Source organism: Lacisediminihabitans changchengi (genome assembly GCF_016634425.1).
In the GTDB taxonomy this organism is placed as follows: domain Bacteria; phylum Actinomycetota; class Actinomycetes; order Actinomycetales; family Microbacteriaceae; genus Lacisediminihabitans; species Lacisediminihabitans changchengi.
On record NZ_JAEPES010000004.1, the window covers coordinates 100,925 to 158,595 of the forward strand.

At 66.9% G+C, this 57,671-nt stretch carries 46 protein-coding genes and 1 riboswitch; of the genes, 22 read left to right on the plus strand and 24 right to left on the minus strand.

The features are described from left to right. Window positions 1–106 precede the first annotated feature (106 nt). Window positions 107–904 carry a glucosamine-6-phosphate deaminase gene (gene nagB, locus IV501_RS11705; RefSeq protein WP_200556519.1) on the minus strand — a complete coding sequence of 266 codons (798 nt, stop codon included), beginning with the start codon at window positions 902–904 and terminating at the stop codon, window positions 107–109. A gap of 214 nt (window positions 905–1,118) precedes the next feature. Between nagB and IV501_RS11710 the strand changes: the two genes are divergently transcribed. The 5 genes from IV501_RS11710 to IV501_RS11730 all read left to right on the plus strand — a co-directional run bounded on the left by IV501_RS11710 (window position 1,119) and on the right by IV501_RS11730 (window position 6,031). Then, complete coding sequence (locus IV501_RS11710) at window positions 1,119–3,011, plus strand: amidohydrolase (RefSeq protein WP_200556520.1); 1,893 nt, start codon at window positions 1,119–1,121, stop codon at window positions 3,009–3,011. Window positions 3,012–3,123: 112 nt separating this feature from the next. Beyond that, a complete protein-coding gene (locus IV501_RS11715) occupies window positions 3,124–3,789 on the plus strand; it encodes a hydrolase (protein WP_200556521.1) in 666 nt (221 codons plus the stop codon). A gap of 59 nt (window positions 3,790–3,848) precedes the next feature. After that, the gene (locus IV501_RS11720) at window positions 3,849–4,244 is read left to right on the plus strand and encodes a DoxX family protein (RefSeq protein WP_200556522.1); all 396 of its coding nucleotides are present in this window, start codon (window positions 3,849–3,851) and stop codon (window positions 4,242–4,244) included. A 4-nt stretch (window positions 4,245–4,248) separates the two neighbouring features. Next, window positions 4,249–5,484, plus strand: a complete 1,236-nt coding sequence (locus tag IV501_RS11725) for an MFS transporter (RefSeq protein ID WP_200556523.1) — start codon at window positions 4,249–4,251, stop codon at window positions 5,482–5,484. A 34-nt stretch (window positions 5,485–5,518) separates the two neighbouring features. Further along, window positions 5,519–6,031 carry a MarR family winged helix-turn-helix transcriptional regulator gene (locus tag IV501_RS11730; RefSeq protein ID WP_200556524.1) on the plus strand — a complete coding sequence of 171 codons (513 nt, stop codon included), beginning with the start codon at window positions 5,519–5,521 and terminating at the stop codon, window positions 6,029–6,031. Window positions 6,032–6,048: 17 nt separating this feature from the next. Here IV501_RS11730 and IV501_RS11735 read toward each other — a convergent pair whose 3' ends face one another. After that, a complete protein-coding gene (locus IV501_RS11735) occupies window positions 6,049–9,663 on the minus strand; it encodes a S8 family peptidase (protein ID WP_307812268.1) in 3,615 nt (1,204 codons plus the stop codon). Window positions 9,664–9,848: 185 nt separating this feature from the next. Between IV501_RS11735 and IV501_RS11740 the strand changes: the two genes are divergently transcribed. Genes IV501_RS11740 through IV501_RS11755 form a run of 4 tightly spaced genes read left to right on the plus strand, consistent with a single transcriptional unit; the run spans window position 9,849 to window position 17,284 of the window. After that, window positions 9,849–12,962 (plus strand): ABC transporter permease family protein, encoded by a 3,114-nt coding sequence (locus tag IV501_RS11740; RefSeq protein ID WP_200556525.1) that lies wholly within the window; start codon window positions 9,849–9,851, stop codon window positions 12,960–12,962. After that, window positions 12,959–15,670 carry an FtsX-like permease family protein gene (locus tag IV501_RS11745; protein ID WP_200556526.1) on the plus strand — a complete coding sequence of 904 codons (2,712 nt, stop codon included), beginning with the start codon at window positions 12,959–12,961 and terminating at the stop codon, window positions 15,668–15,670. Before IV501_RS11740 ends, IV501_RS11745 begins: the two co-directional genes overlap by 4 nt. A gap of 4 nt (window positions 15,671–15,674) precedes the next feature. Further along, window positions 15,675–16,571, plus strand: coding sequence for an ABC transporter ATP-binding protein (locus IV501_RS11750; RefSeq protein WP_200556527.1), 897 nt, complete (start codon window positions 15,675–15,677; stop codon window positions 16,569–16,571). Next, a complete protein-coding gene (locus IV501_RS11755; RefSeq protein ID WP_200556528.1) occupies window positions 16,568–17,284 on the plus strand; it encodes an ABC transporter ATP-binding protein in 717 nt (238 codons plus the stop codon). Before IV501_RS11750 ends, IV501_RS11755 begins: the two co-directional genes overlap by 4 nt. Window positions 17,285–17,512: 228 nt before the next feature. Here the strand turns inward: IV501_RS11755 and IV501_RS11760 are convergent, their stop codons facing one another. Next, window positions 17,513–18,727 (minus strand): NADP-dependent isocitrate dehydrogenase, encoded by a 1,215-nt coding sequence (locus IV501_RS11760; RefSeq protein WP_200556529.1) that lies wholly within the window; start codon window positions 18,725–18,727, stop codon window positions 17,513–17,515. 140 nt (window positions 18,728–18,867) lie between these two features. On the opposite strand from IV501_RS11760, the gene IV501_RS11765 reads away from it, so the two are divergent. The 4 genes from IV501_RS11765 to IV501_RS11780 all read left to right on the plus strand — a co-directional run bounded on the left by IV501_RS11765 (window position 18,868) and on the right by IV501_RS11780 (window position 21,983). Further along, window positions 18,868–19,320: a GNAT family N-acetyltransferase gene (locus IV501_RS11765; RefSeq protein WP_200556530.1), complete on the plus strand. Its 453-nt coding sequence runs from the start codon at window positions 18,868–18,870 to the stop codon at window positions 19,318–19,320. Further along, window positions 19,321–19,626 (plus strand): MGMT family protein, encoded by a 306-nt coding sequence (locus tag IV501_RS16590; protein ID WP_200556531.1) that lies wholly within the window; start codon window positions 19,321–19,323, stop codon window positions 19,624–19,626. Between the two features lie 31 nt (window positions 19,627–19,657). Further along, window positions 19,658–20,848 (plus strand): L-2-hydroxyglutarate dehydrogenase, encoded by a 1,191-nt coding sequence (gene lhgD / locus IV501_RS11775; RefSeq protein ID WP_200556532.1) that lies wholly within the window; start codon window positions 19,658–19,660, stop codon window positions 20,846–20,848. Window positions 20,849–21,122: 274 nt separating this feature from the next. Beyond that, on the plus strand, window positions 21,123–21,983 hold the full coding sequence (locus IV501_RS11780; RefSeq protein ID WP_200556533.1) for an endonuclease domain-containing protein: 861 nt from the start codon (window positions 21,123–21,125) through the stop codon (window positions 21,981–21,983). 216 nt (window positions 21,984–22,199) lie between these two features. Here IV501_RS11780 and IV501_RS11785 read toward each other — a convergent pair whose 3' ends face one another. The 9 genes from IV501_RS11785 to sucC all read right to left on the minus strand — a co-directional run bounded on the left by IV501_RS11785 (window position 22,200) and on the right by sucC (window position 34,168). After that, complete coding sequence (locus IV501_RS11785) at window positions 22,200–24,008, minus strand: ABC transporter ATP-binding protein (RefSeq protein ID WP_200556534.1); 1,809 nt, start codon at window positions 24,006–24,008, stop codon at window positions 22,200–22,202. Continuing rightward, window positions 24,005–25,729: an ABC transporter ATP-binding protein gene (locus IV501_RS11790; protein WP_200556945.1), complete on the minus strand. Its 1,725-nt coding sequence runs from the start codon at window positions 25,727–25,729 to the stop codon at window positions 24,005–24,007. Before IV501_RS11790 ends, IV501_RS11785 begins: the two co-directional genes overlap by 4 nt. Window positions 25,730–26,293: 564 nt before the next feature. Beyond that, window positions 26,294–27,994 (minus strand): bifunctional phosphoribosylaminoimidazolecarboxamide formyltransferase/IMP cyclohydrolase, encoded by a 1,701-nt coding sequence (gene purH, locus IV501_RS11795; RefSeq protein ID WP_200556535.1) that lies wholly within the window; start codon window positions 27,992–27,994, stop codon window positions 26,294–26,296. 41 nt (window positions 27,995–28,035) lie between these two features. Next, window positions 28,036–28,121: riboswitch (ZMP/ZTP riboswitch) on the minus strand. A gap of 2 nt (window positions 28,122–28,123) precedes the next feature. Then, a complete protein-coding gene (purN, locus tag IV501_RS11800) occupies window positions 28,124–28,714 on the minus strand; it encodes a phosphoribosylglycinamide formyltransferase (RefSeq protein WP_200556536.1) in 591 nt (196 codons plus the stop codon). 9 nt (window positions 28,715–28,723) lie between these two features. Continuing rightward, the gene (locus tag IV501_RS11805) at window positions 28,724–29,965 is read right to left on the minus strand and encodes a cell division protein PerM (protein ID WP_200556537.1); all 1,242 of its coding nucleotides are present in this window, start codon (window positions 29,963–29,965) and stop codon (window positions 28,724–28,726) included. 78 nt (window positions 29,966–30,043) lie between these two features. Beyond that, complete coding sequence (locus tag IV501_RS11810) at window positions 30,044–31,570, minus strand: alpha/beta hydrolase (protein WP_200556538.1); 1,527 nt, start codon at window positions 31,568–31,570, stop codon at window positions 30,044–30,046. Next, entirely contained in the window at window positions 31,570–32,061 is a 492-nt protein-coding gene (locus tag IV501_RS11815; protein ID WP_200556539.1) for a hypothetical protein, read from the minus strand. Before IV501_RS11815 ends, IV501_RS11810 begins: the two co-directional genes overlap by 1 nt. Window positions 32,062–32,099: 38 nt before the next feature. Further along, window positions 32,100–32,987 (minus strand): succinate--CoA ligase subunit alpha, encoded by an 888-nt coding sequence (gene sucD, locus IV501_RS11820; protein WP_200556540.1) that lies wholly within the window; start codon window positions 32,985–32,987, stop codon window positions 32,100–32,102. Between the two features lie 17 nt (window positions 32,988–33,004). Continuing rightward, the gene (gene sucC / locus IV501_RS11825) at window positions 33,005–34,168 is read right to left on the minus strand and encodes an ADP-forming succinate--CoA ligase subunit beta (RefSeq protein ID WP_200556541.1); all 1,164 of its coding nucleotides are present in this window, start codon (window positions 34,166–34,168) and stop codon (window positions 33,005–33,007) included. Between the two features lie 235 nt (window positions 34,169–34,403). Here sucC and IV501_RS11830 point away from each other — a divergent pair, with 235 nt between their 5' ends. Together IV501_RS11830 and IV501_RS11835 are read left to right on the plus strand one after the other, a co-directional pair. Next, a complete protein-coding gene (locus IV501_RS11830) occupies window positions 34,404–35,207 on the plus strand; it encodes an oxygenase MpaB family protein (RefSeq protein ID WP_200556542.1) in 804 nt (267 codons plus the stop codon). Window positions 35,208–35,309: 102 nt separating this feature from the next. Further along, entirely contained in the window at window positions 35,310–36,779 is a 1,470-nt protein-coding gene (locus IV501_RS11835; protein ID WP_200556543.1) for an AAA family ATPase, read from the plus strand. A gap of 79 nt (window positions 36,780–36,858) precedes the next feature. Here the strand turns inward: IV501_RS11835 and IV501_RS11840 are convergent, their stop codons facing one another. The 4 genes from IV501_RS11840 to IV501_RS11855 all read right to left on the minus strand — a co-directional run bounded on the left by IV501_RS11840 (window position 36,859) and on the right by IV501_RS11855 (window position 43,131). Then, a complete protein-coding gene (locus IV501_RS11840; protein WP_200556544.1) occupies window positions 36,859–38,364 on the minus strand; it encodes a CoA-acylating methylmalonate-semialdehyde dehydrogenase in 1,506 nt (501 codons plus the stop codon). A gap of 70 nt (window positions 38,365–38,434) precedes the next feature. Beyond that, on the minus strand, window positions 38,435–39,508 hold the full coding sequence (locus IV501_RS11845) for an alkene reductase (protein WP_200556545.1): 1,074 nt from the start codon (window positions 39,506–39,508) through the stop codon (window positions 38,435–38,437). A 91-nt stretch (window positions 39,509–39,599) separates the two neighbouring features. Continuing rightward, window positions 39,600–41,987, minus strand: a complete 2,388-nt coding sequence (locus tag IV501_RS11850) for an ATP-dependent helicase (RefSeq protein ID WP_200556546.1) — start codon at window positions 41,985–41,987, stop codon at window positions 39,600–39,602. 136 nt (window positions 41,988–42,123) lie between these two features. Further along, window positions 42,124–43,131: a glycerophosphodiester phosphodiesterase family protein gene (locus tag IV501_RS11855; RefSeq protein ID WP_200556547.1), complete on the minus strand. Its 1,008-nt coding sequence runs from the start codon at window positions 43,129–43,131 to the stop codon at window positions 42,124–42,126. 86 nt (window positions 43,132–43,217) lie between these two features. On the opposite strand from IV501_RS11855, the gene IV501_RS11860 reads away from it, so the two are divergent. Genes IV501_RS11860 through IV501_RS11870 form a run of 3 tightly spaced genes read left to right on the plus strand, consistent with a single transcriptional unit; the run spans window position 43,218 to window position 44,953 of the window. Next, window positions 43,218–43,556 carry a zinc ribbon domain-containing protein gene (locus tag IV501_RS11860; protein ID WP_200556548.1) on the plus strand — a complete coding sequence of 113 codons (339 nt, stop codon included), beginning with the start codon at window positions 43,218–43,220 and terminating at the stop codon, window positions 43,554–43,556. A 2-nt stretch (window positions 43,557–43,558) separates the two neighbouring features. After that, window positions 43,559–44,077, plus strand: a complete 519-nt coding sequence (locus IV501_RS11865) for a hypothetical protein (protein ID WP_200556549.1) — start codon at window positions 43,559–43,561, stop codon at window positions 44,075–44,077. Between the two features lie 42 nt (window positions 44,078–44,119). Then, the gene (locus IV501_RS11870) at window positions 44,120–44,953 is read left to right on the plus strand and encodes a Bax inhibitor-1/YccA family protein (RefSeq protein WP_200556550.1); all 834 of its coding nucleotides are present in this window, start codon (window positions 44,120–44,122) and stop codon (window positions 44,951–44,953) included. A 74-nt stretch (window positions 44,954–45,027) separates the two neighbouring features. On the opposite strand, the gene IV501_RS11875 is transcribed toward IV501_RS11870, so the two are convergent. The 8 genes from IV501_RS11875 to guaB all read right to left on the minus strand — a co-directional run bounded on the left by IV501_RS11875 (window position 45,028) and on the right by guaB (window position 53,246). Then, on the minus strand, window positions 45,028–45,342 hold the full coding sequence (locus IV501_RS11875; protein ID WP_200556551.1) for a hypothetical protein: 315 nt from the start codon (window positions 45,340–45,342) through the stop codon (window positions 45,028–45,030). Between the two features lie 351 nt (window positions 45,343–45,693). Continuing rightward, window positions 45,694–47,271, minus strand: coding sequence for a glutamine-hydrolyzing GMP synthase (gene guaA, locus IV501_RS11880; RefSeq protein ID WP_200556946.1), 1,578 nt, complete (start codon window positions 47,269–47,271; stop codon window positions 45,694–45,696). Beyond that, window positions 47,267–47,746: a DUF3817 domain-containing protein gene (locus tag IV501_RS11885; protein ID WP_200556552.1), complete on the minus strand. Its 480-nt coding sequence runs from the start codon at window positions 47,744–47,746 to the stop codon at window positions 47,267–47,269. The genes guaA and IV501_RS11885 overlap by 5 nt, the downstream gene beginning before the upstream one ends. Before the next feature lie 4 nt (window positions 47,747–47,750). Further along, window positions 47,751–48,554 (minus strand): SURF1 family cytochrome oxidase biogenesis protein, encoded by an 804-nt coding sequence (locus IV501_RS11890; protein ID WP_200556553.1) that lies wholly within the window; start codon window positions 48,552–48,554, stop codon window positions 47,751–47,753. Window positions 48,555–48,561: 7 nt separating this feature from the next. After that, window positions 48,562–49,950, minus strand: coding sequence for a cation:proton antiporter (locus IV501_RS11895; RefSeq protein ID WP_200556554.1), 1,389 nt, complete (start codon window positions 49,948–49,950; stop codon window positions 48,562–48,564). Window positions 49,951–49,952: 2 nt separating this feature from the next. Beyond that, window positions 49,953–50,480, minus strand: a complete 528-nt coding sequence (locus IV501_RS11900; RefSeq protein WP_200556555.1) for a cation:proton antiporter regulatory subunit — start codon at window positions 50,478–50,480, stop codon at window positions 49,953–49,955. A gap of 99 nt (window positions 50,481–50,579) precedes the next feature. Further along, complete coding sequence (locus IV501_RS11905) at window positions 50,580–51,698, minus strand: GuaB3 family IMP dehydrogenase-related protein (protein ID WP_200556556.1); 1,119 nt, start codon at window positions 51,696–51,698, stop codon at window positions 50,580–50,582. Window positions 51,699–51,743: 45 nt separating this feature from the next. Continuing rightward, window positions 51,744–53,246, minus strand: coding sequence for an IMP dehydrogenase (gene guaB, locus IV501_RS11910; RefSeq protein WP_200556557.1), 1,503 nt, complete (start codon window positions 53,244–53,246; stop codon window positions 51,744–51,746). 264 nt (window positions 53,247–53,510) lie between these two features. Between guaB and IV501_RS11915 the strand changes: the two genes are divergently transcribed. Genes IV501_RS11915 through IV501_RS11930 form a run of 4 tightly spaced genes read left to right on the plus strand, consistent with a single transcriptional unit; the run spans window position 53,511 to window position 57,557 of the window. Next, the gene (locus IV501_RS11915) at window positions 53,511–54,881 is read left to right on the plus strand and encodes a branched-chain amino acid ABC transporter permease (RefSeq protein WP_234698514.1); all 1,371 of its coding nucleotides are present in this window, start codon (window positions 53,511–53,513) and stop codon (window positions 54,879–54,881) included. Between the two features lie 10 nt (window positions 54,882–54,891). Further along, window positions 54,892–55,866, plus strand: a complete 975-nt coding sequence (locus IV501_RS11920) for a branched-chain amino acid ABC transporter permease (RefSeq protein WP_200556559.1) — start codon at window positions 54,892–54,894, stop codon at window positions 55,864–55,866. After that, window positions 55,859–56,800, plus strand: coding sequence for an ABC transporter ATP-binding protein (locus IV501_RS11925; protein WP_372430752.1), 942 nt, complete (start codon window positions 55,859–55,861; stop codon window positions 56,798–56,800). The genes IV501_RS11920 and IV501_RS11925 overlap by 8 nt, the downstream gene beginning before the upstream one ends. Beyond that, on the plus strand, window positions 56,790–57,557 hold the full coding sequence (locus tag IV501_RS11930) for an ABC transporter ATP-binding protein (protein ID WP_200556560.1): 768 nt from the start codon (window positions 56,790–56,792) through the stop codon (window positions 57,555–57,557). The genes IV501_RS11925 and IV501_RS11930 overlap by 11 nt, the downstream gene beginning before the upstream one ends. Window positions 57,558–57,671: the final 114 nt, after the last annotated feature.

The window sequence follows — 57,671 nt, forward strand, 5'->3', positions numbered from 1 at the left end:
TTGCTGCCGCCCCCGAGGGGGCGCGCCGGCCGATCGCCCCGCACCCCGCCGCCGGCCTCGATACGCGTCCTCGCGCGGCCGCTCGGGCGCTACTCGACCAACGAACTCAGTACGGCAGGGGCGGTACGCGCTGCCAGTGCGGCTTGTGCTCGTAGACGTAGCGGTAGTAGTCGGCGAGCGTGAGAGCGGATGCCGCCTCCTCGTCGATCACGATCGTCGCGTGCGGGTGGTGCTGCAGGATCGAGGCCGGGACCAGGCTGGAGACCGGGCCTTCGATCGCGGCGGCCACGGCATCCGCTTTCTTTGCACCCTGCGCGACCAGCAGTACGTGCCGTGCCGCCATGATCGTGCCGAGGCCCTGGGTGACGCAGTGGCTCGGCACCTCGTCGAGTGAGGCGAAGAAGCGGGCGTTGTCGTCACGGGTCTGCGGCGCGAGCGTCTTGATGCGCGTGCGCGAGGCGAAGGAGGAGGTCGGCTCGTTGAAGCCGATGTGTCCGTTCGATCCGATTCCGAGAATTTGCAGGTCGATCCCACCTGCCTCGACAATGTCGGCCTCGTACCGGTCGCAGGCCGCCTCGATGTCCGCAGCGCGACCGTCTGGCACTTGCACGAGCGAGGCATTCATGCGCAGTGGCTCGACCACCTCGGTGCGGATCACAGTGGCATAGCTCTGTTCGTGATCGAGCGGGATGCCGACGTACTCATCCAGCGCGAAGGCCCGTGCCTGACCGAAGTCGATCAGGCCGAGCTCGACGCCGCGCGCCAACTCGGCGTAAATGCCCAGCGGCGATGATCCGGTGGCGAGCCCGAGAACCGCCGACGGATCGCGGGAGACGAGGGAGGCAATGTGAGCAGCTGCAGTGCGCCCGACCTCAGCCGAGGTGGGCAGGATGATGATCTCCATAGACCTACAACGCTAGAGGCTGAGCGTGCTGGCGCCGGACGCCCCGGAAAATGCGCCGAGCACGGCACGAAATATCTTTCTCGAAAACTTTTTCTCTTTCGTGGAAATAATTAGCGTGGAAGATAGTTACATGTGATGAGCGCCGCACGAGAAGGTGAATGACACCGCCCGATGCGCACTCCTGATAGTCGAAAGACGAGAGGAGATGGGATTGATGCCCACCATGCCCGTTGCCGGAATTCTCCGCGGAACCACCCCGAGCCCCGCCGACATCGTCGTGCGGAACGCCAAGATCTTCACCGGAGATCCCCTCCACCCGCAGGCCACCGCCGTGGCGATCACTGGCGGCACCATCACAGCGATCGGTGACGACGCCGAGATCATCGGATCGGTAGGATCCGACACCACGATCGTGGACGCACAGAACCGTCGCGTCATCCCGGGCCTGAACGATTCACACCTGCACGTGATCCGCGGCGGTCTGAACTACGTGCTCGAGCTGCGCTGGGACGGCGTGCCCACCCTCAAGCTCGCCATGCAGATGCTCCGCGAGCAGGCCGCTCGCACGCCCAAGGGCCAGTGGGTGCGCGTGGTCGGAGGCTTCACCAAGGAGCAGTTCGCCGAGAAGCGTCTCCCCACGCTCTCCGAACTGAACGAAGCCGCGCCAGACACCCCGGTCTTCATCCTCAATCTGTACCAATCCGCGCTCCTCAACCGCGCCGCCGTGACGGCTGCCGGGTACACCAAAGACTCGCCCGACTTCCGCGGCGGGCAGATCGTGCGGGGACGCGGTGGCGAGCCGACCGGACTCCTGCTCGCCGCCCCGAGCGCCCTGGTGCTCTACTCGACTCTGGCCAAGGCGCCCATGCTCGATCAGACCCACCAGAAGGACTCGACGCGTCACTACCTGCGCGAGCTCAACCGCTTCGGACTCACCTCCGCCATCGACGCGGCCGGCGGATTCCAGAACTTCCCCGACAACTACAGCACCGTGATGGACTTGGCCAACGAGGGCAAGCTGTCGCTGCGCATCGCGTACCACCTGTTCCCGCAGGTGGCCGGTCAGGAGGTCGACGACCTCCGCCGATGGGTCGAGACGGTAAAGCCGGGCGATGGCGATGAGTACCTGCGCCTGAACGGCGCTGGCGAGAACCTCACCTGGGCCGCGGGAGACTTCGAGAACTTCACCGAGCCCCGCCCCGAACTGGCCGCCGATTACGAGGTCGAGTTCGAGAAGGCCGTTCGCCTCATGATGGAGAACGGATGGGGCTTCCGCCTCCACGCGACGTACAACGAGACCATCGAGCGCGACCTCGCCGTGTTCGAAAAACTGGCGGCCGAAGGGCTCTTCCCCGCGGGCAACCGGTGGATCTTCGATCACGCCGAGACGATCTCGGGATCGAGCCTCGACCGCGTGGCCGCGTTGAACGGCGCCATCGCCATCCAGAACCGGATGTCGTTCCAGGGTGAGTCGTTCATCCAGCGATATGGAGCCGGTCGTGCCGCAGATGCACCGCCCATCCGTTCGATGCTGGATCACGGCCTCGTGGTCGGAGCCGGAACTGATGCGACCCGCGTCTCGTCGTACAACCCGTGGGTCGCGCTGCACTGGCTGGTCACCGGACGCACGGTCGGAAACACGCTGCTGTATCCGCCGGAGAACCGTGTGAGCCGCGAACAGGCGATCGAGATGTTCACCGTCGCTGGAGCGAAGCTCACCGGCGAAGAGAGCGTGAAGGGCGTGCTGCGTCCGGGCTACTTGGGCGACCTCAGCATCCTGAGCGACGACTTCTTCGCGGTGGACGAGGCCGACATCCCGCACATCGAATCACTGCTGACAATCGTCGGCGGACGGATCGTATACGCCGCCGGAGATTACGAGGGCCAAGACGAAGAGCTGCCGAATGTGCAGCCTGAGTGGAGCCCCGTCTCCCACTTCGGCGGATACCAGAAGACGTCGAAGCCCTCCACGGCAGGAGGCCGCCAGGCCGACCTCTTGGCTCAGGCCGCCGCCGAATCCGAGTTGCAGCGCCAGTGGCGGGCCGCTCGCGCGGACGCCGATGTGCCCGTGATCTCCGGCGACACCTTCGAAACCCACTCCCACTGATTTTCCGGGAAACCGGTCACATCTCGAGTGCCGCGCCCGCGGCATCCGATAGCGCTTGCCCGTTCCTCGTGAATGAGCGCCCGCAAGAAAACAAGAAACAAGGAAAAGAAAAATGACTGAATTCAGCATCGACGCCGTAACACCGACCCCGAGCAAGGACCTCATCACGCCAGACAACAGCGTGTTCCTGTTCGTGGATCACCAGCCGCAGATGTTCTTCGGCGTCGGCAGCGGCGACCGCCAGAGCATCATCAACGCGACCGTGGGTCTCGCGAAGTCCGCCAAGGCGTTCAACGTTCCGACCGTTCTGACCACCGTGGCGGCAGAGTCCTTCTCCGGACACATTATGCCGGAGCTCGCTCAGGTCTTTCCCGACAACCAGATCATCGACCGCACCACGATGAACGCCTGGGAGGACTCGGCTGTCGTCGAGGCCATCAAGGCGAGCGGCCGCAAGAAGATCGTCATTGCCGGTCTCTGGACCGAGGTGTGCCTTGTTCTGCCGGTGCTCTCCGCACTGGAACAGGGCTACGAGGTGTTCGTGGTCGCTGACGCGTCGGGCGGAGTGACCCCGGAGGCACACACCTTCGCGATCGACCGCATGGTCGCCGCCGGTGCCGTTCCCGTGACCTGGATTCAGGTTCTGCTCGAACTGCAGCGCGACTGGGCACGTGGTGAGACCTACGTCGCCACCACGGACATCGTCAAGGCTCACGGTGGGGCATACGGCCTCGGCCTGCACTACGCCGGTGACTTCATCGGTGGCAACGCCGGCTAATTCCTCGGTGCATTAGCCGAGTAATCCGCCGAAAGAAAAATAGGAGAAGAGGCCGGATCGTGGACATTGCGACTCTGCTTATCCGCGTCATAGTGGGAGCACTTCTAGCAGGCCATGGCGTCCAAAAGCTCAGTCACCGCCTCGGCGGCACGGGGCTCTCGGGAAGCACGGCCGAGTTTGCGAGGGACGGATTCCGCGGTGGAATCGTGACGGCTCTCGCCGCCGGCGTCGCCCAGACCGTGTCTGGCCTCTTCCTCCTTTTCGGTGCACTCACCCCGCTCGCGGCAATAAGCATGGGTCCTGGGCGTTTCTCCCTGGACCACACCATGGGGATCGATGCGCTTCCCCTCTGGGTCGGCGCGACCGCTTCACTGCTCGGCCTGCTAGGCGGACTCGGGGTCCGCCTGCTGCTGCACACCGACTCCGGGGCACCCTCTCGGCACGGCAAGGAGTAAGCACATGATGACCGAGACGACTGAAAAGCGAGCCGGATCGTTCGCGATCGTCGCCGCGACCTTCGCGCTTTTGACCACGGGCGGGACACTGCCCATCCCGCTCTACGGGCTGTGGGCGACCGCGCTGCACTTCGACACCCAGACGACCACCTGGATATTCGCCACCTACGTCGGGGGCACGCTCCTCGCCCTCGTCCTGATGGGTGGGCTCTCCGATCAGATCGGCCGCCGCCCGCTGATCATCGGCGCCATCGCGCTCACACTCGCGTCGACCATCCTGTTTCTCATCGGGTCGAGCGTTCCGCTGCTGCTCACCGCGCGCTTTCTGAGCGGATTCGGCGTGGGCCTCATCACCTCCGCCGCCACCGCCGCGCTGGCTGAACTGTATCGAGGAGGCAACCCTGCCATCCCCTCGATGGTCTCGACTGCCGCGAACATGGGAGGCCTCGGGCTTGGCCCACTCCTTGCCGGGATCTTCGCTCAGTACCTCGTCTTACCGACCGTGCTCATCTTCGTCGTCTTTCTGGTGCTCACGGTCGTCGCGGCGGTTCTCATCTACCGGGTTCCCGAATCACATCCGCGTGACGCGACACGGCCCATCCGCCTCACGCCACGCATCGGTGTTCCCCGGTCGGCGGTGGCGACCTACTGGCGGTCGGCGCTCGCGGTGTTCCCCACCTTCACCCTGCTCGGCCTCTTCTCCAGCCTCACGCCGCGGTTCATCGAAGACACTCTGCACATCGATAACCGGGCGATCGTCGGACTCGCGACCTTCGTGCTGTTCGAGATCGGAGTGGCGGCGCAACTCGTCTTCCGAACCCGGGATGCCCGCTGGGCGATCCTCCGCGGTCTTCCGCTGGTCTTCGCCTCCCTCGCCCTGGTTCTGGCCGGCCTGCTGGCCGCCAACGCCGTGCTCTTCGCGGCCGGGACTGTCGTCGGCGGAGTGGGTGCCGGGCTCACCTTCATGGGCGGGCTGCGTCAACTCGGCGACGCCGTACCTCACGACAATCACGCCGAGACCGTGGCCGCGTATTTCGTCGCTGCACAGTCCGGCCTCGCAGTCCCCGTGCTCGCCATCGGCGCCCTCAGCGGTGCATTGTCGCTCTCCACCGCGACCGTCGTAGTGACGGTCTTCGTCATGGTCGTGGCGGTAGCAGCGTGGCTATTCAATCGACGTTCGCCGAAGCGAACAGTGCAGCCGGGCGGTACGGCATCCCGTTCTACTACGCTGGAAAGATAGTTTCTCGCAAGAGAAGCACACGAAGGAGACGACTATGGACGACGAGCGTATGGACGACGAGCGTATGGACGACTACGAGCGTCCGGCGAGCCGTGTGGACCTGCAGCGAGTATCGCTGTGGACCGAGATCAGCGAGGGTTTCCAGTCCACCACCCGTCTTCTCAATCGCGCGGTGACCGAGGCCTTCACCCTGGATGCCGGCGAGGCCAACGTGCTCCTGCTCCTGTTCCGCAGCGAGGAGGGTCGACTTGCCATGACCCACCTCGCGAACGAGATCGGATTCTCCAGCGGCGGTCTGACCAAGCTCGGCGCGCGGCTCGCCGAGCGCGGACTGGTCGAACGGGCCTCAGACAGCAAAGACCGTCGGATCGTCTACCTGCAGCTCACCGACGATGGCCGAACGATCGGCAACGACCTGTGCTGCCTCATCTCGAGCGTCGTGCAATCGACCTGGGAAGACGTGCTGACCGACGAGCAGATCGCGGGCCTCGCCTCGGCAATGACGGTGCTTCGCAAGCGGGACCCCAAAGCGCTACTTGAGCGATAGATCATCCGCGCCCCCGGTTAGAAGATCACCACGAAACGACGCACCGGGCTGGATGAACCGACTGCCGTGTCAGCCGTCGGCACGAAGGTTGCCTTCACCGAGTACGTCCCGCGGCCCTTCCTCGGCAGCTCGTAGCTGACCTTTCCAGGAGATCCTGCGGCGACCGCGATCTCGGTGACCGTCTTTCCGTTCAGCGTGATCACGACCTTGCCGGCCGGCAGAGTCGCGGCACCCGAGCTGACCTTGACGGTCGCCGTGGTGCGCTGCCAGGAGAACAGCACCGACTTGCTCAGGCTCAGCTCTGTTGCGGTGCTGAACTTCACGGTGACCGGAGCCGAGGTGGCGGTGCCCGGCGGCAGCTTCCCCTTCGTCGCGGTGACCACGGCGGTCAGAGCCTTGCCCTGGTCTGACGCGGCGATCCTGTACTTCGCACTCGTCGCGCCCGTGATCGCGACTCCGTTCGCCTGCCACTGGTAGGCGTAGTGCAGTCCCTTCACGTCCCACACCCCGGGGCTCGCCGTGAGGCGGGAGCCGACGATGGGAGTTCCGAAGATGGTCGGCGGACTGGTGTTGACCGGGGTGCCGGGCTTCACATCCTCCTTCGTGGTGACATCGATCGCCGTGAAGGCTCCCGTGTCGCCGTAGTCGACCAGGCCGAGGTAGCTCGAGAACGGCTTCAACCCCGCCCATGACGCGGTGTACTTCACCGGCACCCCCTGCGTGCCGGCGAGCACCGGCGGCGTCAGAGTGAGCGGCGCTCCCCCGTCGGCCACGGCGTAGGTGCGCAAGTCGAAGGCCGTCGGGGTGGGAACGGCGAAGACATCCACCGTGGCGACATAGGTACCTGCGGTCGGGGCGAGGATGTCGACCCGTTCGTCCGCTGATCCGGTCGCCGACTGCCAGCCCTCGACCGGAGTGCCAGCATCGTCGAGGCGGACGACCGAGAGATCGAGGTCATCCCCGTTCTCCACCGTGTCGAGGTCGAACCGGGCGAACTTCGCTTCGGCGGGCACAGTCACGGTGTAGCCGAAGCTGTCGCCCTCGGCACTCGACCCCGAGTGACCGGGGGAAGCGCCCGCGGCGTCCGGCTGCAGCGTTCCGGCGGTGAGGCCGGTGGTGCTGAGCGGGATGTCGCCGTCGCCACCAGGAGTGACCGACACGTCGACCGAACCGTAGGTGCCGGTGCCGCTGGCCGAGGCTGGCGCCACGATCGTGACCGGCTGCACCGCGATGGGGCTCCGAACGCTCGTCGATCCGCTGGTCCACGTCAGCGACCCGGTAGCGTACTCGTCCAGCGGCGCGGTGGTGCGGGAGAACGCCACCGTGAAGCTCTTCGACTGACCGGCTGCGTCGAAGCTGAGCGTGGACGGGGTGATTGTGACATCGACCCCGGGGACCGTGGCCTTCGCCGTGAAGGTTCCGGCCTGGGTGGAAGTGACCGTGCGGGTCACCGTCTGCGAGCCGGTGAGCGAACCGATGCCGATGGAGGCGAGGTTCAGGTCGCTGGCGTCGATGGGCTCGGCTCCGACGTCGTAGCCGATGCCCTGGATGTACGAATACCAGTCATTGAGATCGTTGAGGTACAGCAGACCCGGAGTGAAGTACTTCGTCGGGTCGACGTGACCGGCGCCCTGTGTGAAGGGATCGGTGACGGCGCTGCCGTCGTCGGCCTTCGTGTCGTAGGCGGTGGTCATCATCGCCGACTTGATCTCGGCTGGCGTCGCGTTCGGGTGCACCCCGAGGTAGAGAAGGCCGAGCCCGGAGATATGCGGCGCGGCCATGGAGGTTCCGGAGAGGAACTGGAACGTCGGGTCACCGCCCTCGGCGTTCGCACCGTCGGCGATGATCGCCACGCCCGGCGCCGTGATGTCGGGCTTCAGGATGTCGCTGCCGTCGGCGAGCACGGGGCCCCGGGAGGAGAACCCGGCCACGACCGGAGTCGGCGGAGTGTCGCCCGCGGTGTTGTCCGGCGTGAAGGTTGCCGTCGCGCCCTCGGTCGCCGCGTAAGCGAGGATCGCGTCGTGGTACTTCGCGTCGAGGTGGATGGTCGGTACCGTGTGCGGGTCGAGGTCGGTGGAGCCAGGAACCACGTTCACCAGGATCATGCCGATGCCACCCGCGCGCTTGACCTCTGCGGACTTCGCCACCCGGTCGTTGACGCCGCGCTCACAGACGACGATCTTGCCCGAGGCCTTGGCCGGATCGAGCGAGCCGGTGACACAGAGATTCGGCGTGGCAGCCCCGGCGAGCGCGACGCTCGTCGCGCTGACCAGAGAGCCGGTGAGCGGGGTTGCGCCCGGCGTGCGGTCGACGGTGACGGATGCCCCGCCGTACTTCTTGCCATCGCCCAGCGTGACCGTCGCCTCGTAGGTGGGAATGGTGCTCGCTGCGACCGTGGTCTCCCACGGCGCTGCGTTGTCGAGGGTCGAGGCCGTCGGGCCGGAGTTGCCGGCCGAGGCCGAGACGAAGATGCCGGCCGCGGCAGCGCCGAGGAAGGCCTGGTCGGTCGGGGACACCGTGGTCGTCGCCGCGCCCCCACCGATCGAGTAGTTGATCACGTCGACGCCGTCGGCAACGGCCTGGTCGATGGCTGCCACCAGGTCGGAGGTCGCGCAGCCGTCGTCATCCTGCGATGCGGGGTCGGGGCCTGACCAGCAGACCTTGTAGACGGCGATCTTCGCTGCCGGAGCGACGCCGGTGATGGTGCCGTAGTCGACTCCATCGATGGCGGCCGGCACACGCGCGTCACCGGCCGCGGTGCTCGCGGTGTGCGATCCGTGTCCGTCGCCGTCACGCGGTGAGGGGTACTCGCCCTGCGCGACGCTGCCGATCTTGCTGGCACCGAAGCCGTCGAGGTAGTAGCGGGCGCTGATGATCTTGGTGCTGCAGTCCGCGGCGGTGAACTGCACGCCGGTCTGGCAGGCACCGGTGAAGGTATTGCCGTCCGCCTTGACGAACGTCGTGGTGGTGCCGTTGAGATACGGGTCGGCGCCGGCGGTCGTGCCGAGGGGCTCACCGGCGAAGGAGGGGTTCTCGGGGGCGATGCCGGTGTCGATGTCGCCGAGCACGATGCCCTTGCCAGCCTTGTCGAGGCCGCCGATCTTGTCCCAGACGCCGTTGTCGCCGTCGAGACCGAGGTAGCTGGTCGACGGGGTGGCGGTGACGTGCTTGATCTCGTCGGGAGCGAGCGACGCGACCTGCTTGTTCGCCGACAGTGCCGCGAGTTGCTTCGCCGACAGCGTCGCCGAGAAGCCGTTGAGAGCCAGCGTGTATGACTGTTTGATGGTCACGCCCGCGGCGGCAGCGACATCCTTCTGCTGCTGCGCGAGGTAGTCACCGTAGCTCTGCACCGCCTTCGAGCGGGCGTTGAGCTGCTTGCCCGGGTTCGGCTTCGTCGCCGTGTACCCGTTCACGCCGCCCTGGTAGGTGGCCACGGCGGGATCCGCGAGCGTCACGATGTACCGCCCGGGTGTGAACGTGGTCTGGTGCTGACCGGCGAGCGATGTCGGCACCGCTGCCGAAGCGCTGAGCGTGCCGCCGGTGAGCACGGTCGCGGCAACAAGGCCCGCTACGGCTATCGACGAAAATGCTGTTCTGAGGCGTGATGTGTCACGGGCGGTTCGAATGCTCACAGAGTAATCCCTCGTCGTCGAAACGGATGACTGCCGCAGTCGAATTTGCCGCGTGGTGTCACCCTAGCAGCGGTTCTACCCCCATTTGAGGGTCGAATATTTCGGCTATGTAAACAGAATCACCGTTGGCATTCGCCCGTCTTCGCGCACAGTCGAGGATTGATAGGGTCTCGCAGGGAGGCGTTATGGGTTCGTGGGGGCTTGGCGTCAAACGTGCTCTCGCACGGACTCCGGTCCTTCTCTCCATCGCCGCCGTGGTGGCGATCATCAGCGGCTTCCTGGTCGGCGGAGCGGGCTATCTGCAGCTCGCCGGTACTGGCATCGCCCGCGACGCAATCACCTCGGTGGCACCCAAAGACGCGGCAGTGCGGTTCGAGACCGCGCTGGCGACGGATGCCACGGCACAGAATTTGCGCGTCGTCGCCGATGTCCGGCGCGGCATCGCGCCGGTAGCGCACGAGGTCACCCGCACGGTGCTCGCCCCACCCGCGGCGGCGACGGTGGACGGGGCAACTCTGACCGCGGGGTCGAAACCCGCCGAGATCGTGCTCGGGGCCGACGCCCAGGTGCGCGGGGCGTCCGTGCTCGTCGACGGTGCGTGGCCGACCTCCGGCAGCGGTCACGGGGACGTCGTGGAGGGGGCGCTGCAGTCATCCGCCGCTCGAGCTCTCGGAGTTGGTGTCGGCGCGGTGATCGTTACCGAAGGCGGACCCCGGGTGCGCATCGCCGCCATCTGGAAGCCTAAGAACGCCGACGCCCCGCGCTGGTTCGCCAGCTTGGCCAGCACCGGAAGCATGCGCGACGACGCGACCGACCTGCGAGCGTACGGTCCACTCATCGTGCCAGACTCGGCGCTTCCCCCTGATGACAGCACAGCGCAGTGGACCGTCACTGTAGACGCGGGCCAGCTCAGCGCGGAAGACCTTCCCACCATTGCGGCGTTCTCCCGCACGACGACCCGTGCGCTCGAGGCGGACACCGCGGCGACCGACGGGTCCGTCGACACCGGCGGCGGACTCTCCCGCACCGCCGCCGCCATCGCGGCAGAGCTGCGCACAATCGTCGGCATCACCCCGATCGGAACCATCCTGCTCGGCATCATCGCGCTCGCCACCCTGCTGCAGTTGGCGACACTGTTAGTGTCTACGCGGCGACCGGAGAGCGTGCTGCTGCGCTCCCGCGGAGCATCCGTTGCGCGCATCGTCGGGGGCGCGGCGATCGACTCTTCTATTGCTGGGATGGTCGGCACCGTCGTGGGGGTGGGTGCGGCGACGGGTGTACTCGCGCTGACGATCGGGCGGGTGTCCCCGGACTGGCTGCAAGCCGTGGGGATCGCGCTTGTGGTCCCGGTGATCTTCAGCTCAGTCGCCCTAGTTGACGCGCGTCGGCTGACCCGGTGCGACAGCATCGACGACGCCGGCCGAGGCCGGAGCACGGCGACCATCGCCGCCATGGTGTTGGTGGTGGCCGGCGCTGCCTTCGCCATCTTCCAGCTTCGGTTGTACGGAACTCCGCTCATCGTCTCGCCGCGCGGCGTGGACCGGGTCGACCCTGTCGCCGTGAGCGCGCCGGCGATCGCCATACTCGCGGTCGCCCTGATCATCGTCGTACTGTTCCGTCCCGCGGCATCGACCGCGCTACGGTCGACCAAATCCCGTCGCGGCCTGGCTCCGTTCCTTTCGCTCGCCCAGGTGGTGCGGCGCAGCGGCTCGTTCGCGGTGGTCGTGCTGCTGCTCGCAGCGACCGTCGCCAGCACGGTCTACCTTGGTGCGCTGCAGTCCACCGCGGGCGCCCTCGGCGAGCGTGCCGGGTCGCTGCGGCTGGGTGCGCCGGTGCGGGTGACTCCCCGCACGGTGGACGCCCTCTGGCCCCACGACTTCGCGAAGGCGAGTGGGGTCCGCGCCGCCGCGGTCGGTTCCGAGCGCATCGAGATCGACGACTTCATCGGCCAGCTAGTCGCTCTGACCGAGGTCGGCATGCGCACAGTCATGTCGGATGTCGACGGCAGCGTCGACCCGCAACTCCTCGCCCGCAGGCTAGGCGCCGCCAATCCGATCGGGATCGCCCTCCCGAAGTCCGCGACCAGCCTCGACGTCACGCTCAGCGGGTCCGCTGCCCTCGCAGAAGGTTTTGACCCGGGCGTGTACCAGGCGGCGGCGCTCAGAGCGTCGCTGTGGCTGATGGATGACGACGGGGTAGTCGTTCAGCGCCAGCTCATTCCGCTCGATCTCGCGTCGGGCGCCGTGGCCGCGACCAGCTCGGTGCCGCTTCCGCCGACGACCGGGCGCTGGCGGGTGATCGCCGCGGACCTCACCTCCGAGAGCAACGGAATCTTCGTCGTCGCCGCCTCACTCGAGGGGTTCGCCGTGCAGGTGGACGGAGCGACTGTCGCTGTCCCGAAACCGACAGTGCCGTGGACCGTTCAGGGCGGCGAGCAGTCAAGGCGCTTCGTTGAATCGAGGCTGGCCGGGCAGATTGGGGCCACCATCCAGTCCGACGGAACCGGAGACGTGCGGCTGATGCCCGCCAGCACGCCCTCCGCCGGCGCCATCGACGACCCTCCGGCACCGCTCCCGATCGCCGTGACCGCGAGTCTCGCTCGCGCCTTCGATCTGAGCCCGGGCAAACGGATCGACATCGTCCTCAGCGACACCGGTCAGTCGATGCCGACCGTCGTCCGGGCCGTCACGCCCGTGGTGCCGGGCAGTACCGCGGGCTACTCGGTGCTCACCGACCTGACCACCTACACCGAGAACGTGCTGCGCTCCGGTGCGGCACCGACCGGCATCGATCAGGTCTGGCTGCGTGCGGACACGGCAGAGCTGCCGGTGATCCGCCGCATCGCCGGCTCCGCCGAGGTGCAGAGTGCCGGGGGTGGGGCCACACCGGCCGCCGAGGCAGCTATTGTCGCGCTCTGGATAGCTGGCGTCGGGGCAGCGTTGCTCGCGCTGGGGGCGGTGGTCGCGGCCGCGATCATCCTGCGCCGGCAGCGGCTGCCGGAGACCCGCGCTCTCAGCTCCGTCGGTGTCTCGCTGCGTACCCAGCGCCGCGGACGCCGCGCCGAATTGCTCGCAGTCGCGGGTTTCGCCGTGCTGCTCGGCGCCGCCGGAGGACTCGCGGTTGCCGCCCTCACCGCCGTGCCGATCGCGCGTTCGGTGGTGCCCGATTCTTCCGCCCTGCCCGCACCGCTGGGTATCGCTCTGCTCCCCACGCTTCCGCTCCTCGGTGGGCTGCTCATCGGGGTGCTGCTCATCGCTGCGCTGTCGACCGGTCGGCTGCGAAAGGGGCCGCCCCGATGACTCGATACCGCCTTCCTCGCCTGCTGCTGCGCCAGCTCCGAGCGGATGCCACGGCTCACGTCGCGCTCGCCTGCGTGGTTCTCCTGCTCTCCGGGCTGATCGCGGCGCTCCCCCTTGCGGTGCGGAGTCTGCAGTCCGAGGAGATCGGGTACCGCCTGTCGCGCCTCGACTTGGGCCTGCGCGACGTCACCTCGGCCACGGACGACCTGCCGGCCATCGATGTCGACGGCAGGACGACATCCGCGGTCTTCTCCCCCACGACCGACGGGCTTGCCGCCCTGCGGAAAGCCCAGCCGCAGCCGCTGCGCTCTCGGCTCGGCACGGCGCAATACCTCACCCTGACCGACCCGGCCTTCGCGAACACCCCGCCGCGCACTTCGGATCCGACGCTACAACTGAGGTTCCTCATCGCGCCGGACCTCGCCCGCCGGGTGACCGTCGCCGCCGGTAGCGCGCCGACGGCGTTCGACAGCATCGGCGCGGGCGGCCCGCCGGTGCAGGTGATGATGACGAAGGCGAATGCCGAGAGCGTGCGTTGGGCTATCGGCGAAACGCGCTCGATCACCCTCGGACTCGCTCAGGCGGTGCCGGTGCAACTGAGCGGCACCTTCACCGCGCGTGACCCGCGCGATCGCTACTGGAGTCTCGACGCCTCCGCGCTCACCCCCGAGCGCAAAACCGTCGTCACGGGCTCCGAGGTGCAGAAGTTCCGCGTGAGCTCGGTCGTCATCGACGCCGCCTCGTGGCCTGCTTTGGCGGACTCGTTCCAGACAGCGACGACCCTGGTGCGCTACCCAACCAGCGCTGCCGCGCTCGCCCCCAGCGATGCCGAGCGTCTCCTGCCCCAGCTGCGGCGCTTCACCGCCACCACCCAGACCGTCGTCGACCCAACACAGACCACGCGCCGATCGCTCACCAGCATCTCGTTCCGCGCGCCGCAGACCGATGTGTTCGCCCTCGCCGTCGACCGCAATCGCAGCGCCACGGCGGTCGTCATCCTCGTCGTGGTCGGGCCGCTCGGTGTCGCAGTCGCGGTGATCTGGCTGCTGGCTCGGCTGATCGTGCTGCGCAGACGAGATGCCCTCCAGCTGCTGAAAGCGCGCGGAGCCTCCGCGACGCAGCTCACGCTGGCCCTCGCGGCGGAGACGCTGGCTCTGACCCTTCCCGCCGCCGCCATCGGAGCTGCTGGGGCGTTCCTCATACTCGGCTTCCGAGCGGATGCCCTGCCCGGCCCGATCCTGTTGGGGCTCGTTCCCGGAGCGGTGATGGCCATCGCGAGCGTGACCGGGCGGATCGGCAGGCGCGGGCGCAGCGACCTCGGCGCTCGATCACCGCGGCTCGGTCGGCTCATCGGCGAGGTGCTGGTGCTGGCGCTCACGGTGGTGGCGGTCATCCTGCTGCGGCAACGAGGGTTCTCCACGGCCAGTGGTCGCGGCTTCGATCCGCTGCTCGCCGCGGTACCGCTGCTGCTTTCAATCAGCGCTGCGGTGCTGGTGTTGCGGGTGTATCCACTTCCCCTCCTCACACTGCAGCGGCGGCTCACCCGCGATCGTGGCCTGGTCGGACACCTCGGAGCCACCCGGGCGGTGCGGGATCCAGCGGCAGGACTCGCACCCGTGCTCGCGATGGTGGTGGGGTTCGCGGTCGCCGTGTTCTCGGGCGTGCTGGTGGGCACCCTGCAGACCGGGGTCGAGGTGGCCGCCCAGTCTGCCGTCGGGGCCGACCTCCGCGTGACCGGCGTGCAGCTTGCTGACGCTGACCTGACAAAACTGCGGGCGGTCGACGGCGTCGCGGATGCCGCAGGCATCTACGCTGTATCCAACCCGACCGATGCCTACGTCGGTGACAGCACCGTCTCGGTGACCGTGATCGTCACCGATGCCGCACGCCTCTCCTCCGTGCAGCGCGACCTCGCGCAGCCGCTGCCGCTCACCGGCCTCGCAGCTACGGGAGGCGCCCTGCCGCTGCTTATCGCAGCGTCGCCCGACCTCTCCGATGCCATGCGCGAACCGGTGTCGCTTGGGGACACCCGGGTGAGAGCGATCGCCGCGCTGCGCACGACCGCCCTCACCGCCGACGAGAACTGGGTGCTGGTCGACCGGCCCCGGGCAGCCGACCTCGGGGTGACGCTGTTCCGCCCCGAGGTGGCACTCGTGCGGGTGGACGCGGGGGCAGATCCGCAGGCGGTGGCGCGCGGCATCCGTTCTTCCCTCGGTGCTGACGCCCGGGTGAGCACTCCGGACGAGCAAGCGCAGCAGTACCGCTCATCGCCGGCCAGCTCCGGCCTGCAGGCGCTCCTGATCGCGATCATCGCGGTCGTCGGGCTGCTCTGCGCGGCCGCCGTCGTGCTCGCCTTACTGATCGCCGCGAAACCGCGCGAGCGCCTGCTCGCTTTGCTCCGCACGCTCGGGATGTCGCGTCGCCAGTCCCGCGGAACCATCGCCTGGGAGGTCGCGCCCTCTGCCGTCGCGGCTCTGGCCGCCGGAGCGTCGCTCGGTCTCGTTCTGCCGCTCATCACCCTCGCGGGAGTGGACCTGCGGCCCTTCACCGGCGGCCTCGAGCAGCCCACGCAGAGCATCGACCCGGTGCCGCTCCTGCTGCTCGTCGGGGGCTTCATCGTGGTCGTGGTCGGCGCCGCCGGCGTGGCGATCGCCGTGGGCCGCCGCGCCAATATCGCTCGAACCCTCCGCACCTCCGGGGAAGGATAATCCCATGACAAACGCCACCGAGCCGCACATCTTCTGTTCGGATGTCGTGCGCATCTTCAGCGCGCAGGGGGTCGAAGTACAAGCGCTGCAGGGGCTCAACCTGCGCGTCGACCGCGGCGAGATGGTCGCACTGATCGGCGCCTCGGGGTCGGGCAAGTCGACTCTGCTGACGATCCTCTCGGGACTCGACACCCCCACCGCAGGCATCGCTCGCTGCGCCGGGTACGACCTGCTGGCCCTCAGCCGCAAGGAGCGAGTCGAATACCAGCGGCACAGCGTCGGCTTCGTCTGGCAGCAGACCTCGCGCAATCTGCTGCCCTACCTGACCGCCGGGGAGAACGTGGCGATGGCAATGATCGTCGCCGGCACGGCCAAGGGCTCTCGAGCTCAGCGGGTAGATGAACTCCTCGAGCTCGTGGACGTCACCTACTGCCGCGACCGCCTCCCTGCGCAGATGTCGGGAGGCGAGCAGCAGCGCGTGGCCATCGCCGTCGCACTCGCCAACTCCCCGGAGATCCTGCTGGCCGACGAACCGACCGGCGAACTCGACGAGGCGACGTCGGCGGAGGTGCTCGAGGCAATGCGGTCCGTGAACGAGAAACTCGGCACCACGGTGCTGATCGTCACCCATGACCCGTCCGTCTCAGGACACGTGCGCCGTACCGTCCAGATCCGCGACGGCCGCACCTCCACGGAGGTACTGCGCCGTAGCGAGGTAGACGAGCACGGACAGGAGACCCACATCGCCGAGGAGTTCGCCGTGATCGACCGGGTCGGACGTCTTCAGCTGCCGTCCGCCTATACGGATGCCCTCGAGCTGCGCGATCGGGTGCGGCTATCACTCGAGTCCGACCGGGTCGAGGTCAGACCGTCCAAGAGCCCATCGGAGACTGCCTCATGACCACGACCGCTCTGCGCGCTTCCGGGGTCAGCCGCGTCTTCGGGTCAGGCAATACCGCTGTGTACGCCTGCTCCGACGTGTCGCTCGAACTTCACGCCGGCGAACTGGTCGTGCTGCGCGGCCGCTCCGGCAGCGGCAAATCAACTCTCCTGAATCTGCTCGGCGGCCTGGACATCCCGACCTCCGGCGAGATCTGGTGGGGCGACGACTCGCTGACCGGGCTGACGGATGACCGCCTCACCGACCTGAGGCGAGGTCGGGTCGGCTTCGTCTTCCAGAGCTTCGGTCTCGTGCCAGTGCTCTCCGCCGCCGAAAACGTCGCGGTGCCACTTCGCATCGCCGGCATCGACCCGGCAGAGCGCGACGACCGCGTGCGCCGGATACTCGCCCTCGTCGGCCTCGACGATCATACGAACCAGCGTCCGACCGAGCTCTCGGGCGGCCAGCAGCAGCGGGTGGCATTGGCCCGTGCGCTAGTGATCGAGCCGAAGATCCTCATCGCCGACGAGCCGACCGGTCAGCTCGACAGCAGTACCGCCTCCGAGATGATGTCCCTGATCAACTCGCTCGTCGAGCAACGACAGATCGCGGCGATCATCTCGACCCACGACCCGCTAATCGTGGCGCAGGCCCGGAGCGTGATCGAGCTTCACGACGGCCGCGCAACGAGTGCGCGCCGCCCACGCGGCCGGCACGCCGCCTCGGTCGAGTAACCCGGCGGCGCCGAACTCCCCTGAATTCAGGGCTCCGGCACCGTTCATCATTCAGGAGGTCGCGGGACTCGAGTGGTCAGTGGTGCGGGAGTGAGCACCATCCGTCTCCCCCGCCACTCCCCCTTCACGACCTCCTGAATGGTGGAGTCCTGAATAGCGCAGAATCGGCGGCGGACGCAAAACGGCGCCGCCCCCGGTGGTGGGGCGACGCCGTTCGGTTACGCGAAATTAGGCCAGGCGCGCGGCGAGGTTCTTGTCGAGCGTGTCGAGGAACTCCTCCGTGGTTTCCCACTTCTGGTCCGGGCCGACAAGGAGCGCGAGGTCCTTGGTCATGTGACCGGCCTCGACGGACGTGATCACGACATCTTCGAGGGTCTCGGCGAAGGTCGCGAGCTCCGGGTTGTTGTCGAGCTTGGCGCGGTGCGAGAGCCCCCGGGTCCACGCGTAGATCGACGCGATCGGGTTCGTCGAGGTGGGCTTGCCCGCCTGGTGCTGGCGGTAGTGACGGGTGACGGTGCCGTGCGCGGCCTCCGCCTCGACGATGGAGCCGTCCGGAACGGCGAGCACCGACGTCATCAGGCCGAGCGACCCGAAGCCCTGGGCCACGGTGTCGGACTGCACATCGCCGTCGTAGTTCTTGCAGGCCCAGACGTAGCCGCCCTCCCACTTCATGGCCGAGGCGACCATGTCGTCGATCAGGCGGTGCTCGTAGGTGAGGCCGGCCTCCTCGAACTGCTCCTTGAACTCGCTCTCGAAAACCTCCTCGAAGATGTCCTTGAACCGACCGTCGTAGGCCTTGAGGATCGTGTTCTTCGTCGACAGGTACACCGGGTAGTTGCGGGTGAGGCCGTACTGCAGGCTCGAGCGCGCGAAATCGCGGATCGAGTCGTCGAGGTTGTACTGCACCTGCGCGACGCCGCTGCCGGGCGACTGGTAGACCTCGAACTTGAGCGGCTCCGAGCCGTCCTCCGGGGTGAACTCGACGGTGAGCGTTCCCTTGCCCTCGAAGCGGAAGTCGGTGGCGCGGTACTGGTCGCCGAAGGCGTGACGGCCGATGATGATGGGCTTGTTCCAGCCGGGTACCAGGCGCGGGATGTTCGAGATGATGATCGGCTCGCGGAAGATGACGCCGCCGAGGATGTTGCGGATGGTGCCGTTCGGCGACTTCCACATCTTCTTGAGGCCGAACTCCTCGACGCGCGCCTCGTCGGGCGTGATCGTCGCGCACTTGACGCCGACCCCATACTTCTGGATGGCGTGGGCCGCGTCGATGGTGACCTGGTCGTCGGTCGCGTCACGGTTCTCGATGCCGAGGTCGTAGTAGTCCAGGTTGATGTCGAGATAGGGGTGGATCAGGGTGTCCTTGATCTTCTGCCAGATGATGCGAGTCATCTCGTCGCCGTCGAGCTCGACGACCGTGCCTTCTACCTTGATCTTGCCCACGCGATTCTCCTTGAGTTAAGGGCTGCTTGCCCACCGCGAACAGCTTAGCCGTTGCACCGAAGTATCTCGACATCAAGATACTTTGGGGTTTGCCCGCGGCATCGCTATCGCGGCGGCATCCGCTCGACTAGCCTGTCTCCATGGGCGAACTGAGACTGGAAGAACTGTCAGCGAAGACGATCGTCGCCGCGAACAATCTGACCCTTCTGCCGGGACAGGAACACTTCGTCACGCCCCCCTCCTACGCCATCGCCGACGCCTACATCAACCCGGCGACGACCTGGCCGCGCGTGGTGCTCGACGGCGAAGAGGTCGTCGGCTTCGTGCGCGGCAACTTCGACCCAGACAATCCGCAGGAAGAATTCCGCAGTTGCATCTGGAGGGTCACGGTGGCCGGCAACATGCAGGGATCCGGCATCGGCCGCTTCGCCGTGTGGGCGCTGGCCGATGAGGCCCGCTCGCGCGGATTCAGTCGACTGACCGCGCTCTGGGAGCCCGGCGAAGACGGCCCGGAGGAGTTCTTCCTCCACACCGGGTTCAGCGTCGTGGGCGAAACCCAGTACGGCGAGAGCATCGGCGCGCTCGAGCTGTAAGTGGTAGCCGACGACTTCGTCAGCGCCGTGCTCGGGGTGGTGGAGAGCATCCCTCCCGGACGCGTCATGAGCTACGGGGATGTCGCTGCCGCGCTCGGATCCCGGGCGGCGCGTGCCGTGGGGCAGACGATGGCCTACTACGGCAGCACTGTTCCCTGGTGGCGAGTGGTCAAGGCGAGCGGACATCCCGCCACCGACCACGAGCAGCGCGCCCTCGAGTATTACCGGGTCGAGGGCACGCCGCTGCTCTGGTCGACATCCGGTGTCTTCCGCATCGACATGCGCTCGGCGCGCCACACGCCCTAGCATCGACACAACCCCGAGCAGCAGGAGACCCGTGACCGTTCGCAGCGCCACCGTCATCGGAGGCGGCATCGTCGGCCTCGCCGTCGCCGAGAAGCTCGCCCGCATCGGTATCGACACCACCGTGCTCGAGAAGGAAGACCGCTGGGCCGCGCACCAGACCGGGCACAACTCCGGAGTCATCCATGCCGGGCCGTATTACAAGCCGGGGTCGCTCAAGGCGACGATGTGCGCGGCCGGCAACCGGTCGATGGTCGCTTTCGCCCAGGAGCACGGCATCAGCCATGACGTCTGCGGCAAGCTCATCGTCGCGGCCACCGCGGACGAACTTCCGCGGCTCGAAGTGCTGCACGAGCGCGCGCTGGCCAACGGCGCCGACGCCCGCGTGATCACCGCCGACGAGGCGCGCGAGTATGAGCCGAACGTCGCCACGGTCGGCGCGTTGCGGGTCGAGAACACGGGCATCATCGACTATTCCGCCGTGTCGGCCATGCTGGCGCGGCTCGCGCAGGAGCACGGCGCTCGCCTCGAACTCGGCACTCGCGCGCGACGGATCGCGGGGGAGAACGGCTCGGTGACCGTCGAGCACGATCGCGGAACGGTGACCTCGGACATCCTGATCAACTGCGCCGGGCTGCAGAGCGACACGGTCGCCCGCCTCGCCGGCGTGGAGCCAGAGGTGCGCATCGTGCCGTTCCGCGGCGAGTACTACGAGCTCGTGCCCGAGCGGCGCGGCCTCGTACAGGGGCTGATCTACCCGGTGCCAGACCCCGATCTGCCGTTTCTCGGCGTGCACCTGACGCGGATGATCGACGGCTCAGTGCATGCCGGACCGAATGCCGTTCTCGCACTCAAGCGCGAAGGCTATCGCTGGCGTGATGTCGACGCGGCCGAGGCTATCGCCTCGATCGCGTACCCGGGCTTTCTCCGCCTGGCCAGCGGAAACGTGGTGACCGGGGGCAAGGAGATCATCCGTTCCCTGTCGAAGCGGGTCTTCGCCGCGAGCCTCGCGCGACTGGTGCCGGCGATCACCGGCGCCGACATCGTGCGGGCCGGGGCCGGGGTGCGGGCCCAGGCCATTCGGCGCGACGGGTCGCTCGCCGACGACTTCATCATCCAGCGCACCGACAACCAGATTCACGTGCTGAACGCCCCGTCGCCCGCGGCCACCAGCTCGCTCGAGATCGCCGACTACATCGTGCGCCAGGCGGGCGTCACCGCGTAGCCGCGTCCCCGCTGCCGTTCGTTATCCGCGCGAACCGTCTCTCCGCACTGCCTCTTTCCGAAACGACGGAGATTCTGCAAGAACGCGCCCAGATGCCACGTTCGTCCCCGAAAATCGCGAATTCTCCGTCGTTTCGGAGGGATGCGGCGAGCCTGTTCACTCCTCACCAGGCCGCTCCGTGACGGCGTTGCCCACAGGTTAAGCTCACCGCACGTTTTCCACAGATCGCACCGGATGACCGCCGCCGCTGCACGACGAGCGTCACCGTATCGCGATGCAGAGCATCCATCACGACATCTATCGCCGCGGGGGCGTTGCGGCGACCTGGGAACTCCTCACCGACGGACACTCATCACACGAGCTGACTCGCGCGGTGCGATCGGGAGAGATCATCCGCGCCCGGCAGGGTCACTACGTCTCACCCTTGCTGAGCATCGACGAGATCCGGGCCGTCCGTGTCGGCGGTCGGCTCACCGGCCTCATCGGCGCAAGAACCCACGGCATCTGGACGCCCCGTAACCCTCCTTTCACCGTTCGGACGCAGGTCCACGCGCGGGCGTTGAGAGTGCCGGATGACCACAATGAGCGTCTTCCCGGAGGTTCTGGCCTTGCGCGCTGGCGTTCGGCCACACAGAGCGGCACCCGGACCGTGTTGAGCGTCGCGGACTGCCTGGACGACGTCATCCGCGTGTGCCCCGCTCGGCTCGCGTTCGCGTGCGTCGAATCGGCTCTCCACCTGGGCCTCCTGCGTCGCGCCGAACTCGACGCGATGATCCGACGGAGCCCGAGACGGGTCCGGTCCGTGATGGCTGGGGCGACGCGGGCCAGCGAGAGTGGCTCAGAGTCGCTGCTCTCGTTCGACCTTCGGAAGGAGGGCATCCCGTTTCGGCAGCAGGTGTCGATTGACTCCGTCGGCAGGGTCGACTTTCTGGTCGGGGCTCATCTCGTAATCGAGGTTGACAGCCTCGCGCACCACAGTTCGGTCGAGGCGTACGAACGCGACCGGGATCGGGACGCCCAACTGTCCTGCCTGGGATATCGCGTGCTTCGGTTCTCCTACCGTCAGATCACGTCGCGACCAGCCTTCGTGCTCGACGCGATCGTCGCGGCGATTGCGCGCGGGGACACAGAGTGAGCGGCGCCCGCTTGTCGAATTGGCCATCTTCCTGAAATGGCCAGCCTGCCGAAATGACGGAGTTTCTGCGCAAACGTCCTCAGATCCCACCATTTGGCCGCGGAACCGCAAATTCTCCGTCATTTCGGAATGGAAGAAACGGACGGCGCTTGGAAGCGACCGGGGCAGGCGCGGGCCCAGAGGGGCAGGCGCGAAACCCTGCCCCTCCGCGATCAGCTACACCAGCGAGTCGCGCCAGGCCGCGTGCAGCTTGGCGAAGCGGCCCGTGCCCGAGATCAGGTCACGCGGGGTGCCGTCTTCGACGATGCGTCCGTGCTCCATCACCAGCACGCGGTCGGCGATCGCAACCGTCGACAGTCGGTGCGCGATGATGATCGCGGTGCGGTCGGCGAGCAGAGTCTGCAGCGCCTCCTGCACCAGACGTTCCGAGGGGATGTCGAGCGACGCCGTCGCCTCGTCCAGGATGAGCACGGCAGGGTCGGCGAGAAAGGCCCGCGCGAACGAGATCAGCTGCCGCTGTCCCGCCGAGACACGTCCGCCGCGCTTGTTGACGTCGGAGTCGTAGCCATCGGGCAGCGCCATGATGAACTCGTGCGCACCCACCGCCTTCGCGGCCGCGATGATCTCCTCGTTCGTCGCATCCGGCTTTCCGAGCGCGATGTTGTCGCCCACCGAACCCGAGAACAGGTACGCCTCCTGCGTCACCATCACGATGGCGCGACGCAGGTCTTTCGGATGCAGCGACCGCAGGTCGACGCCATCGAGCCGGATCGAGCCGTCCGAGGGGTCGTAGAAGCGCGAGATCAGCTTGGCCAGCGTCGACTTGCCCGCTCCGGTCGATCCGACCAAGGCGATGGTCTGCCCCGCCGGGATCTCCAGGTCGAACCTGGGCAGGATGACCCGCTCCGGCGTGTAGGCGAACTCCACTCCACGAAACGCCAGTTCGCCATTCGCCTCCCACAGGTCGACCGGTTTGATCGGGTCTGGCACGCTGGGCTGCTCTTCGAGCACACCCGAGATCTTCTCGAGGGCCGCGGCGGCCGACTGGTACGAGTTGTAGAACATCGCCATGTCCTGGGCCGGGGCGAAGAACGACCGCGTGTAGAGCAGCGCCGCGAGCAGCACACCGATGGCCAGGCCACCCTCGGCGACCCGGAGACCGCCGACGAGCAGCACCACCCCGAGCGCCACGTTGCCGATCAGCACCAGCCCGGGATCGAGGATCCCGAACAGGCGGATCGTCTTGAGGTTCGCCTCGCGGTAGTCCTCGGTGAGTGCGGCGAACTGCACCGCGTTGCGGCCCTCCTTGCGGAACGCCTTCACCGCCCGGATGCCCGTCATCGTCTCGACGAAGTGCACGATCAGGCGCGCTGACGCCGTGCGCGTCTCGCGGAACGCCCGCTGCGAGCGCTTCTGGAACCAGCGCAGCAAGAAGGCGAGCGGCACCAACGACCCGAACAGCACCACGCCACTCCAGAAGTCGATCGAGAACAGCGCGCCGGCGATGAACAGCATGTACAGGCCGCCTTGAACCAGCTGGTTGATGCCGGAGTCGAGCAGTTCCCGAATCGAATCCAGGTCACTGGTCTGGCGCGCGATGATGCGGCCAGAGGTGTAACTCTCGTGAAATTCGAGGCTCAGGCGCTGCGTGTGCAGGAAGACCCGCTTGCGCAGATCGATCAGGATCGCCTGGCTGATGCGCGCGGTGAGCACGGTGTACCAGGAGATCAGGATCGCGCCGGCGATGCCCGCCGCGAGATATCCCGCGACCGCCAGCCCGAGCGGCAGCCAGTCCTGCTTGATCATGCGCGGAAGGCCCGTGTCGATGCCGTACGCGATCAGCGCGGGACCCGCCACCTGCGCCGCCGTGCTGATGACCACGACGACGATCGTCAGGGTCACCCGCGCCTTCAGCGGCCGCAGCAGGCTGCCAAGCAGCCGCAGCGAACGGTCGCGGATCTGCCGGCTCTCGACCTTGTTGAAGTCGTTGCGCTCTTCGCCTTCTACTCCGGTGACGGTCGTCATGCGGTCACCTCGCTCTCTCGCTGTTCGCGTTTCTCCTCGTCCTCGAGGCTCGAGATGACGAAGCGGTAGTGGTCGTTCGTGGCGATCAGCTCGCTGTGCGTTCCGACCGCGGTGACCCGGCCGCCCTCGAGCAGCGCCACCCGGTCGGCCAGGTTCACCGTGCTCGGGCGGTGCGCGACGATGAGCGCGGTGGTCGAGGCCAGCACCCTCCTCAGTGCGGCTTCGACCAGGGCCTCGGTGTCGACATCCAGTGCCGACAGCGGGTCGTCGAGCACGAGCACCTCCGGCTTCGCCGCGACGGCGCGGGCGAGCGCCAGACGCTGCCGTTGGCCACCGGAGAGCGAGAGGCCCTCCTCGCCGACGGTCGTGTCGAGCCCATTGGGCAGGTCATAGACGAATTTCGCCTGAGCGATGTCGAGCGCCTCGGCGAGGTCATCCTCCGATGCCTCGGGCCGGCCGAGCAGCACGTTGTCGCGCACGGTCGCCGAGAACAGGGTCGCGTCTTCGAAGGCCATGGCGATGTGGGTGCGCAGGTCGATACGCGTGAGGTCGCGGATGTCGACGCCGTCGAGCTTCACGGATCCCCCCGTCACGTCGTACAGGCGGGTGGTCAACGCGGTGAGCGTGGACTTGCCCGATCCGGTCAACCCGACCAGGGCCATGGTCTCGCCCGGTTCGAGCTCGAGATCGACCCCGTCGAGCAGGTCCGCGTACTGCGCCGGCGAGTCCTGGTAGCGGAAGTGCACGTTGTCGAACACCAACCGCCCCTGGGGGTTTTCGATCGTCTTCGGGTGCTCGGGGTCGGTGATGGTGTTCTCCGAATCCATCACGTCGAAGAACCGGTCGGCGGCGGTGCGCGTGTCGAAGGTCATCGACAGCAGGAAGCCGATCGACTCCACCGGGAAGCGCAGCACGGTCGCCGTGGCGAAGAAGGCCAGCAACTCGCCGACGGTGATCTGTCCGTTCGCCGCCAGCCAGACTCCGGCCAGCAGGCAGAGCGCAAAGGTGACGTCGGGAACCAGCAGCAGCCAGAGCCAGATGCCGGCGATGGCCTTCGCCTTCTCGATCTCGGTGCCGCGCAACTTCTCGGCCTGCGAGGCGAAGTTCTTCAGCGCGTGCTGCCCCCGACCGAATGCCTTGAGCACGCGGATGCCGTGGACCGATTCCTCCACCGCGGTCGCGAGGTCGCCGGCCTGGTCCTGACTACGCCTGGCCACCACGGAGTATTTGGCCTCGAACGAGAACCCGTAGATCCACAGCGGGATCGAGCAGATCACGAAGATCAGCCCGAGTACCCAGCTGATCGAGATCAGGAACACGAAGCCCACCACGATGGTGATCACGTTGACGACGAGCAGCACGATGCCGAACGACAACCAGCGACGGATCAGGTTGAGGTCGCTCAGGGCGCGGGACAGCAGCTGACCGCTCGGCCAGCGATCGTGGAAGCCGACCGGGAGATCCTGCAGCTTGTCGTAGAGCGAGTTGCGCATGTCGGCTTCGACGGCGGTGCCGGGTTGCAGCACGAAGAACCGACGGAACCAGATCATCACGGCTTCGAGAACGCCGAGACCGAGCACGGCGGCGACGGGCCACCAGAGCTGGCTGACATCCCCGTCTTTGAGCGGGCCGTCGACGATGCGCTGGAGCACCTGAGGGATGAGGAGAGCGACCAGCGCGGCGAGCAACGCCGAGACCATGCCGAGATATACGCGGGGCATCGCGGGCCTCGCGTACGGAAGGATGCGCCGAAGGGAGGCGAAAGTTCCCTGGCGTTTTGTTTCTGCAGACACAGATGTTTCCTTGAATTCTGCGGTCGCGCGCGGACAGCGAACACGCTGCGAACCGAATTATGGAGAGAGCCGAGTGGGGTGGGGTATCGGATGGAGCTGTGACGGGGTGTCAGCCCCGCGGCACTACCGGATTCCGATGAGCGTCACGAACGGGAGACGGATGACACGCTTCGCGCCTGCAGTTGCGGAAATGGATGTCATTGCGTCCTCCGGGGTTCGTGGCAGTATTCACTCTGGTCCCGGCAATGGAGCACCGGACAGCCTTACAGGATATGGGATCTGCTCTCTCCAGCACAAGGGTTTCGCGCGCTTGGGGGTGCGAATCTGACCCCGCGGAGGTCTCGATTCGCGTCCTCGCGCGGGCTCTCGGGCGCTACTCGACGAACGAACACCCGCCGATCCTCGTCCGAGGACATACCCGCCGATTGAGTAGCGCCCGAGGAACGAGGACGCGTATCGAAATCCACCACGAACAAGCGGCGAGCTCGCGGCCTAGTGGTAGAAGTGGCGCTCGCCGGTGAAGTACATCGTGACGCCCGCGGCGGCCGCCGCGTCGATCACGTCCTGGTCTCGGATCGAGCCGCCCGGCTGCACAATCGCGCGCACGCCCGCGTCGAGAAGGATCTGCGCTCCGTCGGCGAACGGGAAGAAGGCATCCGATGCCGCGACCGATCCGGCCGCGCGCTCCCCCGCCCGCGTCACGGCGAGACGACAGGAGTCGACCCGGTTGACCTGGCCCATGCCGACCCCGACGGATGCCCCCTCATCGGCGAGCAGGATGGCGTTCGACTTCACGGCGCGTACCGCTCGCCAGGCGAACTCGAGGTCGGCGAGGGTGTTGGCATCCGCGGCCTCGCCAGACACGAGCTGCCAGCCGTCAGAGCTGAACTCATCGAACACATCCGGAGTCTGCACCAGCAGCCCGCCGCTGATCTGCTTGTACTCCAGCTCCTCACGGTGGTACCCCTCCGGCAGCGTCAGCAGGCGGATGTTCTTCTTGGCGCTGAGGATCTCCAGCGCCTCTGGCTCGAAGCCCGGGGCAATGACGACCTCGGTGAAGATGTCTTTGACCGTGTTCGCCATCTCGACGCTCACGACGCGGTTGGCCGCGATGACTCCGCCGAAAGCCGAGACCGGGTCGCAGTCGTGCGCACGCTGGTGCGCGGAGGCGATCGGGTCACCGGCACCGCGGGCGACGGCGATGCCACAGGGCTGCGCGTGCTTGATGATGGCGACGGCTGGCTCGCTGAAGTCGTAGGCGGTGCGCAGTGCCGCGTCGGCATCCGTGTAGTTGTTGTACGACATCTCTTTGCCGTGGAGCTGGGTCGCCTGCGCGATCCCGGCGCCGTCGGCCGAAACGTAGAGCGCGGCCTGCTGGTGCGAGTTCTCGCCGTAGCGGAGCACCTGCGTGATGGCGCCCGTCACGGTGAAGGTCCCCGCGAGCTCGGAGGCCTCTGCGGCACCGGTCGACGTCTCGTCGATCAGGTCGTCACGGCTCGGAGCCTCGATCACCGGAGAACCGTCGACGACGGATGACTGCGCCAAGCTGTGTTGCGCGCGGACCCCTATGTTCTCGGCGAAGAACTCGGCGACCGCGGTGTCGTAGGCGGCGGTGTGCGCGAACGCCTCACCGGCCAGACGCTGGCGCTGCGCGAGAGTCGTTCCGCCGAGGGTGACGGCTTTGACGATCTGCGGGTAACTCGACGGCGACACCGCGATGGCGACGTTGGCGTGGTTCTTCGCTGCCGCCCGCACCATGGCCGGCCCGCCGATGTCGATCTGCTCGATCGCGGCGTCACCGGTGACGCCAGAGGAGATGGTCTCGACGAAGGGATACAGGTTCACCACGACGAGCTCGAACGGGCGGATGCCGAGGTCGACGAGCTGCTCCTCGTGCGCCGCGAGCCGCAGGTCGGCCAGGATGCCGGCGTGGATCGCCGGGTGCAGGGTCTTCACCCGGCCGTCGAGGGTCTCCTGGAATCCGGTGACGCTAGCGACCTCGGTGACCGGGAATCCGGCATTCGCGATGGTCGACGCGGTCGACCCGGTGGAGACGATCTCCACGCCCGCCTCCGCCAGTGCTGCGGCGAGGTCGAGCAGTCCGGTCTTATCGCTCACCGAGATGAGCGCCCGGGTGATCGGAATGGCGTCGCGCTCACGATAGTCAGAAGCGGAATGGGAGGCAGCGGACACGGGAGTGCTCCTTCAAGACAGGACCGGACGACGGGGGCGTGCGGTTCGGCCCAGGCGAACGGCCGAAACGAAGTCTTGGTGCCGCTCCCCGAGGGTGTCCCTCTCAACGCCAGTCGCGACCAGCCCAGTCTATCGAGCGAGCGCGGAGAGGTCGATTTCGCCGTTCGCGATGTCGAGCACGGCCTGAACGAGCAGTTGACGCTCGACCGGTTTGATGCGCTCGTGAAGCGACTCTTCGGTGTCGGTGGGGAGCACGGGCACACGCTGCTGCACGATGATCGGGCCCGCATCCACGCCGTTGTCCACCACGATGATGCTGGCTCCGGTCTGGCTGACCCCGGCCGCCAGCGCATCCCGCACGCCATGCGCCCCGGGGAATTCGGGCAGGTAGGCGGGGTGGGTGTTGATCAGATTCGGGCTGAGCGCGGCGATCACTCGCGGCGGCAGCAGTTTCATGAAGCCGCTGAGCACGACCAGGTCGGCGTTCCAGACCTGGATCTGCTCGAGCAGGGCGTCGCCCCACTCCTCTCGGCTGCCGAAGTTCGAGAACGCGACCGAGAAGGTGGGGATGCCGAAGTGCTCGGCATGCTCGAATCCGTCGGCGTCGCGATCGGCGCCGACCGCCAGCACCCGGGCCGGGTATTCGGCGTCTTCTGCAGCCTCGAGCAGAGCACGGAGATTGGAGCCCCCGCCGGAGATCAACACGACGAGTGAGAGCATCTGCCGAGCTTATCGCGAGGGCGAAACGGCGGATGTCCGCTGCCGCCCGGCGAGCAGGCCGGCGGTCGCGGCGACCGCGATCTCCAACGCGGCGAAGGCGCCGACCAGCCAGGGTGACGGTCCGACATCCACCAGCCTGCCGGGTCCGGCAGCGCCGGTCGAGGCCCAGGCGAGCAGACCCAGGATGATGCCGCCCACCACCCCGGAGAGCGCGCCAGTCAGCACCAGCCACTGCACCCGCCCGTGCGTCGGCAGAGTGGCGACGAGTCGGCCGCGCACGACCAGGGCGATCAGGAAGCCGGTGATCACGGGGATCAGCAGGATGAGAAAACCCCAGCCGAGCTCGTGCTGGGCGGGCAGCGCTCCGAGTACCGGCACCGCGGGGATCGGGCCGAGACTGGTGCCGAACGGGCTGACCGACGAGCCGACGCCGACCGCAAATCCCGGGCCGACCACCCAGCTCGCCGTCCAGATGACGAGATTGGGCAGAAAGGCGAGCTGGCCGATGGTGAGCGTGATGCCGCCGAGCACCCCGGCGTGCACCCCCTCGTAGAGAGTGATGATCTTGGCGTACCCGGCGAAGAGCAGGATCGCCATCAGTACGGCGGATGCCCCGAGCACGATCGCTGCCGTGGCCGTGCCGCCGCGGAACGCCGCCGCGAGGCTCGCGCGCAGCTCGGGGCGCCAGCGAGCAACCCAGCCACGGATGACGCGGTCGGCCCGAGCGGGCAACAGCGCGTCAAGAGACGGGTGCGACCATTCCGCACCGATGACGATCCCTACGGCGAAGCACAGCGTCGGTAGCAGGGTGCCCTGCCAGATCGAGGCGCGCGCGGACGGCAGCAGAGCGCTCAGCGTCACCGCCAGAGACAGCACCGCGAAGGATCCGACGGCAACCGCCAGGCCGAGATAACGGTGCGGGGTCTCGCTGATGCGTCGCCCCGCGCGCGCGCCGAGCAACACCGTGAGCAGCGCGAAGCCGAGCGGGGCGATCGTGATGATGAAGGGGGTTCCCGCGCCGGCGAAACCGAGCCCGTCGGCCAGCGCCGGTTGCAGCGTCATGGTGACGTCGGTTCCCGCGCCGAGCAACCAGGTGTCGACCGCCGCGCGCCAGAACACGATCCAGTCGACCTGCAGTTTGTACTGCCAGGCCCACAGGATGGTCAGGGGTACCAGCGGGATGCCGATGCCGATGCCCACGACGAGGAGCGCCTCGAGCGCGGCGAACAGGGCGGTGAAGGAGCGGTTCATACGGGTGGCGAGCCTACCGGCGAGGTCGCGCGGCGCGGGCTCGACGACCCGACGTCCCCCACTCTGGTCAGGAAAAGCTCAGCAGTGCGGGTCCGCCGTCGGCACCGTGCCTTTCACCAGGTACTGGTCGACCGTGCGGTCAATACACGCATTGCCGGAGGCGTAGGCGGTGTGCCCCTCTCCGGTGCGGGAGACCAGCACCCCACTGTCGAGTTGGTCGGCGAGCGCGACCGCTCCGGAATACGGGGTGGCGGGGTCATCCGTGGTCCCCACCACCATGATCGGCGCAGCCGCTTCGGCATGGATCGGCTCAGCGGTGAGCACATTGCGATACGGCCAGTTCTGGCAGGCGATGCTCACCTGCACCCAATCGCTGTAGCTCAGGATCTCGCCGACGGTCGGGGCGGCCTGCGCGATCGCGTTCATCGTGGCGCGGGTGCCGGCGAGATCGGTCGGGTATGCCCCATCGAGGCAGAGCGCCGCAGTGTAGACGTCGACCGAGTGGTCGTAGACCGCACCACTGGACCGCCCGTTGTAGGCGTCCGCGAAGTTAAAGGCGAGTTTCGCCGACCCTTTCTGCAACCCGGCGATCATCGAGCTGAGCGAGGGCCATGAGTCGCGGTCATAGAGTGGATAGGAGATCGCGGTGCCCAGCACCCCGAGGTTGAGCTGTCGCCCATCGGAGATCGTCAGGCCCTCGGTGCCGGCCTTCTGGAACAGGGCTTTCGCCTGGGCGAGAGCATCATCGAGGGTGCCGCTGAACGGACATCCCGCCGCCGCGAGGCAGTCGGTGACGTAGGCCCGGAACGAGCTCTCGAAGCCCGCCATCTGCGTGGTGAAGTCCTGCGGCTCGGTCAGTGCCGGGTCGACCGGACCGTCGAGCACGAGCCGTCCGACCTTCGTCGGGAAGAGCTTCGCGTACTGTGCGCCGAAGAAAGTGCCGTAGGAGAACCCGAGGTAGTGAAGTTTCTTGTCGCCGAGCAGCGAGCGCAGCAGATCCATGTCGCGCGCGTTGCTCTCGGCGTCGATGTGACCGAGCAGCGCTCCGGTGTTCTTCAGGCACGCCGCCCCGAACGCCTTCTCGACCGGCACTCGGGAGGCGAGCCAAGCATCCGAACCCTCCGGCTCGGTCGGGGTGGCGTAGAGGAAGTCATCCATCTGCGCACCGTCGAGACAGGTGACCGGCGTCGAGCGGCCGACGCCGCGCGGGTCCCAGCCGACGACGTCGTAGGCCTTCTGCACCGAGGCATTGGTGAGGTAGTCGAGGCTCTGGGCCACGGCGTCGAAGCCCGAGCCACCGGGGCCGCCCGGGTTCACCAGCAGCGAGCCGACGCGATGAGCGGATGTCGTGACATGGCGCACCACGGCGAGCTTCACCGACCCGGCGCTCGGCTTCGCCCAGTCGGCCGGGGCGGTCACGGTGGTGCAGGACATCCCTTCCGACTGGCAGTTCTTCCAGGCGAGCTTCTGCGAGTAGAAGGGTTGCAGATCGGCGGCGACCTTCTCCGGGGCGACATTGGGCCCGGTGACTGGCGCGGAACTCACACACCCGGAGAGCACGAGGACGGCGGCCACGGCAACGGCGGCGAGGGTCGTGCCCCTCATCAGTGCACGATCACGTTGAGGATGATGATGAGCACTCCGAACAACCCCGTGCCGATCGCCCCCAGAATCCGGACGATGATCTTGGCACCGCGCTGAGCGAAGGAGAAATACCCGAGCACGGCCAGCAGCAGCACGACGAGGTCGAGCGCGTCGTCGACCGCGTTCTCGATGGAGAGCACGCCGAAGGCGCTGAGCAGCACGATGATGGCGGGGAGCACGGCCGCGTAGAGCATGCCGGAGACGTGACTGATCGTGTGCCGGAAGGCCGACCGCATCGACTGGGGCTCGCCGTCGGGGCCGCGATGCGTGGCAATCGTTCCGGCGTAGACGTGCGCGGCCCAGAAGACCACGATCGTTCCGCTGGAGATGAAGAAGGTCTCGAGCGCGTCGTGATCGTCGACCAGCACAACCAGCAGTGCCGAATACAGGATCAGCCCGTAGACGGCATCCGCTGTAACGAGGTGGTCACGCAGCCAGCGCAGGAATCTCATAGATCCCTACCGTAGCTGCGGACCACCCCGCTGAGCGGTTACAGGGAGGCGAGAACCTCGCGCATCAGTGCGGCGGTCTCGCTCGGGGTCTTTCCGACCTTGACGCCGGCAGCCTCGAGGGCTTCCTTCTTGCCCTGGGCGGTTCCCGCACCGGAGGAGACGATTGCGCCGGCGTGGCCCATCGTCTTGCCCTCGGGGGCGGTGAATCCGGCCACATAGCCCACGACGGGCTTGGTGACGTGGGCCTTGATGTACTCGGCCGCGCGCTCTTCGGCGTCGCCGCCGATCTCGCCGATCATGACGATCGCCTTCGTCTCGGGGTCGGCCTCGAACGCGGCGAGCGCGTCGATGTGCGTGGTTCCGATGATCGGGTCACCACCGATTCCGATGGCGGTGGAGAAGCCCAGATCGCGCAATTCGTACATCATCTGGTACGTCAGCGTTCCAGACTTGGAGACCAGACCGATCGGACCCTTGCCGGTGATCGTGGCGGGCGTGATACCTACCAGCGACTCGCCAGGGGTGATGATTCCGGGGCAGTTCGGTCCGATGATGCGGGTCGTGCCGCCCTTGGCCTTGGCGGTCGCCCAGAACTCCGCGGAATCCTGAATCGGGATTCCCTCGGTGATCACGACGACCAGCGGGATCTCGGCCTCGATGGCCTCGAGCACCGCGTCCTTGGCGAATGCCGGCGGCACGAAGACGATGGAGACGTCGGCGCCGGTGGTGGAGATCGCCTCGGCGACGGTACCGAAGACCGGCAGCTCCACCTCACCGTGAGTGACGGTGGTGCCGGCCTTGCGCGCGTTGACGCCACCGACGACCTGGGTGCCCGCCTTCAGCATGAGAGCGGTGTGTTTGGTGCCCTCACCGCCGGTGATGCCCTGGACGATGACCTTGGAATCCTTGTTGAGGAAGATCGACATGTTTCTGTGGTCCCTTACTACTTCGAAGCCAGCTCGGCGGCCTTGGTGGCGCCCTCGTCCATGGTGTCCGCCAGGGTGACCAGCGGGTTTCCTGCCGCCTGCAGGATGGCGCGGCCCTCCACGACCTTGTTGCCGTCGAGTCGCACGACCAGCGGCTTGGTGGCGGCGTCCCCGAGGATCTCCAGCGCCTTCACGATGCCGTTCGCAACCGCGTCGCAGGCGGTGATCCCGCCGAAGACGTTGACGAAGACGCTCTTCACCTGCGGGTCGCCGAGGATGACGTCGAGGCCGTTGGCCATCACCTCAGCGGATGCTCCGCCTCCGATGTCGAGGAAGTTGGCCGGCTTCACGCCGCCGAATTCCTCCCCGGCGTAGCTGACCACGTCGAGCGTGGACATGACGAGCCCTGCGCCGTTGCCGATGATGCCGACGGCTCCGTCGAGCTTCACGTAGTTGAGGCCTAGGTCTTTCGCCTTCGCCTCCAGCGGATCTTCCGCGGCCGTGTCGACCAGGTCGGCGTGCAGCGGGTGGCGGAAGTCGGCGTTCTCGTCGAGCGAGACCTTGCCGTCGAGCGCGACGACGTTGCCCTCCTCGGTCAGCACGAGCGGGTTGACCTCGACCAGCGTCGCATCCTCGCCCTTGTAGACCTCGTACAGCTTCACGAAGACCGGGGCGACCTTGTCGACGATCTCGGCCGGGAACTTCGCCGCGATCGCGATCTCGGTGGCCTTGGCCAGGTCGATGCCGACCATCGGGTCGACCTCGATGCGGGCGAGAGCCTCGGGGCGCTCGACCGCGAGCTCCTCAATCTCCATGCCGCCCTCGAAGCTCGACAGCGACAGGTAGGAACGGTTAGCCCGGTCGAGCAGCACCGAGAAGTAGTACTCCGAGGCGATGCGGGCACCGGCAGCGACCATCACGCGGCGCACGATGTGGCCCTTGATGTCGAGGCCGAAGATCGCCTCGGATGCCGTGGCAGCATCATCCGGATTGTGGGCGACCTTGACGCCGCCAGCCTTGCCGCGCCCGCCGGCCTTGACCTGCGCCTTGACGACGACGGTGCCGCCCAGTTTCTCGGCTGCCGCTCTGACCTCATCCGGTGTATCCGCGATGATGCCGGCGAGTACCGGCACCCCATACGATTCGAAGAGATCTCGGGCCTGGTACTCGAAAAGATCCACGCTGCTGTTGTCCAATCCGCAGGTCGTTGTCTGGAATGGCGCACTTGTCTCGACACCGAGATAGTTCGACGTCGAGATATTTGGGCCGAGTCACACTCTACTCGCGGCGCATGCGGCGATTCTGCCGCTGCGCGGTGAACACTGGGCGGCCGAGTATGGGCGGCTGGCTATGGGCGGCTGGCTGAGGCCGGCTGAGTCTGGGCGCGCACCAACCTCGACCACACACAATGGACCCATGCCCCTGGCCGACATCGGTGACGAAGCGATCCTGCTCGCCGGGGGCGGCCGCGCCATCCTGCTGCAGCTCGCCAACCCTGCCGTCGGGCACGCGGTCGCCGACCACTCGAACTTCGCCGCCGACCCGCTTCGCCGACTGCGCAACACCCTCACCTTCGTCTATGCCTTGGTCTACGGCACCGACGAGCAGAAGGCCCGTATGACCGCGCTGGTGAACGCGGGTCACCGCCCGGTGCGATCAGTCCACGACAGCGCGGTGCAGTACGACGCTGCGGATGCCCGGCTCCAGCTCTGGGTCGCGGCGACGCTCTACGACACGGCCATCCGCATCCGCGAACTCACGTTCGGGCCGCTGCCCGACCTCGAGGCCGAGGCGGTGTATCGCGAGTACGCGATCGTCGGCACCGCGCTCGGCATGCCCGCCGAGCTGTGGCCAGCCGACCGCGCGGCGTTCCGGTCCTACTGGGAAGACCAGGTTCAGCAACTGCGCGTCGACGACCGAGTGCTCGCCGTCTCTCGGCAGCTTCTGTATCCGCGCACCGGCCCGCTATGGCTGAGGGCGGCGATGCCGCTCGCGCGGCTCGTCACCGCCGGACTGCTGCCGCCGGAATTGCGCGTGGCATACGAACTGCCGCTCAATGAGAAGCGGTACGCCCGCGTGATGCGCTGGACGGCCCGGATCTACCCCCGTCTGCCCCGCCGCCTGCGCTCCTGGCCGCGGCGCCACTCCCTCGCCGCGCTCGACCGCAGCTCCCGCCCCGCCGCCCGTCGCGCACCCCCGCGCCGCCGCCCGCGCCCCTGATTGTGCCCGTTCGTGACGATTGTGCCCGCGCGAGCAGGCACATCCGTCACGAACGGGCACAATCGCTGCGGAATAGAGCGGACCCGGAGCTAAGGTCGAGCCATGAGCACCTCGAATCGAGAATTCGTCGAGACATTCCAGCGCTTCCTCACCGAGGTGATCGGTTCCGCCCAGCGCGACAACGAAACGACACCGCTCGGACAGATAGCGAACGACTTCCTCGGGAGCGATACCGTCACGTTGCCGATCGTGCAGCACTCCTTTCCGCCCCATCGCCTGGTCGACGCCGACCTCGCTCTCGCCGAACTCGGGTCACGCGGCGGAGAAAGCCTGATCGGGGTCAGCGGTGGGCAACAACGTGAACACAGCTCGTTCGCGGAACTTCTCAACAGCGGATTTTCTCGCTTCGCCGCCGGACCCGTCGACTACGTGTCCATTCCCGATGGCCCCGATTCGACCAGGCGGGTGGTCGCATTCGGGATGCATCGCATCCTGTTCGAGGGCATTCCCGTCGTCGTGCTGCAGCGCGCTGCGCAACCACAATTCGGCCGCGAACTCGCACTGGTGGAGGTTCTGGCGGCCGACCCGGCCGTCTCATCGCGATTCATCGAGGAACTCAGTCGGCTCATGCTCTCCCTCAGCGTGCTGCGGGGCCAGGTTCTCTCGTTCTCCGCGGGAGACTTTCACAACCACGCCGCTGGCGCGACCTTCCTTCGACGTCCTGAAGTTCCCGCTGAGGATGTGGTGCTCACAGCGGGCACGCTCGATGCAATCGTGAGGCACGTCGTCGGCATCGGCGAACAGCGCGAACGCCTGCGAGCGGCCGGGCAGCACCTCAAGCGGGGTGTTCTGTTGTACGGGCCTCCCGGCACCGGAAAGACGCTGACGGTGCGGCACCTGTTGTCTCGCACCCAGGGAACGACGGTGATTCTGCTCACCGGCTCGAGCATTCAGTTCATCACGGTGGCCGCAGAACTCGCCAGGGCAATGCAGCCGGCGATCGTCGTGCTAGAAGACGTCGACCTGGTGGCTGAGCACCGTGGACTCCACGGGCCTCAGCCGCTGCTATTCGCCGTGCTCGATGCCCTCGATGGGCTCGACGGCGATGCTGATATCACTTTCATCCTCACCACGAATCGGGTGGAAGTTCTGGAACGAGCTCTCGCGGAGCGGCCGGGTCGCGTCGACCTCTCGGTCGAGATCCCTCTGCCTGACGCCGACGCCCGGCGACGACTATTCGCCCGCTATGCCCATGGCCTGCCGTTCTCGGCCGCGGCCATTGCGACCTCAGCAGATCGCGCAGCGGGCACAACCGGGTCGTTCGCGAAAGAACTTGTCAGACGCGCCGTCCTCCTCGCTGCCGAGGAAGATCGCGAACCCGGCGACGCAGATCTGGAGTCGGCACTCGACGATTTGCTCTCTGACCAGACCCACCTCGCACAGGTGATGGCCAGGAACACGGAGGGTGCGGATGACCACAGCTCGAGCCACCATGAGGTGACCGGTACCTACGCGCCTCCGTCAGGCCAGCCCTACTTGTCACGGCTCACCATCAGCTCCGACCCCAGCTGATTATGCCCGTTCGTGACGATTGTGCCTGCACGAGCAGGCACATCCGTCACGAACGAGCACAATCGCCGAAGTGAACGACCTAGTTCTGCGGGAATCCCAGGTTGATGCCGCCGTGGCTCGGGTCGAGCCAGCGGCTGGTTATCGCCTTCTCGCGGGTGAAGAAGTGCACTCCCTGCTCGCCGTATGCCTTGGTGTCGCCAAAGATCGAGTCTTTGAAGCCACCGAACGAGTAGTAGGCGACCGGCACCGGGATTGGCACATTGATGCCGATCATCCCGACCTCGATCTCGTTCTGGAAGCGGCGGGCCGCACCACCGTCGTTCGTGAAGATCGCGGTGCCGTTGCCGAACGCGCCATTGTTGATCAGCGTCACGCCGTCTTCGTACGAGGCGACCCGCACGACCGAGAGCACCGGTCCGAAGATCTCCTCCGTGTACGCGCGGGAGTCGAGCGGCACGCGGTCGAGCAGGGTCGGGCCGAGCCAGAAACCCTCGGCCGCGCCATCCACCTCGATGCCGCGTCCATCGACAACGACCGTTGCACCGTCTGCCGCGGCGATGTCGATGTACGAGGCCACCTTGTCGCGGTGCTGCTCGGTCACGAGCGGCCCCATGTCGCAGGAGCGTCGACCGTCGCCGATCGTGAGTTTCGACATCCGTTCGGTGATCTTCTCGATCAGGGCGTCGGCGACAGGCTCGACCGCGACGACCACGGAGATCGCCATGCAGCGCTCCCCCGCGGACCCGAAGCCCGCGTTGATCGCGGAGTCGGCGACCAGGTCGAGGTCGGCATCGGGCAACACCAGCATGTGGTTCTTCGCCCCACCGAGCGCCTGCACTCGCTTGCCGTTCTTCGCCGCGGTCTCGTAAATGTACCGCGCGATCGGGGTCGAGCCGACGAAGGAGATGGAACGGATGTCCGGGTGCTCGAGCAGCCCGTCCACCGCGACCTTGTCGCCGTGCAGCACGTTCAGCACGCCGGCCGGAAGCCCCGCCTCGGTGAACAGCTCTGCCAGCCAGACGGATGACGACGGGTCTTTCTCGGACGGCTTCAGCACCACCGTGTTGCCGACCGCGATCGCGATCGGAAAGAACCACATCGGCACCATTGCCGGGAAGTTGAATGGCGAGATCACGCCGACGACGCCGAGTGGCTGCTTGGTCGAATAGACGTCGACGCCGGTAGAGACGTTCTCGGAGTAGTCGCCCTTCATCAGCTGAGGGAAGCCGGTCGCGAACTCCACCACTTCGAGGCCACGGGCGATTTCGCCCATGGCATCGGAGAGCACCTTGCCGTGCTCACTGGTGAGGATCGCGGCCAGCTCGCCCTTGCGCTCGTTGACCAGCTCGCGAAAGCGGAACAGGATCTGCTGCCGTTTCGCGATCGAGGTGTCGCGCCAGCCGGTGAACGCCGCCTTCGCCGCGGCGACCGCGGTGTTCAGCTCGTCCAGGTCGGCCAGCGGCACCTCTTTCGTGACGATGCCCAGCGCAGGATCGTAGACCGGCGCGGTACGACCGCTCGATCCGTCCGTCACCGCTCCCGCGATGTAGTGCTGAACCTGCGGGAGTCGGGCGTCGTTCGTCATGCGGAAGCTGTCCTCACTGTCGAATGCAGCGCGGCCATTGCGCTTGTTAGCACACTAGCGACGTCGAGACTCAGTCGGCCAGCGTCGGGTAATCCGTGTACCCCTCGGCGGTCGGACCATAGAACGTGTTCGGGTTCGGCTCGTTGAGCTCCCGGTCGTCACGCCAGCGCGCCACCAGATCGGGGTTCGCAATGACCGGGCGACCCACGGCGATCACATCCGCGAAGTCTTCCTGAACGAACCCGATCGCCTCGTCACGAGTGGTCAACTGGCCGAAGCCGCTGTTGGCCATGAGAGCTCCGCCGAAGCGAGCGCGAAGATCTTGCACGAGCTCACCCGCGGGCTCGCTGTGCAGCACGCTGAGGTAGGCGAGTCCGAGCGGGGCGATGCCGTCGATGAGCGCGTCGTAGGTGGCCTTGGTTTCCGCGGCATCCGTCTCGAAGACATCCAGGATGTTGTGCGAGGGCGAGATGCGAACGCCCACCCGGTCTGCGCCTACGGCCTCGGCGACCGCGGTGATGGTCTCGATCCCGAAGCGGGCCCGGTTGGCGGGCGAGCCGCCGTAGCCATCGGTGCGGACGTTCGACACCGGTGAGAGGAACTCGTGCAGCAGGTATCCGTTGGCGGAATGCACCTCGACGCCGTCGAATCCGGCTTCCATCGCATTGCGTGCCGCCTGAACGATCTCTTCCGTTACCGCGGGAAGTTCCTCGGTCTCGAGGGCGCGGGGCTCCGGGTAGCGCTTCTTGCCGAGGGGGGTGTGGGTATCTCCGTCGATCGCGATCGCGCTCGGAGCCACGGGGGTGAGACCGCCGGTGATGTCCTGGTGGGAGACCCGCCCGCCGTGCATGAGCTGCATAACGATCACGCCGCCCTCGGCGTGCACCGCGTCAGTCACGCGGTGCCATCCGGCGATCTGCTCGTCGGTGACGATTCCGGGCTGGCCTGCGTAGGCCCGGCTTACCGGGCTCGGGAAGGTGCCCTCGGTCACGATCAGGCCGAGGGTGGCCCGCTGGCGGTAGTGCTCGACGATCAGATCGTTCGGCACTCCGGAGTCTCCGGCACGCAGGCGGGTGAGCGGGGCCATGACGACGCGGTTGGAGAGCGCGAGCGCTCCGAGGTTGACGGGCGCGAAAAGCTGCACGGTACTTCTTTCTCAAGGGGTAGCGGTTACCCAGAACGCAACCGGCCTGTACCCGGGCTTATTCCGCGATGTGGCTACCTCCGTACTGAGGCTAGAGCTTTTCGATCGGCGCCAGCTTGATCAGTAGCCGCTTGCGCCCGACCTTCTCGAACTGCACCTCCGCGACCGACTTCGGCCCGACGCCGGTGACCGCGGTGACCTTGCCGTCGCCGAAATCGGTGTGACGGATGCGGTCCCCGGGCACCAGCGTGAGGTCGCCGTTGTCGCGCACCTTGCCGGTCACGGTGTTCGCCCACTCCGTCTTCGGTTGCGCAGCGCGGGCGGCGGCGCGGGCGAGCGCGGTCGCCCCCGGCGCTGACGTGCGCTCGTACCCAGACCCGGTGCCGAGCGAGCCGGAGGACCCGCCGTCGCGGCGCACATTGAGCGCTCGCGGCTGGGTTCCGCCGCGGCTGGTCGCCATGCCGGGCGACTGCCGCCAGTCGATCAGCTCCGGCGGAATCTCCTGGATGTACCGGGACGGCATCGCGACCGTCACGTCACCGAACTGCGCACGGGTCATCGCCAGGGAGAGGTACAGCTTGCGACGGGCGCGGGTGATGCCGACGTAGAACAGGCGACGTTCTTCGGCCGGCCCGCCTGGCTCGTTCGCGGACATCCGGTGCGGGAGCAGGTCCTCCTCGACGCCGGTGAGGAAGACGGCGTCGTACTCCAGGCCCTTGGCGGTGTGCAGGGTCATCAACGAGACGGTGCCGCTGGAGTCGTCGATCTCGTCGGCCGCCGCGACCAGCGAGGTCTCGGTGAGGAACTCGAGGAGAGTGCCCTCCGGGTTGTTCTTCTGAAAGTCCTTGGTCACGGCGATGAGTTCTTCGACGTTCTCCGCCCGCGCCTCGTCCTGTGGGTCGCGCGAGGCTCGGAGCGCCTCGATGAAGCCGGTGCGTTCGAGCAGAGTGATCAGGATGTCGGGAACCGGAGCAGTGTCGGCGGTCTCTCCGACCTCATCCAAAATCTTGGTCAGACCCAGGATGGCGCCCGTGATCTTGGGGCCGAAGCCCTGTTCGCCCGCCGCCCGCATCGACTCGCGCAGGGTGACGCCGTGCGCATCCGCCCAGCTCTGCAGGTTCGCCTCGGTGACCCCGCCGATGCCGCGCTTGGGGGTGTTCATGATGCGGCGCAGCGCCATCGGGTCGGCGGGGTTCGCCACCGCGATGAGATAGCCGAAGGCGTCTTTGATCTCGGCGCGCTCGTAGAACTTGGTGCCACCGAGCACGCGATACGGGATGGCCGAGCGGATGAAGATCTCTTCCAGGGCACGGGTCTGTGCATTGGTGCGGTAGAACACCGCCATGTTGCGATAGTCGACGCCCTCACCGTGCAGGGTGGTGACCTCGTCGGCGACGAATTGCGCCTCGTCGTGCTGGCTGTACCCGGTGAAACCGACGATCTTGTCTCCGTCACCGACCACCGTGAACAGCTTCTTGTCGATGCGATCGAAGTTGTTGGCGATGACGGCGTTGGCCGCGCTCAGGATGTTCTGGGTCGAGCGGTAGTTCTGCTCGAGCAGAATCACCTTGGCCCCGACGTAGTCGCGTTCGAACTCCACGATGTTGCGGATGTCCGCGCCGCGGAATGCATAAATGGACTGATCCGAGTCGCCGACCACGGTGAGGGATGCCGGACCGAGGGCGCCGCGACCTTGAAGATCAAGAGGCAGATCGTTCTGCTCGATCGGCCGGGTGAGCTCACGGATCAGCGCGTACTGCGCGTGGTTGGTGTCCTGGTACTCATCGACCAGGATGTGCCGGAAGCGCCGCTGGTACAGCGCGGCGACCTGCGGGAAGGCGCGGAACAGATACACCGTCTGCCCGATCAGGTCATCGAAATCGAAGGCGTTCGCTGCCTGAAGGCTGCGGGTGTACTCACGGAAGATGTCGAGGAAGACCCGCTCCTGCGGGTCGTTGAAGTTCGCCCCGCGCGCGTACGACTCGACGTCGCTCAGCTCGTTCTTGAGCTTCGAGATCTTGCCGGCGACGCCGCTGACGGTGAAACCGAAGGTGTCGGCATCCAGGTCGCGGATGATGCGCTTGATCAGCGCGCGCGAATCGGCGGAGTCGTAGATGGTGAAGTTCTTGCCGAAGCCGAAGTGCTCGGCCTCACGGCGCAGGATGCGCACGCAGGCGGAGTGGAACGTGGAGATCCACATGCCCTCTGATGCCTGGCCGAGGATCGATTCGACCCGCTCGCGCATCTCGGCAGCGGCCTTATTGGTGAAGGTGATCGCCAGAATCTGCGACGGCCAGGCCTCACGCGAGTCGATCAGGCTAGCGATGCGCCGGGTGAGCACGCTGGTCTTGCCGGAGCCGGCTCCGGCCACGATCAGCAGGGCGGGACCGCGGTATTCGACGGCCTCGCGCTGCTGGGGATTGAGGCCAGCGAGCAGGGGCGATTCGGTGGGCTCGGACGGGTCCAGGATGAAGGTCATGACCGGCCCAATTGTACGGGGCACCCCCGACAGCACGTCGCCGGTCGCGTAGCGCCCGAGCGTCCGCGCGAGGACGCGTATCGAGACCCACCACGCGCGAATTCGATACGCGAGCGCCCCGGAGGGCGTGCGCTACTCAATCAGCGGAGAGGGATGAGCGCGCCTCGACAGCCAGGTCGGGCTGGTCGGCGAAGACCCCGTCGACACCGGTCTGCATGATGGAGCGGAACTCGCGCATCCAGTCACCCCGGGCCGCAGCATCCAGCCCCCTGGTCAGCCCGCGCCCGAGGAACTTGTTCTCGGCGCGAAGCGTCCAGCAGAAGACCACCAAGCCCACCTCGTGAGCCATGTCGACGAGTGTCGACGGCAGGTCGAGGCGGCGAGGGTCGGTGTTCTTGGGCAGCAGGATGCGCTTACTCAGGCTGATGCCGTCGACTACCGTCGCGAGCTCGGCCAGTGCCGCCGTGGTCAGATAGCTCGCGTACTTGCGAGCCTGCCGCCCGTTCGCGGCCACCTCGTCAGCGGGCGAGCCCTTGGCGTCGAGCAGGAAGATCAGGCGACCGCCGACCCCGCGCGCGCGGATCTTGGGCAGGATCGACAGTTCGAAGCATTCGGTAGTGAGACGTGGGTCATCGCTCCAGCCCGCCTCCGCGAGCTCGGTCGCATACAGCTCATCGAGAGATATGCCGAGTGCGGAATAGAAGGTCGGGTGCTTGATCTCCGCCACCAGCGCGATCGGTCGGGGCGCAGCATCCAGCAGCTCGAGCAGGTCCCTGAAGCGCAGGATGCCCTCGGTGCCGTTCCACTCGGTGTTCGCCGGCCGCACCTTGGGGATGCGTTCGAGCACCCGCAGGGTCGCCAGCTCGGCCCAGTCGAAGTCTTCGGTGAACCAGCCGGTGAGCGTCTCGCCGTCGATGGTCTTGGTGGTACGACGGCCCGCGAATTCGGGGTGGGCGGCGACATCGGTCGTGCCGGAGATCTCGTTCTCGTGACGGACCACGAGCACGCCGTCGCGGGTCGCGACCAGGTCGGGTTCGACGGCGTCGGCGCCGAGCTCGATGGCGAGCTCGTAGGCGGAGCGACTGTGCTCGGGCCGATACCCACTAGCACCACGATGGGCGATCACGACGGGGAGCTGGGTCACCCGCTCCACGGTACGGGACGCGGGTGAACACGCGGTGTCGTGGGCTCGATGGGCGCCAGACTGCGCGTGGTTGCTAACCTCTCGCCATGGCCACCTGCGAGAACTGCAACGCCGAGCTGCAGCCGCAGTGGAAGTTCTGCGTGCGATGCGGCACGAAGGTCGCCCCCGGCAGTGCCACGCCGGCGCCCGTCATCCCGGCACTCGCCATTCCTGCAACCGTCGCGCCTGCGCCCGTCGTGCCTGCGCCCGTCACCCCCGCGCCCCTTATCCCCGCGGCCATCCGTCCGCACGAACTGAGCGATGACGTCGAGCCGCCTGCCCGACGCAGCTTCGACTGGCATGTGCTGGTCGGCATCCTGGTCGGTGTCGTCGGCGCGGCAGCCATCATCTACCTCATCGTCGCTCTGACCAACGGCGGCAACTGACGGTGAGCGCTGCCTTCGACCGCCCGGACTACGGATGGCGCGAACCGTCGTCACTTCTGCCTCTGCGCTGGGGCGGCTACCGGGGGCGGTACCTCGCCGCCATCGCCCTGCTCGTGGCGGGTGCGCTGCTACTCCAGCTCGGCTCGGTCTACACACTCTCGTTTCTCGGCGGCGGGATCGCCGCCCACATCGCGGGCTGGATTTTACTGCCCGGCAGGGGCAATCGTCGCGCTATCGTCGCCGTGCCGAGCGCCCTTGGCGCGGCCGCCCTGCTGATCGGTCCGACGGGGAGTGTGCTCGCCGTGATCCCGCTGCTCGCCTGGCTGTGGACGCGCGAGCGACCACCCCTCACCTGGGCGGTGGCGGTGCTGCCGGTCGCCGCCGGGCTGGTGCTCGCCCAACTGTTTCCGCAGTATGGAGCCGGTGCCATCGTCGCCGGAGTATCGCTGGCGATCGTCGCCGGCTCGGCCTGGCTGGCCCGAACCGTTGCCGTCGCGCTCCGCCTACGGCGAACTCGGTGAATCCCCAGCCGAGAAGCGCGGCAACTCCGGTAGTTTGAGGCCATGGCATCCTCATCGAACCCCGCGTTCAACAACTCCCCGGCTTTTTCCGAGAAGTCGTCGGTCGCGAAGAAGTTCCCTGCGACCCCTCCCGCCGACATGACCGCTGAGCAGCTCACCGAGCTCTACAGCAAGCCGTCGGCCACGCCCGCCGAGACCGACCGCATGACGTACGAAGACACCGTCATCAAGATCGTGATCAGCTTTGCCATCCTCCTTGCCGGTGCGGCGATTGGCTGGTTCGTGCCGATCCTCGCCATCCCGGCCGCCATCATCGGATTCGTGCTGGCGCTGGTCAACATCTTCAAGAAGAAGCCGAGCCCCGCGCTCGTTCTGGCCTACGCCGCCGTCGAGGGTGTCTTCGTCGGCGGAATCACGGTGTTCTTCGAGTCCCGCTACCCGGGTATCGCCATCCAGGCCGTGCTCGGTACCGCCGTGGTCATCGCCGTCACGCTCGCCCTGTTCGCGAGCGGCAAGATCCGCGCCTCGGCCAAGGCCACCAAGGTCTTCCTGATCGCCTTCGTCGGCTACGCCGTGTTCTCGATCGTGAACCTGATTCTCATGGCCACGGGCGTGAATAAGGATGCTTTCGGCCTCCGCAGCGCCGAGATCGGCATCCCGGGGACCAGCATCAGCGTTCCGCTCGGCGTGATCATCGGCCTCCTGGTGGTCGTCATGGCCGCATATTCGCTCGTGCTCGACTTCGACAGCATCAAGACCGGCGTGCAGCGTGGCGCCCCCCGCGTGTACGGCTGGGTCGCCGCCTTCGGCATCATGGTCACCGTCGTCTGGCTGTACCTGGAGATCCTGCGCATCCTCGCGCTGCTCCGCCGCTAGACCTCGGCAAGAACGTGAGAATGGCCGCCCCTCGGGGCGGCCATTCTTCGTTGTGCGCTGTGTATCGACCAGGACTAGCGAAGGCCAGACAAGGTCGCTCCGAGCTCGTCGAGCGGGATCAGCACTTCGCGCAGTTCGTCGGCGCCACCGGCGGCGATCACGTGCTGGGCTTCGAGCCCGCGGGTGAGGTCGTTCGCGGTCTTCTGATCGAGGCGGAGAGCGTCGCGCAGGCCGTTGCGGCTGAACACCTGACTGCGAATGACCAGCTCGACCGCTCGGGGGTAGTAGCGGTAGCTGTCGTCACCGATCAGTTCGGCGACCTCGTCACGGGCGTTGCGCGTTCCGTCGGGGGATGTCGCGGATGGGCGGGTGGGGGAGAAAATGGACATGCCTGAACTCAATTTCGGGTTGTTTTCAGCGGGTATTGCGGGGGTAACACCGGGTCATGCGATGCGGGTACATCTCTCGGTGAGGTTCTCCCAACATACCTCTCGTGTCCCCCACAATGCGGACCCCACTTCGGGGGCCGCACCGGCCAGACGCGCGGCGGGCCTCCATACGCGTCCTCGTCCCTCGGGCGCTACTCGACCAACCATCATCAACCGTGCGGACGACGTCGGGCCGGTGTCGGTCCAAGGGCGAGTTTCGTGAGATCGATGCGGACACGCTTTTCGTCCGCGTCGATCTCACGATGTCTGAGCGTCGGACCGATACCGGTCAGACGGCGTCAGCGCAGAAAACTACTCCCACTCGATCGTCCCCGGCGGCTTCGACGTGACGTCGAGCACTACCCGGTTGACCCCGGCCACCTCATTGGTGATCCGGTTGGAGATGCGCGCTAGCACGTCGTACGGCAGGCGCGTCCAGTCCGCGGTCATCGCGTCTTCGGACGACACCGGACGCAGCACGATCGGGTGACCGTATGTTCGCCCGTCACCCTGCACACCCACGGAGCGCACGTCGGCGAGCAGCACGACCGGGCACTGCCAGATCTCCTGGTCGAGTCCGGCGGCGGTCAGCTCGGCGCGCACGATGGCGTCGGCCGAGCGCAGCAGTTCGAGGCGGTCACGGGTGACCTCCCCGACGATGCGGATGCCGAGGCCGGGCCCAGGGAACGGCTGGCGGCCGACGATGACCTCGGGCAGGCCGAGCTCCCGCCCGATGGCCCGCACCTCGTCTTTGAACAGGGTGCGCAGCGGCTCGACCAGAGCAAACTGCAGGTCTTCGGGCAGGCCGCCCACGTTGTGGTGGCTCTTGATGTTGGCGGTGCCGGTTCCCCCGCCGCTCTCCACGACATCCGGGTACAGGGTGCCCTGCACCAGAAACTCGATCGGCTCCCCGTCGGACGCAGCCTCGGCCGCGAGGTCGGCCGCGGCCGCTTCGAAGGAACGGATGAATTCCCGTCCGATGATCTTGCGCTTGGTTTCCGGGTCGGTGACGCCGGCCAGCGCATCGAGAAATTGGTCGACCGCGTCGACCGTCACTAGACGCACGCCGGTGGAGGCGACGTAGTCTTCCTCGACCTGGCGACGCTCGTCTTGGCGCAGCAGCCCGTGGTCGACGAAGATGCAGACCAGCTGGTCGCCGACCGCCTTGTGCACGATTGCCGCGGCGACGGCAGAGTCGACGCCTCCGGAGAGTCCGCAAATGACGCGGGCGCTGCCGACCTGCGCACGGATGCGCTCGACCTGCTCGTCGATGACGTTGGCGCTGTTCCAGTCGGCCGGTATTCCCGCGGCGTCGTGGAGGAAGTTCTCGAGCACACGCTGCCCGTATTCGGAGTGCTTGACCTCCGGGTGCCACTGCACCCCGTACATCCGCTTCTCGTCGCTAGCGAACGCCGCGACGGGGGTGGAGTCGCTGGATGCCAGCACCGTGAAGCCTTCTGGCGCCTTGGAGACCGAGTCGCCGTGACTCATCCACGTGGTCTGCTCGCTCGGCTGGTCGCCGAGCAGCGTGCTGGTTCCTTCGGCGAGCGTGACGGCGGTGGAGCCGTACTCGCGCAGGCCCGTGTTGGCGACCTCGCCGCCGAGCTGCTGCGCCATCACCTGGAAGCCGTAGCAGATGCCCAGGGTGGGAATACCGAGCTCGAGGATGCCCGGGTCGAGGGTGGGCGAGCCCGCGTCGTACACGCTGGACGGTCCGCCGCTCAGCACGATGCCTGCGGGATTGAGCGCAGCCACCTCGGCGGCGGTGATCGTGTGCGGCACGATCTCTGAGTAGACGTTGGCCTCGCGCACCCGGCGGGCGATCAACTGGGCATACTGCGCGCCGAAGTCGACGACGAGTACGGGCTGGTGGGACGTTTCGCTGCTAATGAGCGACCTCGGCTTTCGACGGGGGCGGGGTGGTGGACGAGCCGCGGGCCTCGAGCTCTGCGAGCTCGGTGACGGCCCGGCGGGAGACGAAGTGTTCGACGATGAACGACAGGAAGGGCACGACCCCGCCGAGGGCGATCGCCACGAAGCGGGTGAACGGCCAGCGCATGAGGCTCCACAGCCGGAAGTCCATGAACAGGTAGACGACGTAGAGCCAGCCGTGCGCGATGAGGATGCCCGTTGACAGGTTGATTCCGCTGACGGTGTTGTGGATGTCGATCGGGTTCCACGGCACCAGGGCGATGAAGCCCTGCGAGCTGCCGAGGTAGATCTCACGGTGGATGCCGGTGTATTTGAGGATCACCTCGAGCACGAGCAGCAACAGCAGAATGCCGGTGACGTAGGCGGAGACCTTGTAGAGCTTGAGTGCGGTGCGGATGCGCGGCACGTCGGAGAGCTTGGGGGTGATCGCCATGGTTCTAGTTTACTTCCGCTGGTTCGAGTGATTCGGCCTGCTGCTGGGCCTGCTCCGCCTCCTCCTGCTCGCGCTCGTGCGCGTCGCGCACCAGGCGATACCAGAGGAAGATCGCAAAGCCGGCGAACACGATCCATTCGACCGCGTAGAAGATGTTGAGCCAGTTGACTTCGACGCTGGATGTCGGGGCCGGCGAGTAGATCGCCGTCAGCCCCGCAGGCGCCTTCGCGCTCACCAGGTATCCCCCGTAGATCCCCGAGGGATCGACCGACTTCCAGGTGTTCAGCATGGCGCCGGACGACACGGAGGTGAGCTTGCCGTGCTCGAAGTCGCTGTCTTGCGGGGCCTCTCCGGCGAAGTACCGGCCGCTGACGGTGGCGGCACCCGAACGCTCGTTCAGGGCGGCGAGGGCGGCGCGCGCCTCAGAGCTGGTCTTCGCCCAGCCGACGGCGACGGGGAGTCCGGCACCGGCATCCGTCACGCCCTCGACCGTGTCAACCCGGAAGTGTCCGATCACCCAGACGCCCTGATCGCCGTCGTTGAGGCGGTCAGTAACTATGAGCGCGTCGCCGGGAACCCAGTGTCCGCTGGCTTCGACCAACTGGCCGTCCTGGGTGTCGGTCGCGCCGGTCTGTGGCTTCGCGATGGCCGTGAGCTGTTCGACGGTCTCGGTGTCGCGGCTGACCACGGTGCCGTTCTGGACGCTGCGAGAGAGCTGCCACTGGCTGAGTAGTGCGAACGTCGCGGCGAGAGCCAGTGCGAACAGGAGTGCCGCAATCCAGCGGGGGCGACGTGCGACGGACCACATGGGGTGCTCAGTACTCCGGATCTCTCTTGCGTTCGGTCTGCTCGTCCGACTGGGACATGGCCTGTTCGATCAGCCGATCGGTTGCCTCGGCCAGGTCATCCGACTTCTCCACGTCCACCTCGTCGATGTCGGTGTCGCCGTGCGGGTCGGGTTCCTGACCGGCGGTGGCCGCTTCGACCAGGGCGATGGCTTCGTCGCCCATCGCGTCCCGTCGCGGCGGTGCCGTGACGCGCTTCTTCCGGAACAGTATGGCCCCCGCTCGCTCGGAGTTCGCCGCGAGCACCGGGCCGACGATGGACATGATGAGCACGTACAGACCGGCGAACGGCGTGAGCCTGCTGTCGAGACCGGCGGCGGTGGCGAGCGTCGCCAGGATCAGCGCGAACTCGCCGCGGTTCTGCAGCATGGCGCTGGCGTTGAATCCCTCGGCCGGGGTGAGCTTGTTGATCCAGGCGATCAGCTGGCCGCCCGCGGTGTTCACCACCAGGGTGAGCACGACCGCGACGATCACCGGGATCCAGACCGCACCGAAGGTCGACGGATTGAGGGCAAGACCGAAGTTCAGGAAGAAGAAGGCGCCGAAGACATCCCTGAGCGGCAGCGCGAACTGCTCGACGCGGGTGCGGAACCGGGTCGCGCCCAGCACCAGTCCGATCAGGAAGGCGCCGATCGCATCCGAGACCCCCAGCAGCTCGCCGATGCCACCGAAGGCGACCGCGAGGCCGAAGAACAGGATGGTGAACAGTTCGTCATCTCGGGTGCGCACCATGCGTGAGACGAATTTGCCACCGAACCTCGCCAGCGCGAACATCGCCACCAGGAAGGTGAACGAGATGGCGAGCTGCAGCACGACCTCCCAGAGCGAGGTCTCGCCGCCCAGAACCACCGAGACGATCGCCAGATAGATGGCGATGTAGACGTCCTCGAGCACCATGATGCCCAGCACCGCCGGGGTCTCGCGGTTGGCCAGGCGTTTGAACTCGATGAGCAGTTTCGTGACGATGGCGCTCGAGGACGTCGCGGTCATCCCCGCGATGATCAGAGCCTCCCGGGTACCCCAGCCCACCCAGAGTCCGAAGCCGAAGCCGACCGCCATGTTGATCGCGATGCGGGTGCCGCCCGACAGCAGCAGAGCCTTCACGTTGCCGTAGAACTCGTCCTGATCGAACTCGAGACCGAGGCTGAAGAGCAGGAAGATGAGGCCGAAGACGGCGATGAGTTCGACATCCGCCGGTTTGAAGTTGAGCGGGAACAGGTGGAAGTTCGGGCTCGCGATGAGGCCGACGAGCATGTAGATCGGGATGGCCGGCAGGCCTATTCGTTTGCCGAGCCGCCCGAGAACGTAGGCGATGAGGAAGAGGACGCCGAGGGTCAGGAGTTCTTGGCCCAGATGCATCGCTACCCCTGGGGCGAGTCTGCTGTGGCCTTGCGGGCCATCTCGCCGGTGCGATAGAAGGTGAACGCCTTGGCGACCTTCTCGGGGGAACCGGCCACCACGAGCGTGTCGCCCGGGAAGACCTTGAAGTCGTCTGCCGGGGCCGGGTTCGCGGAATCGCCACGCACCACGGCAACGACCGTGAGCCCGACGACGCCGTGAGAGGCAAGGTTGCCGAGCTGCTGCCCGGCGATGTGGTCGTCGTAATCGACGGTGAACCAGTCGATCGACAGCCCGGGGATCTGGTCGAGTTTATCGAGGCCCTCGGTGATGCGGGTGCCACCGAGCAGTTCGGCGAGGGTGTGCGCCTCGTCCTCGCTCAGACGCAGCGAGACCTTGTTCGAATCCGACCCGTCTTCCTCGTCGGCGAAGGTGATGAGGTCGCTGTGACCCGAGCGGTGCGTGATCACTCCGGCCTTGCCGCCGTCGGCGGTCACGAAGGTGTGCAGCACGCCGACACCGGGCAATTTGACCCGACGAACATCGACCATGGTCACACTCCTTCAGCGTTTAGCTCGGGATATCAGTCTACCGAGGCTCCGGATGACCTCACCCGCCGTTCGCCCACGGCTCAGGCCGCGCGCCCCGCCCTACTTGGTGTACGGCGCGATGACCACGTCGACCCGCTGGAATTCCTTGAGGTCTGAGTAGCCGGTGGTCGCCATCGATCGACGGAGAGCGCCCACCAGGTTCACGGTGCCGTCGGCGACCGTGGACGGTCCGTACAAGATCTGCTCGAGCGGCGCCAGCGACCCGACCTCGACGCGGTTTCCTCGCGGGAGTTCGGAGTGGTGGGCCTCCGTGCCCCAGTGGTATCCGCCACCGGGAGCCTCGGTGGCCCGGGCCAGCGTCGACCCGAGCATGACGGCATCCGCCCCGACCGAGAACGCCTTGGCGATGTCGCCGCTGGTGCCGAGGCCGCCGTCGGCGATGACGTGCACGTAGCGGCCGCCAGACTCGTCCATGTAATCGCGGCGCGCGCCGGCGACATCCGCCACCGCGGTCGCCATCGGTGCATGGATGCCGAGGCTCGCGCGCGTCGTCGACGCGGCACCCCCGCCGAATCCGACGAGCACGCCGGCCGCGCCCGTGCGCATGAGGTGCAGCGCGGGCGTGTACCCGGATGCCCCGCCCACGATCACCGGGACGTCGAGCTCGTAGATGAACTTCTTGAGGTTGAGCGGCTCCTGGTTCTTGGAGACGTGCTCGGCGCTGACCGTGGTGCCGCGGATGACGAACAGGTCGACGCCGGCGGCGACGACGGTCTCGTACAGCTCCTGCGTGCGCTGCGGGGAGAGCGCCCCGGCGACGGTCACGCCCGAGGCGCGGATTTCCGCCAGGCGGGCGGTGACCAGCTCTGGCTTGATCGGCTCGGAGTAGATCGCCTGCATGCGCTGGTTCGCTTGATCGGCGGGAAGGGAGCGGATCTCGTCCAGAAGCGGCTGCGGGTCGTCGTACCGGGTCCACAGACCTTCGAGGTCGAGCACACCGAGGCCGCCCAGCTCACCCATGCGGATGGCGGTCGCCGGGGACACGACCGAGTCCATCGGTGCCGCCAGGAACGGGATCTTGAACTGGTACGCGTCGATGCTCCAGCTGACCGAGACGTCTTGGGGGTCGCGGGTGCGCCGGTTCGGCACGATCGCGATGTCGTCGAAGGCGTAGGCCCGACGGGCGCGCTTGGCGCGCCCAATTTCGATGTCACTCACTCGATCTAGCCTACCCGGGGCCGGGAACAGCGCGTCCCGGCACCGTTACCGGGTGTAGTTGGGCGCCTCGACGGTCATCTGGATGTCGTGCGGGTGCGACTCCTTCAGGCCCGCCGCGGTGATCCGCACGAACTTGCCCTTGTTCTTGAGCTCCTCGATGGTGCGAGCCCCGGTGTAGAACATCGACTGCCGTAGGCCACCGAGCAGCTGATACGCGACGGCGGACAGCGGTCCGCGGTACGGCACCTGGCCCTCGATGCCTTCGGGGATGAGCTTGTCGTCGGAGGGGACGTCGGCCTGGAAGTAGCGGTCCTTCGAGTACGAGGTCCGCTCCCCGCGGCTCTGCAGCGCGCCGAGCGACCCCATGCCGCGGTACTTCTTGAATTGCTTGCCGTTGACGAGCACCAGGTCGCCCGGGCTCTCCGCACAGCCGGCGAGCAGCGACCCGAGCATGACGGTGTCTGCACCAGCGACCAGGGCCTTGGCGATGTCGCCCGAGTACTGCAGCCCGCCGTCGGCGATCACCGGGATGCCGGTCTCGCGTGCGGCGAGCGAGGCCTCGTAGACCGCGGTGACCTGCGGCACCCCGACCCCCGCCACCACGCGGGTGGTGCAGATCGAGCCGGGGCCGACGCCCACCTTGATCGCGTCTGCACCGGCATCCACCAGCGCCTGGGCACCCTCGCGGGTCGCGACGTTGCCGCCGATGATGTCGACGTGGCTGGCAACAGGGTCGCTCTTGAGGCGACGGATCATGTCGATCACACCGCGCGAGTCACCGTTGGCGGTGTCGACCACGAGGGCGTCGACACCGGCGTCGATCAGCGCCATGGCGCGCTCCCAGCCGTCGCCGAAGAAGCCGATGGCCGCGCCGACGCGCAGGCGACCGTTGTCGTCCTTCGTCGCGTTCGGGTATTTCTCTGACTTGTCGAAGTCTTTGACGGTGATGAGGCCGCGGAGCTTGCCATCGCGGTCGATGAGCGGCAGCTTCTCGATCTTGTGCTGCGCGAAGATGGCGACCGCGTCATCCGGGTCGATCCCCTCGGGAGCGGTGATCAGGGGCGAGCGCGTCATGACGTCGCGCACGTAGGTGGTTGCCTTCTCGAACGGCGAGACGAAGCGCATGTCGCGGTTGGTGATGATGCCGACGAGCTTTCCGTCGGGCTCGACCACCGGCAGGCCGGAGACGCGGAACTGGCCGCAAAGGGCGTCGACCTCGGCCACGGTGGCGTCGGGTGTCGTGGTGACCGGGTTGGTGATCATCCCGGACTCGCTGCGCTTGACCAGATCGACCTGCTCGGCCTGGTCGGCGATGGAGAGGTTGCGGTGCAAGACGCCGAAACCACCCTGGCGGGCCATCGCGATCGCCATACGGGACTCGGTGACCGTGTCCATGGCTGCGGAAAGAAGAGGAGCGGCGACGGTGATGCGCCGGCTCAGGCGAGCGGTGGTGTCCGCCTCGCTCGGGATGACATCCGTATGTCCTGGCAGGAGCATGACGTCGTCGTAGGTGAGTCCGATGAAACCGAAGGGGTCCGGCTGGTCCATTAATTCCCCAAATTTCTCAAGAGGCGGCAGGCAAAAAGGACCGGACTGCGACTCCGAACTCCGGTACCCAATGTTAACCGTTTCGCCACTCACCTATTCCACTGTGCATAATTGCCCGAGACCGAACGGTGTTCTCTGCGAAACACAGGGGACACAATCGGTCTATAACGTCAGTGCAGACGGAGCGGCCATCGCTGCCTTCCCGACTCCCCCTGGTTCCCGGAGGTCCCCATGGTGAAAGCGCTCAGAGCTAGACCCGCCGTTTTGCGGGTCGTTCTCGCGCTGCTCGTGTTCGCAGTCGCTGCGGCCGTGTTCGCGTTTTCTGCCCCCTCGGCCAACGCCGCGCCGGCATCCGGCTCGGTGCCAGCGGTCGACACGACGCCCGCGCCGACGGATTCGCCGCAGAGCATCGGCGTCTGGGTGCGCATAGCCGCCGACAAGAGCAATGTGCCGAACGTCTCGGTGACGGTGACCGGCAAGGGTGTTTCGCTCACGGTCGTGACCGGCGCGGACGGAAAGGTAACTGTCCCGCTCGCCAAACCCGGCACCTACAAGCTCGCCATCGACAAGTCGACGCTCCCCGACGGCCAGAAAGTTCTCGGCCAAGATCCGCGCGAGGTGGCAGTCAGCACCGGAAACCAGGGCGTGCCAGGTTACTTTCTGCTCGGAGACGGCAACACCGGCGCGGTGCCTTCGGCTAGCGCGAGCCCGGGCGCTGGCTCGAGCGACTCCGGCGGATCCACGAAGCAATCGATTGCGGATGTCGTGCTCCCCCGTATCGCGACGGGCCTCATCTTCGGCCTGCTGATCGCGCTCGCCTCCATCGGCGTCTCGCTGATCTACGGCACAACCGGCCTCAACAACTTCGCTCACGGCGAGCTGGTCACCTTCGGCGCCCTCGCCGGCTACGTGGTCGCCGGTCCGCTGCACCTCCCGGGCTGGTTCGGCATCATCGTCGCCCTGGTGCTCGGTGGTGCCTTCGGCTACCTCCAAGACCTCGGGCTCTGGAAACCGCTGCGCAAGAAGGGAGTCGGGCTGATCCCGCTGATGATCGTCAGCATCGGGCTCTCGCTGGCACTGCGCTACATCTTCCAGTTCATCTTCGGCCCCGACCTCCTGGTCACCCCCAACAACCAGTCCTCAGTGCTGAACCTCGGACCGATCCACCTGCGATCCACCGACATCTCCAGCCCGATCATCTGCATCGTGGTCCTGCTGCTCGTGGCGTTCGCTCTGCTGCGCACCCGCATCGGCAAGGCGACGCGGGCGGTCGCCGACAACCGGTCGCTCGCCGCGGCCACCGGCATCAACGTCGAGCGGGTTATCCGCATCGTCTGGGTCGCCGGTGGCGCCCTGGCCGGCCTCTCCGGCGCCCTGATCGGCTACTACCAGCCGGTCAGCTGGCAGACCGGCGCAAGCATCCTGCTGCTGATCTTCGCCTCGGTCACCCTGGGTGGTCTGGGCACGGCATTCGGCGCCCTGGTCGGTTCGCTCGTCATCGGCCTGATCGTCGACCTGTCGCAGGCGGTGGGCGTGCCGTCGAACATGAAGTTCGTCGCGGCGCTGCTCGTGATGATCATCATCCTCATCTTCAGACCACAGGGGATCCTGGGTCGCAAGGACCGGATCGGTTAAGGGGCCACTCATGGACTGGAATTTCATTCCCCTGGCATTCGGCCAGATCGTCTCGCCGCTCACCATCGGCTACGCACTCGCGGCCCTCGGCCTGGCCGTGCACTTCGGATTCACCGGCCTACTCAACTTCGGCCAGGCCGGCTTCATGGCGGTCGGTGGCTACTTCTTCGCCATCACCACGGTCAAGTTCGACTGGCCACTCTGGGCTGCCCTCATCGCCTGTGTGGTCGGCGCAGTGCTGTTCGCCCTGCTGCTCGGTATCCCCACGCTCCGGCTGCGAGCGGACTACCTCAGCATCGTGACGATCGCCGCGGCGGAGATCGTGCGGTACACGGTGAAGACGCCGGCGATCAGCAAGTTCACCGGCGGCTCCGACGGGATCAACGGTGCGTCCCGCGACTTCTATGCGCTGAACCCCATTCCAGAGGGCCAGTATGGCTTCGGGGTTCTCACCTACAACAACAACCAGCTCTGGTCGATCATCGTCGGCTGGGCAGTCGTCGCCATCGCGGCCGTGCTGGTCTGGCAGCTGATGCGAAGCCCGTGGGGCCGCGTGATCAAGGGCATCCGGGAAGACGAAGATGCCGTGCGCAGCCTCGGCAAGAACGTCACCTGGTACAAGATGCAGTCGCTGATCTTGGGTGGTGTGCTGGCCGCCATCGCTACGGTGCTGATCATCATCCCCACCTCACTGCAGCCCGACAACTACGGCACGCAGACCACGTTCTTCCTGTACACGATCGTGCTCCTCGGTGGGGCCACCACCGTTCTCGGCCCGATCCTCGGCTCGGTCATCTTCTGGATCGTGCTCAACCTCGCCGACGGAGTGCTCACCATCCTGGTGAACAACCACCTGCTGCCGATCACCTCGATCCAGCAGGGACCCATCCGTTTCATCATCGTCGGGATCGCGCTCATGATCCTCGTGATCTTCCGCCCCCAGGGCATACTCGGCAAGAAGAGGGAGGCGCATTTCAGTGAGTGACACCACGCAGACTGTTCAGCTACAGGTCGGGGAGCCTCTACCCGGCGTAAAGAAGGTCGACCCGATCCTGGTCGCCGATAAGGTGCGGCGCACCTTCGGCGGCGTGAACGCGGTCGACGTAGCGCACGTCGAGATCCCGCGGAACGCGATCACGGCGCTGATCGGACCGAACGGTGCGGGCAAGACCACGTTCTTCAACCTGCTCACCGGGTTCGACAAGCCCGACGAAGGAACGTGGTTTCTCGACGGCAAGAGCCTCGCCGGAGTGCCCGCCTACAAGGTCGCCCGCCGTGGCATGGTGCGCACCTTCCAGCTGACCAAGGCGCTCAGCCTGCTGAGCGTGCTCGAGAACATGCGGCTCGGAGCGGGCAACCAGGGCGGAGAGCACTTCCTTTCCGCGTTGATCCCTGGGCTGTGGCGCAAGCGCGAGGAGGACATCACCGCGCAGGCGATGGAGCTGCTCGCGCGCTTCAAGCTCGACACCAAGGCCGACGACTACGCGGCGAGCCTCTCCGGCGGGCAGCGCAAGCTGCTCGAGATGGCTCGCGCACTGATGAGCAAGCCCGAGCTGGTCATGCTCGACGAGCCCATGGCCGGCGTCAACCCGGCGCTGACCCAGTCGCTGCTCGGCCACATCCTGAACCTCAAGAAGGAGGGCATGACCGTGCTCTTCGTCGAGCACGACATGCACATGGTGCAGACCATCGCCGACTGGGTGATCGTCATGGCCGAGGGCAAGATCGTGGCCGAGGGCTACCCGGATGTCGTCATGCGCGACCAGGCCGTCATCGACGCGTACCTCGGGGCTCACCACGACACCGACCTCGGCAGCCTGACCGGACAACTGAATGTCGCCAAGGACATCGGAGACGAGCACCTGGCGGCAGAGATCGCCGAAGAGATCGCGGAAGAGGGTGCCACCGATGGCAAGTGATGACATCGTTCTCGAGACCAAGGACCTGGTGGCGGGCTACCTCCCCGGCGTCAACATCCTGAACGGCTGCAACGTCTATGTGGGGCGCGGGGAACTGGTCGGCATCATCGGACCGAACGGTGCCGGCAAGTCGACACTGCTGAAGGCGATCTTCGGTCAGGTAGGAATCCGCAGCGGCGCGATCATCCTGGGGGGCGAGGAGATCACCGGGCTGAAGGCCGACAAGCTCGTCACCAAGGGCGTCGGCATGGTGCCGCAGAACAACAACGTCTTTCCGAGCCTCACGATCGAGGAGAACCTCGAGATGGGCGTCTACCAGAAGCCGAAGAGCTACAAGGAACGCATCGACTTCGTCACCAACCTCTTTCCCGAGCTCGGCAAGCGGCTGAAGCAACGCGCCGGCTCGCTCTCGGGCGGTGAGCGTCAGATGGTGGCGATGTCGCGGGCGCTGATGATGGACCCGTCGGTGCTGTTGCTCGACGAGCCGAGCGCCGGCCTCTCGCCCGTGCGACAGGACGAGACCTTCATCAACGTTGCCCAGATCAACCGTGCGGGCGTCTCCGTGATGATCGTCGAGCAGAATGCCCGCCGCGCCCTGCAGATCTGCGACCGCGGCTACGTGCTCGACCAGGGCCGCGACGCATACAGCGGCACCGGTCGCACCCTGATGAACGACCCCAAGGTGATCGAGCTGTACCTCGGCACCCTGGCGACGGATCACACGGCGACCAGCTCCACCCCCACGGTAGGCGGCTGACACCTCACCCGAACGACGACGGCCCGGGGCACACGCCCCGGGCCGTTTTTCGTGCCCCCGGCAGCCAACAGGACAGCGGGCGCCCTACTCCCGAATCTGTCCTGTCGATGGACG

What these genes read in the sequence shown, in the direction of transcription:
- IV501_RS11930 (WP_200556560.1), top strand. Translation starts at nt 56,790, where the DNA reads ATGGCAAGTGATGACATCGTTCTCGAGACCAAGGACCTGGTGGCGGGC.
- IV501_RS11780 (WP_200556533.1), top strand. Translation starts at nt 21,123, where the DNA reads ATGCAGAGCATCCATCACGACATCTATCGCCGCGGGGGCGTTGCGGCG.
- IV501_RS11810 (WP_200556538.1), bottom strand. Translation starts at nt 31,570, where the DNA reads ATGAGGGGCACGACCCTCGCCGCCGTTGCCGTGGCCGCCGTCCTCGTG.
- IV501_RS11740 (WP_200556525.1), top strand. Translation starts at nt 9,849, where the DNA reads ATGGGTTCGTGGGGGCTTGGCGTCAAACGTGCTCTCGCACGGACTCCG.
- IV501_RS11805 (WP_200556537.1), bottom strand. Translation starts at nt 29,965, where the DNA reads ATGAACCGCTCCTTCACCGCCCTGTTCGCCGCGCTCGAGGCGCTCCTC.
- IV501_RS11785 (WP_200556534.1), bottom strand. Translation starts at nt 24,008, where the DNA reads ATGACGACCGTCACCGGAGTAGAAGGCGAAGAGCGCAACGACTTCAAC.
- purN (WP_200556536.1), bottom strand. Translation starts at nt 28,714, where the DNA reads ATGCTCTCACTCGTCGTGTTGATCTCCGGCGGGGGCTCCAATCTCCGT.
- IV501_RS11875 (WP_200556551.1), bottom strand. Translation starts at nt 45,342, where the DNA reads ATGTCCATTTTCTCCCCCACCCGCCCATCCGCGACATCCCCCGACGGA.
- IV501_RS11890 (WP_200556553.1), bottom strand. Translation starts at nt 48,554, where the DNA reads ATGTGGTCCGTCGCACGTCGCCCCCGCTGGATTGCGGCACTCCTGTTC.
- IV501_RS11815 (WP_200556539.1), bottom strand. Translation starts at nt 32,061, where the DNA reads ATGAGATTCCTGCGCTGGCTGCGTGACCACCTCGTTACAGCGGATGCC.
- IV501_RS11750 (WP_200556527.1), top strand. Translation starts at nt 15,675, where the DNA reads ATGACAAACGCCACCGAGCCGCACATCTTCTGTTCGGATGTCGTGCGC.
- IV501_RS11835 (WP_200556543.1), top strand. Translation starts at nt 35,310, where the DNA reads ATGAGCACCTCGAATCGAGAATTCGTCGAGACATTCCAGCGCTTCCTC.
- IV501_RS11745 (WP_200556526.1), top strand. Translation starts at nt 12,959, where the DNA reads ATGACTCGATACCGCCTTCCTCGCCTGCTGCTGCGCCAGCTCCGAGCG.
- IV501_RS11765 (WP_200556530.1), top strand. Translation starts at nt 18,868, where the DNA reads ATGGGCGAACTGAGACTGGAAGAACTGTCAGCGAAGACGATCGTCGCC.
- IV501_RS11715 (WP_200556521.1), top strand. Translation starts at nt 3,124, where the DNA reads ATGACTGAATTCAGCATCGACGCCGTAACACCGACCCCGAGCAAGGAC.
- nagB (WP_200556519.1), bottom strand. Translation starts at nt 904, where the DNA reads ATGGAGATCATCATCCTGCCCACCTCGGCTGAGGTCGGGCGCACTGCA.
- sucD (WP_200556540.1), bottom strand. Translation starts at nt 32,987, where the DNA reads ATGTCGATCTTCCTCAACAAGGATTCCAAGGTCATCGTCCAGGGCATC.
- IV501_RS11895 (WP_200556554.1), bottom strand. Translation starts at nt 49,950, where the DNA reads ATGCATCTGGGCCAAGAACTCCTGACCCTCGGCGTCCTCTTCCTCATC.
- IV501_RS11840 (WP_200556544.1), bottom strand. Translation starts at nt 38,364, where the DNA reads ATGACGAACGACGCCCGACTCCCGCAGGTTCAGCACTACATCGCGGGA.
- IV501_RS11870 (WP_200556550.1), top strand. Translation starts at nt 44,120, where the DNA reads ATGGCATCCTCATCGAACCCCGCGTTCAACAACTCCCCGGCTTTTTCC.
- IV501_RS11885 (WP_200556552.1), bottom strand. Translation starts at nt 47,746, where the DNA reads ATGGCGATCACCCCCAAGCTCTCCGACGTGCCGCGCATCCGCACCGCA.
- guaB (WP_200556557.1), bottom strand. Translation starts at nt 53,246, where the DNA reads ATGGACCAGCCGGACCCCTTCGGTTTCATCGGACTCACCTACGACGAC.
- IV501_RS11730 (WP_200556524.1), top strand. Translation starts at nt 5,519, where the DNA reads ATGGACGACGAGCGTATGGACGACGAGCGTATGGACGACTACGAGCGT.
- IV501_RS11710 (WP_200556520.1), top strand. Translation starts at nt 1,119, where the DNA reads ATGCCCACCATGCCCGTTGCCGGAATTCTCCGCGGAACCACCCCGAGC.
- IV501_RS11920 (WP_200556559.1), top strand. Translation starts at nt 54,892, where the DNA reads ATGGACTGGAATTTCATTCCCCTGGCATTCGGCCAGATCGTCTCGCCG.
- IV501_RS11900 (WP_200556555.1), bottom strand. Translation starts at nt 50,480, where the DNA reads ATGGTCGATGTTCGTCGGGTCAAATTGCCCGGTGTCGGCGTGCTGCAC.
- IV501_RS11850 (WP_200556546.1), bottom strand. Translation starts at nt 41,987, where the DNA reads ATGACCTTCATCCTGGACCCGTCCGAGCCCACCGAATCGCCCCTGCTC.
- IV501_RS11860 (WP_200556548.1), top strand. Translation starts at nt 43,218, where the DNA reads ATGGCCACCTGCGAGAACTGCAACGCCGAGCTGCAGCCGCAGTGGAAG.
- IV501_RS11725 (WP_200556523.1), top strand. Translation starts at nt 4,249, where the DNA reads ATGATGACCGAGACGACTGAAAAGCGAGCCGGATCGTTCGCGATCGTC.
- IV501_RS11790 (WP_200556945.1), bottom strand. Translation starts at nt 25,729, where the DNA reads ATGCCCCGCGTATATCTCGGCATGGTCTCGGCGTTGCTCGCCGCGCTG.
- IV501_RS11830 (WP_200556542.1), top strand. Translation starts at nt 34,404, where the DNA reads ATGCCCCTGGCCGACATCGGTGACGAAGCGATCCTGCTCGCCGGGGGC.
- IV501_RS11755 (WP_200556528.1), top strand. Translation starts at nt 16,568, where the DNA reads ATGACCACGACCGCTCTGCGCGCTTCCGGGGTCAGCCGCGTCTTCGGG.